Consider the following 41,466-nt stretch of genomic DNA (forward strand, 5'->3'; position numbering starts at 1 on the left):
TTGAGGCCTGGCTGGAGCGCTTCGGCCTAAAGGACCGCCTCCACGCCCCCCTCGCCTCCCTCTCCCGGGGCATGCAGCAGAAGGCGGCCTTGGCCTTGGCCCTCGCCCTCAAGCCCCGCTTCCTCCTCCTGGACGAGCCCACCCTGGGCCTGGACCCCGTGAGCCGGAGGGAGTTTGAGGGGATCCTCCTGGAGCTTAAGAAGGAGGGCTGGGGCATCCTCCTCACCTCCCACGACCTCGAGGTGGTGGAGCGGGTGAGCGACCGGGTGGCCTTCCTCCACCGGGGGGAGGTGCGGCGGCAGGGCCCCACCCGGGCCCTCCTCCGGGACTGGGCCGGGGAGGGGTACCGGGTGCGCCTCGCCGAGCCCAAGGCGGAGGCCCTCCTCAAGGCCCTGGGCCCCGGCTGGAGTGCGGAAGGCCCCGAGGTCCTCTTCTTCCTGGGGCCGTGGGAGGCGCTGCGGGAGGTCTTGGGAACCCTCCCCGTGGAAGTGTTGGAGGTCTCCCGGGGGACGCCGAGCCTCGAGGCCCTCTTCCTCCACCTCTTCGGGGAGGCCCGCCCTTCCCCTGGCGCACAACCTCGCACTGTCTAGCCGCACGGGGGATAGGGGGGTGTTGCCGGTCCTCGAGGGGGTCGGCGAGGGACCGCCCCCCACCCGGGTCGGCCCAGGGGATTGGCCCAAAAACGCGATGGCGGAAGGGCCTCTCGAGGCGCCCCCCTTCCCGTTGACCCCTTACCCAACCTGTGGTAGGGTCTTGGGCAGGACGCCCAAGACTTAGGGTGTCCTGGCCGCGATGCCAGGCCGACAGGCCTGGACGCCCAAAGGCGGTGGGGGAAGTCCGGTGAAAGTCCGGCGCTGTCCCGCAACGGTAACCGGCCCAAGCGTCGCGCCCTCCGCCCCGGCCGGAAGCCCGAGTACCCGCTTCGCGGCCCTGCCCCGTAGCCCTCGAGGCAAGGGTGAAGGTGGTGAGACCCGTGGGACCTTAGCCTAACCCCCAAAACCCGTCACGGGCCCAGCGCCCGAAAGAGGCCCTTCGGCTCTAGGAAGCTTTTCCCGCCCAAGGAGGCGCTATGCGGGAGACGCGGATGGTCTACCCCGTCTTCCCCGGGGAGACCAACCACTACGGAACCCTGTTTGGCGGAACGGTTCTGGCCTGGATGGACCAGGCGGCCTTTGTGGCCGCCACGCGCCACGCGCGCAAGAAGGTGGTAACGGTACACGCGGACGCGGTGGACTTCAAGCGCCCCGTCCCCCTGGGGGCCATCGTGGAGCTGGTGGCCCGGGTGCGGGAGGTGGGGCGCACCTCCATGCGGGTGGAGGTGGAGATGTGGGTGGAGCCGGTGAAGGAAGGCGAGGAGGCCTACCTGGCCGCCCGGGGCGGGTTTGTCCTGGTGGCGGTGGACGAAAGGGGGAGGCCAAGCCCGGTGCCTCCCCTGGAAGGAGGTGAGGCCCGTGCCCCTCACGGCGCCTAGGCTCGCCTACCGCCCCTACGAGTACCCCGAGCTCCTCCGCTTCCGGGACGCCATCCGGCACAGCTACTGGGTGCACACGGAGTTCAGCTTCCAGTCCGACCTTCAGGACCACGCCCTGGCCGACGAGAAGGAGCGCTCCCTGGTGGAGCGCGCCCTCCTCGCCATCGCTCAGGTGGAGCTCGCCGTCAAGCTCTTCTGGGCCCGGGTCTACGACCGCTTTCCCAAGCCCGAGATCGCCGAGGTGGGCCTCACCTTCGCCGAGAGCGAGGTACGGCACGCCAACGCTTACGCCCACCTCCTGGAGCTTTTGGGCCTGGAGGAGGCCTTTGGACAGGCCCTGGAGGGGGCGAGCGCCCTCCGGGATCGGGCCCAAGCCCTGGGAGAGGCCCTTCGGCGCGCCCAGGGGAAGGACCTGCGGGAATACGCCCTCGCCCTCTTCCTCTTCTCCGCCTTCACGGAACACGTCTCCCTCTTCTCCCAGTTCTACGTCCTCATGGCCCTAAACCGCCGCGGCAACCGCTACAAAGGGATCTCCAACGCCATTGAGGCCACCAGCAAGGAGGAGAACGTCCACGGCCTCTTTGGGGTGGAGCTCCTCCGTCTCCTCAGGACGGAGCACCCCGAGGCCCTGGGGGAGGAATTTCAGGAAGAGTCTCTACGCCTCGCCCAGAAGCTCTTCCGGGCCGAGGAAAACCTCCTGGACTGGCTCTTCGCCATGGGGGAACCCTCTTTGGTGGGGCACGGAGAAACCCTGGAGTTCCTCAAGGGACGCTTCAACGAAGTCCTCGCCCTCCATGGACTCCCCGAAGCCTTCCCTGTGGACCGGGCAAGGCTTCGGGACACGGAGTGGTTCACCCTGGAGCTCCTCGCCGACAAGGAGGTGGACTTCTTCAACAAGCGGAGCGTGGCCTACGCGCGCAGGGTACAAAGCTTTGATCCGGAGGAGCTTTTCTGAAGGAGGAGGCATGACCAAGACCAAGCGGACCTACGAGCCCTGGTACTGGGCCAACGAGCACACCCGCCTCTACATGCGCCGGGGCTACCTGCTGCCCGGGGTGAGCGTGGAGGAGCGGGTGAGGGAGATCGCCCAGCGGGCCGAGGCCCTCACCAAGGTGGAGGGGTTTGGCCGCAAGTTCCAGGAGTACGTGGCCCGGGGCTGGTACTCCCTCGCCACCCCCATCTGGGCCAACTACGGCCTCAGGCGGGGCCTTCCCATCTCCTGCTACGGCACCTACGTGGAGGACGACACCGCTTCCATCCTGAGGGCGGTGGCTGAGGTGGGGATGATGAGCAAGCAGGGGGGAGGGACCTCCCTCTACCTGGGAAGGCTCCGCCCACGGGGGGCCCCCATCCGGGACAACGGGGAGAGCAACGGCTCGTTTGCCTTCGCCTCCCTCTTTGACCGGGTGATCGAGGTCTTCAACCAGGGCTCCACCCGCAGGGGCCAGTGCGCCGCCTACCTGGACGTGGAGCACCCCGACCTCGAGGAGTGGCTTTCCATCCAGCGGGAGCACTCCCCGGTTCAGTCCCTCTTCTGGGGGGTGAGCGTGGGGGACCGCTGGCTTGAGGAGATGATCGCCGGGGACGGGGAGAAGCGGGCCCGCTGGGCCAAGGTCCTGAAGAGCCGGGCCGAGGTGGGCATCCCCTACCTCTTCTTCCGGGACAACGCCAACCAAAAGGCCCCCGAGGTCTTCAAAACCCTCGGCAAGACCATCTGGGCCAGCAACCTCTGCACGGAGATCATGCTCCCCTCCTCGGAGGAAGAGAGCTTCGTCTGTTGCCTCTCCTCCCTGAACCTCCTCCACTACGAGGAGTGGAAGGACACGGACGCGGTGGAGACCCTGGTCATTTTCCTGGACTCCGTGCTGGACGACTTCATTGAGAAGGCGGAGGGCATCCCCTACATGGAGCGGGCGGTGCGCTTCGCCAAGCGCTACCGGGCCATCGGCCTCGGGGTCCTGGGCTGGCACAGCTACCTCCAGTCCCAAAGAATCCCCCTGGAAAGCCCCGAGGCCTTCCGTAGGAACGCCGAGATCTTCAAGACCATACGGGAGCGGGCCGAGGAGGCCTCGAGGTGGCTGAGGAAGCGGCACCCCGAGGACGAGCTCGCCGGGGTGGGGGAGCTTAAGGAAAGGCGCAACGCCACCCTCCTCGCCATCGCTCCCACCAAGTCCAGCGCCTTCATCCTGGGCCAGGTCTCTCCCTCCATAGAGCCCTACACCAGCAACTACTACCTGAAGGACCTACAGAAAGCTCGCGTCCCCTTCAAGAACCCCTTCCTGGAGGAGGTGCTGAGGGAAAAGGGCAAGGACGAGGAAAAAGTCTGGCGGAGCATCCTGGAGCACAACGGTTCCGTGCAGCACCTGGACTTCCTCACCGATGAGGAAAAGGCGGTGTTCAAGACCTTCGCCGAAGTCTCGCAGATGACCCTGGTGAACCTGGCGGCCTCGAGGCAGAAGCACATTGACCAGGGGCAGTCCCTGAACCTTGTGATCCACCCGGAGGCCCCGCCCAAGGACGTGAACGCCCTGGTCCTCCACGCTTGGCGCTCGGGCCTCAAGGCCCTCTATTACCAGTTCAGCCAGAGCGTGGCCCAGGCCTACAGCCGGGACCTCCTCCTCTCCTGCCAAGCCTGCGAGAGCTGAGGGCAGGCTACCCCAAGCAAGGCCCGGGGGGAGGGAACCCGCCCCCGGGCCTTAAAAGGACTTCAGAAGGGAAGCTCCTCAAACCCCCACACCTCGTCTTCCGCCGCTCGCCGGGCCTTTTCAGGGGAGAGGCCTCGCCGCCTCGCCTCCCGGTAGGCCCGCACCCACTCCGCCAAAAGCGCCGTCCCGTACTCGCTCCGGGAGGCGGGCTCGGGGCCGGAAAGCTCCTCCAACACCTCCGGCACCCGGCCAATCCCCTCGCACTCGGGGCACTCCGTCTCGCTCCCTGGCACGGGCTGGCCAGCGAACCACTCGGTGTAGACGAAGCCCTCTCCCCCGCACAGGGGGCACGCCACCGTGCGTACGCTCTTCACCCTCACCATCTCGCCAAAAGCCCGAGGGGGCGGCCTCCCGCCCCCCCTGCCCTAGGCCGCCTTCTCCTTCGCCTCCCTCAGAAGGACCAGGAAAGCTTCCAGGTCCTCCTCCCCCACGGGCTCGTTCTCCCGCCGCCAGGCCTCGTACATGCGGGCGAGAAGGGGGAGGTTCTGGGGAAGGAGCTCCACGCTCCCCTCCTTCGTCCCCGCCCACCCTGGGCCCCCGGAGTCCGGCCCCGCCTCCAGGACGAAGGCCTCGAGGATGGCCGCCAGAGCCCACACCTCCTCCTCCCGGGGCTCGGCGAGCTCCAGGAAGAGGTGGCCGTCCGCCAGGTAGACCTCGGCCCGCTCCGGGAGGTCGGGGACCTCCTCCAGAAGCTCCAGGACCCGCTCCCGCTCCAGGGCCTTCTTGCCCAGAAGAGCGCACGCGTAGGCCGAATAGTTCATCTCACCACCTCCACGGGGCTTTAGGGGGGGCCAAAGCCCCCCCTGCCCTCTAAAACGGCTCCTCGCTCTGCGCCTCTTCCGCCCCTTCCGCCTTCTCCTCCGCCTTCTTGGGCCGCACCAGGAGGGCGAAGTCGTCCAGGACCAGGGTGAGCCGGGTCTTCTTCCCGTCCTTTCCCTCGTAGGTCTCCGTTTGGAGCCTGCCCTCCAGGTGGGCGTAAGTCCCCTTGGGCGGGTCCATCTCCGCCAGGGCCTCGGCGAGGCCGCCCAAGGCCAGGACCTCGAGGAAGACCGCCTCGTCCTCCTTCCGCCGCCCCCGCACCGCCACGGAGGTCTTCCAAATCGCCGTCCCTTGGTTGGTGTAGACCAGCTCGGGCTTCCTCGCCAGGTACGCCTTCAGAATCGCCTTCATCCTTCCTCCTTTCGCCGGGCCTACGGGGGGGGCTTTAGCCCCCCCTGCCCTTTAGCGCCTGACCAGGTAGTAGCTCCCCGCGGGGCTCTTCCTAAGCCCCTCTTCCTTGAGCCACGCCTTCAGGGCCTCCTTCACCTCCCGGAGGGCCTTCGGGAGGTCCCCCTCCCAGTCCTCCTCCGCCTGGAGGAGGTTGAGGAGGGCCACCGCCTGCTCGGGGGTGAGCTTGAGGTCGTTCATCTCTTCACCTCCCGCCTCCTCCCGTGGGGCCCTTGGGCCCCCTAGCTCTCCTCTTCCGACTCCGGGGGGAAGTTGTTCTCCCGGGCGGCCTGGAAGATGGCCTCGAGGGCCTCCCGGTCGGTGAGGAGCCCCCTGAGCCAGTCCTCAAGGATCCCCTTGGCCTGGTCAAGCAGAGCGCACATTAGCGCACTCCGGCCCTCCACCAGGAGGAGGACCTAAGCCTCCCTTCCACCCCTCCCACGCTCCCCGGTGAAGGATGACCTTCAGCGGGGAGAGGTCGCGGGGCACCTCGCGCCCGAGGAGGGGAAGGAAGAGGCCTACCCTCAGGACCCTCCAGGGATTGCCGCCAAGAAGGTTCCTTCCCTCGGTGGACCCCTCTTGGCTCCCCGGTGAACCCTGAAGGCTTGAAAGCAAGGAGAGGTGGCGCTTCGCCTCCCCGATCTCCCGGGAAAGCCTGCGCCTGAGGTAGGGGTTGGGCTCCGCGCTTCTCTTCGCGCGGAGTTCCTGCACCCTGGAGGCGTAGAAGCCCTGGACGTGGTCCCTGAAGCGTTCGTCCCGGAGAAGCTTCCCGTAGCCTTTGGGAAGCTTCTCCTTGAACCCCAAGGCTCTCCTTCCGATCACGTACGCGGCGGCCACGTCCTTGGACAGGGAAAGCTGGGGAGCGTACTTGAGCATCCCGATGGCGGAGGTGTCCTGGGGGTTCACCTCCACGACTTGGACACCTTTCTTCCTCGCCAACGAATGGACCTTCCGGAGGAGGGAGGCGTAGGCGAAGCGGTGTTGCTTCCTGCGGAAAGCTCTTCCAGAGCCGTCCCCTCTCCTTCCCTTGGGGAGGTGCTTCAGGCGCTCCGTGGCGACGGCTACGCCGTGCTCCTCCGCTAGGGAGACCACCTGGTGGGCGATCTTCCACAGGAGAAGCTCCTTCGTCCCCCTGTTCGGAGCGCGGTCCACCTCCTCCAGGGAGAGGGTGAGGTGGCGCTTCAGGTTCCCGTCAGGGGAAACGAGGGCTAAGGCGAGGTGGTAGGGGTCCGAGTTCACGTCCAGGGCAAGGACGCCGTTCTCCTTCGTGGCCACGAGGGGCGCGGGCTCCTCCTCCCAGGTGAAGGTGGCGTAGACCTTGCCGTCCTTAAGGGAGAGCTCCACGTTGTAGGGAAGGGAAGCGTATACCCTCTGGAAGAGGGTGCTCAGGTTGGGGTGCTTCGTTTGGATCAGGGCGTGGGCGTAGCCTCCGTCTCCGAGGTTGATCCGGAGCCACAGGGCTCCGTCCTTGACGAGGAGCCTCAGGTTGAGGTTGCCCCCCTTGGTCTTGTCTCCCCGGGAGTAGAGGAGGCCCTGGCGCTTCTCCTTCCACTCCCGCTTGAGCTCCTTCAGGGGCTTACCCGAGAGGTGCCTGCGCCTCAGGGTCTCAAAGAGCTTCCTTCCCCCGAAGACGACCTTCCTAGGGTCTTCTCCTCTCTCCCGGGCGGAGTCCAGGAGGGCCTGGGCCTTCATCACCGCGTCGTCGGCGTAGCGGGTGTTGAGGCCGAAGAAGATGCGGAGGGGGCCATTTTCCCGCTTGAGGGCTTCCCTGGTCTGACCCTCAAGCAAGCGGTTGTAGGCGTAGCGCACCCCAGCGGAGAAGCGGCGCATGAGGTCCAGGGTGGCCTTGTGGTCTTCTCCGGAAGGGAAGAGGAGGAGGGCGTGGACTCCGGTGAAGGCTTTCGCCCTCTTCTGCGAGGTACGCTTGCGCGTGGCCTTAGGCTTGGCCTTCACCTGGGGCCTCCTGTGGGGGAGTATAGCGCTTCGGGGCTTTTCGTATGTCGCGGGGGCTCGCTGGGGTGAGGTGGCGGGAAGCGGGGGCGTACGAGCGTTGGGGTGAAGTAATATGCGCTATTTCCCAACTGTTTGCACCTCCTTTCCGTCCTCTCCCGTGGGGCCGTTGTCAGCGAAGCTACCTTGCGGCCCCCGGGCTCCCGGTCTTAGCTACACGAAGGGGAAAGGGGAGGGAGCGTGTAGCTAAGACAACCCCCTCCCCTCCTCCAGGCCCCCTACTCCAGGAAGTCCTCCAGGGAAACCCTCTCCTTGCGGAGGACCTCGTAGCCGTAGTCCTGCTCTTCCAAGACCTCCACCACTACCCGGCCTGCCTCCAGGTCCAAGGTGAAGGCCCCTGGCCCGTCCGCCCACCGCGCGGTGGCCTCGAGGAGGAGGGCCGCCACCTCCTCCTCGTAGAAGTCCTGGAGGGGCCTTCCTTGGCTTCCGAAGAACCAGACCGCTTCATGGCCCCACTCGGGCTCCACCACGCCTTCCACCCGGGCCACGCCGTCCGCCCTAAGCCTCTGGACCACCTCTTTAGCTTTCATCGCGCCTCCTTCGGTCCCCCCCGAGGGGCCGGAAGGCCCCCCTGCCCTGGGGGGCCCTCCCCTTCACCCTCGCCTGTAGAACCCCTCCCTGGCCCAGCGCCGGGGAAGCTCCTCCTGGGGGAGGTGCACCTCCCCGAGGACCCGGTACGGCCCCCGGAAGGGCCAGGGAAAGAGGCCCTCTCGGTCCAGGCGCTCCCGGGCTTGGAGCCAGTCGTCTAGCTCCCTGTCGTCCTCTTTCCACCGCTCCAGGAGGAAGCGGCGGCCTCGGGCGTCCTCCACCTCCAGGAGCCGCGCCCCAAGGAGCCCGTAGAGGTCTACGGGGAGGGCTAGGACCCCCTCCACCAGGAGGGCGGCCTCCGCCCAGTCGGCGAGGGGCGCGTCCGAGGCCACCTGAACGAGGTCCCCCAGGTGGAGCTTGGCGAGGAGGAGGAAGACTCGGACGGCGAGGTCGTAGGGGCGCTTGTTCTCCCAGGCAAACCCCGTCTTGCAGAACCCGAAGGACCACTCCTTCTTCTCCTCCCACCAGGGGAAGACGAAGGACTCGTAGTCCTCCGGGGCGGGGCCGTTGAAGGCCACCTCGGGAGGGTAGAGGACTGGCCCCCCCGTCCCGTCCGGCCCCGCTAGGGGAGGAAGGTGGGGAAAGAGCCGGGCGAAGTCCTCGAGGACGGCCCCAAGCCTCTTCTCCACCGCTTCCTTCGCCTCCGTCCTGATCCGCCAGTAGTGCGTGTGGCCCATGTCAGACCTCCCCGAAAAGCTCCCGCCTGAGCGCCACCGCCGAGTTGTCCTCGTAGGGGGCCTTGAGCCTGGCCTCGAGGGCGTAGAGCCGGGAGGCCAGCCCTCTGAGCCCTTCCACCGCCTCCTTCACCTCCCGGGCCACCCGCTCCGCCTCCAGGGGGTGCTCGGAGAAGAAGGCGTGGAGGTCTTCGGCGTAGGTCAGCGAAGCTATCTTGCGGGCGAGGGCCCGGGCCGCCTGGGCCATCTCCTCTAGGTGCTTTCTGACTCGGATTCGCCGCATCTCCCACCTCCACCCGGGTGCGAAGGGGGGCCACCCGGCCCCCCCTGGCCCTAAGCCACCTCCAGGACCACCCACCCGGCCCGGCTCGGCACGAAGACCTTCTCCCCCGGAAGGGGCTGGACCTCCAGGACCTCCACGTGGCCCAGGGCCTCGAGGTCCTCCAGGTCCACCCACCCCTCCTCCACCAGCCGGGGGTGGACGTAGGCCCCGTGCCGCCGGATGAGGCCCTCCAGGGCTCGGTCCGAGAGCCTGGTCTTGGGAACGCCGTCCGTGTTGGGCAGGAGCGCGATCATCTTGCACCTCCTGCCCTTGGCCGTGGGGCCGTCAGGCCCCCAGGCCCTCTTCCCTATACGCCACCCGCACCCGCTCCGGGCTCACCAGGACGAGGCCGCTCTTCCCCGGAGCGAAGGCCCGCACCACCTCTTCCGCGAGCTCCATAAGGAAGGCGTGGTCCTGGGGCCGGGGCCTTCCAGCCACCTTCACGGGCTTCCCCTCCTCAAAGACCACGGCGAAGCTCCCGCTCACCCGGGCGAACCGCTTTAGCGCTTCCATAGCGGCCTTCCCCGAGGGGCCGGAAGGCCCCCCCGCTCACAGGCGGTAGAGGACCACCCGGTTCCCCACCCCTGCCAGGGCCTCCTCCAGGGCCTCGAGGACCTCCCTGGGGTCCAGCCCCCCCAGGCCGATGCCCGGGAAGGCCATATGGACCTCGAGGCCAGGCCTGGCCTCCAGGAACCGCCGGAGCCTCGAGGCCCCCAGGCGGACGAGGCCGAGGTCCGCTCGGTCCCGGAAGTGGCCTTTGGTCTGGAAGGCCCCGTAGGACCTCCCTCCCGCCTCCACGGCCACGAAGCCGTAGAGGTAGACCCCGTTCCGAAGGATCCCCTCTCGCTGGACGGCCTCGGCGAAAAGGTGGGGGAGACGGGGCTCGGCCTCCGCCAGGGCCTTGGCCGCCCCGGCCCCCATGACCAGGCCCCGGGAGGTGAGGACCCCGTTCGTGGGGGCGGCCACCAGGGTCCCGGGAGCCTGAAGACCTGCCAGGAAGTTCCCGCGCTTGACGATCATGCTTATCTCCTTGGGGCCGCCAGGCCCCCCCGCTCATCTGGGCCGTTCCACCCCGGGCGCTCCGTCGGTCTAGGTGCTCCACCTGACCTCGAGGCCGCCCAAGGTGTTCCAGGGGTGTTCCGGCGAGCCGTTCCGGTGTTCTGTGGGGTGTCCCGGGCCCGTACCGCCCTGGCACAACCGGTGGCACAACTGGTGGCACAGGTGTGTCAAAGCCTCTCCAGGAGCCGCTTTAGCCCCCCGAGGAGGGCGAGGTGGCTGGGTAGAAGGCGCAGGCCGCCCACCAGGGGAGCCGCCTGCCGGGGGGGGAGCCTCGAGGCTGTGTCCTTTCCGGGGGGACGGTGGTGTCCCCGTCTTACCCAGGAGGACACCGGGGAGGGGCGCGGGAAAGGTGGGCGTCTGAGAAGGTGCCCGGTAGACACTATGTTGCGTCTGAGCATCTGCTCGGTAGACACTATGTTGCGTCTGAGCAAATGCTCGGTAGAAACCATGTTGCGGGTGAGCAAAATGCTCAGTAAACACAATGTCGTGCCTGAGCAAATGCTCGGTCGCAACAAGCGGGAGGGAAAATCGGGGAAGGAGGGGGGGTCGGGCAACCTGCGTTGCCAAAAGAGGATGTCCGCCAAACAGAAAACCCCGGAAGGATAAGGTGGTCCTTCCAGGGCAAAGAAGGGTGTCTACCCGATGACCGGGGTCCGGTAGACGGGCTCCCCGGTGGCAGGGTCGCGGTAGACGGCGATCGCCCTGCCCCGCCCCAGTTCGTCCAGGTGGTACTTGGCCTTGCGGAGGGTGCCGATGGCCTCAAGCTCCGCCAAGAGCCCCTTCAGGTGGGTGTCCACCTCGGCCACCGCTTCCAAGTGGCGGCGCACCTCGGGGACCTTCCAGGAGGGGTTCTTCACGAGCTCCTGCAGGAGGCCGACGGCCATAACGGCCTTCATCGCCTCCCTGGAGATGCCCTGCCGCACCTCCCACCCGATAGGGATCTTCAGGGCCACCACCTGGCCCTTCTCGCGGTCCACCAGGGCGGAGATGGACCGCACCGCCTCTACGAAAGCCTTCTCCCTGGCGGTGAGGCTCGCCACCAGGGCCTGGAGGGTCCTCAAGGAGCCGTCCCAGCCCAGGAGCCTGAGCCGGGCCTCCAGGTCCTCGGGGATGAGGTCCTCGCGGCGGAAGTGGGGGTTGTCCTCGTGCTCCAGGGCCTCCTCGAGGGGGCTCCTGCCCTCCTCGTACTCCACCCCGGAGAGGAACCGCTCCAACCACTTGGCCGCGTCCTCCACCCGCTTGTCCCGAAGGCCCCAATGCTTCTCCTCCCTCGGGGTAAGGTCGTACACCTCCACGGCGTACCTCACTCCCTCGGGGGACTCCCAGACCATGGGCTTGCGCTCCTCCTTGGCCTTGCCCGTGCCCTTCACGAGCAAGGTGGAGGGCGTCTCCTCCTTCAGGCGCTCCCGGAGGCGGGCCAGGCCCACCCTGACCGCGGCCACGAAGGGGGCAGGCACGTCCCGGGTGTCCACCAGGACGTAGCCCTCCTTCGCCGCCTTGGTCATCAGGTCCCTCACGCTCCCGTCCTCCTTCCAGAGCCGCCGAAGGGCCTCGAGGGCCTCCTCCACCGAAGCCGCCTTGCCGCTCGCCCAGAAGAGGCTACGAACGCTGACCTTGGTCATCTTTTACCTCCAACCTCATGCTACCTGTTTTCGCCTCTTCTGGCAATAACGAAACCTTGGAGGGATAAGGGGGTCCCTCCAAGGCGAGGTGCAAGGTGCCGAAACCGCCTAGACTGCTTGGGTCCTCGTCATGGCCTCCTTCAGGGCCGCTTCAAGCTCCTCAAGCTCCTCTTCCTCCAAGCCGCCCTCTAGGAAGCGCTCCAAGAGCTCCGCCTCCTTCTCGCCCAGCTTCCGCCGGAGGCCATAGCGCTCGATGGCCTCTTCCAGGGCTTCGAAGGCGAGGTCCCTCTCCTCCTCGCGCTCCCAGGGGTCGTGGCCCACGAACTCCTCCAGCCGGGTGCCCTCTTCGGTGGTGTCGTCCAGGCTGAGGATGGCCTCCGCCTCCGCTACGGCCAAGGCCTCCTCCACCACCTCCAAGGGGATCCCGAGCCTCTCGGCGACTTCCTCCGGCGTGGGTTCACGCCCGAGCTCCGCCTGAAGCCCTTCCGTGGCCCGCTTGACCTTGGCCACGAGCCGGGAGTTCGTGTACCCCACCCCCCGGTTCCGGTAGAACCACTCCCGCACAGCGCGGTCGGCTTCCACCATCACCCAGAAGGTGAGGTTCTTGGAGGGAGAGGGGAGCTTGCGCTCGCCCGTCCGCCAGGCCTTGAGGGAGCTGTGAACCTTGAGGGCCACCTCCTGGGCGAGGTCCAACGCCTCGTCCCCGAGGAGGTGGAACCGGGAGAAGCCCTCCTTGAGGGCCAGGGCGTAGTAGTGCCGCCCCAGCGCCTCGTAGTCCTCCCCCGCGAACGCCCTCATGACCTGCTCCCTCGTCAAAAGCCGAACGCCTTCCGCCATGAGCCGGACGCTGTCGGTGCGCATTTTTTACCTCCGCCCTCATGGTACCTCTTAAGGCGGAGGAAAGCAAGCTTGTGTGGCTACCTCTTGCGCTGAAGGGCCCTCCTCGGCTAAACTGAAAGGGCCGAAGCCGCTTGCTGGCTGTCGGTCGTTTTTTACCTCCACCGAGTAGGCCCCTGGCCCTCCGCCGGGGGCCGAAAGGTTTTACCTTCCCCGCCTCAAGCGGCGCACCTCCCGCCTGAGCCCTCGGGCCTCCTCCTCGAGGGACCAGAACGGGTCGAAGGGGTTGGAGAAGAGGGAGGGCCTGGAGAAGAGGAACCCGAGCACCATGAGGAAGAGGAAGACCCCCGCCGCCAGGTACAGGAGCCAGGTCCCCTCCCGGGCCAGGTCCAGGACCACCCCTCCGGCCACCATGAGCCAGAAGAGGCGGCTACGGAAGACTTCCCTCACCGCTTGCTTCGCCAGTCGCTTGTTTTGTTCCCGAAGCATCGCTACCCCCAGAGGCTCCTGGACCTAGCGTAGCGCCTCAGGCGCTCGTCCTTGGTCACCAGCACCGCCCCGAGCTTCAGGGTCGTGGCCAGGATGAACCGGTCCGCCGGATCCGGGTGGGGCAGGTCCAGGTAGGCCGCCTCCAGGGCGACCCCCGCGTCCAGGGGAACCACCCCGATCCCCCGCACCCGCAAGGCCTCCTCCAGCCAACGCCGGGGCTCTAGGGAAAAGGCGATCCGCCCCTTTTGGGCGAGGACCGCCACCTCCCAGGGGGTGATGGCCGAGATGTGGAGGGCTTCCCTCGCCCGGGCCTCGTCCAGGGTCCGCACCAGCCCCTTGGGGAGGACTTCCGGGCTCGCCAGGTACCAGACCCAGGCGTGGGTGTCCAGGACCAGGGGCCCCCTCACGCCAGGACCTCCCAGGCCTCTCCGGTGGGCTCCGTGGGGTCCTCGTAGCGGAGGAGGGTGCCCAAAAGTTTCTCCCTGGGGTCCTCCTCCCGGTAGGGGCGCACCTCCAGGACGGGACGGCCCCGGTGGGTGAGGAGGAGGGGCTCCCCGGTGGCTTCCACCCGGCGGAGGAGTTCCAGGGCGTGGGCCTTGAAGTAGGACTTGGAGACCTTCATGACCATAGACATTGTACCTGGTCATAACGCGCCACGACAAGAAACCCCGGAAGGATAAGGGCGTCCTTCCAGGGCAAAGAAGGGCGGAAGGCCTACTCCAGCACCACCTCGGGCTCGAAGCCCGCCCAGATGGCCGCGGCCAGGACGTGCGAGAGGTTCACCCCCCGCACCCTGAGGGCCGGCTTGGGCCACCCGTGGTCGGGGCGGATCACCGCCCGGCCCAGGCTCGCCCGCTCCAGCGCCTTACGGAAAGCCTCCTGGTGCCGCGTGTCCTTGAAGATCAACACCTTCTCTTCCATGGCAATTTAATGCTACCACTAAGACCGCTTTCAGACAATAAGGTACTTTGTGCTATACTTGGGCCATGCTCGCCGAAGCCTTCCGCGAGTACGCGAGGCCCAAGGGACAGGGCCGGGCCTACCTGGAGAACCTGGCGGGCTTCTTCCTGGCGGTGGCCCGGGACCAGGGGGAGGAGGAGCAGGTCCGCATGGTCATCGGCGAGGATCCCGTCCTCGGCCCCTACCTGGACGTGGACCTCCGGGAGGCCCCCAGGACCCACGCCTGGCTCTCCGCCTTCCGGGAAGCGGCCAAGGAAGGCGCCGCCCTAGCCCTTCAGGAGAACGAGGACGGCACCGTGGACGCCACCGTCCTCCCGCCGAGGAAGGCCGAGGCGTGATATACTGACCTTGGAAGGCCGAAGCCTTCTTTTCCGTGGCACCCCGGGGCGCTGAGCTCCGGGGTTTGGATTTTGGTGGCGCGTCTTAGCTACACGGGGAAGGGAGAGGGGAACGGCGTGTAGCTAAGACCACCCCACGAGGAACCCCACGGCCACCAGGAGCCCGCCCAAGGGCACCGCCACGTAGGAGCCCGTGAGGGCGGCCATCACCCGCCTCGCCTCCTCCCTCCACTCCGGGGGCAGGACCTCGAGGCCCCGCCGGTTGGCGTCCACCTCTAGGGGAAGGCTCGCGAGGAAGAGGCCATACCCCCCGGTGAGGAAGGCCGCCCCGAGGGGGCTCGGGCCCACCAGGAACCCGAGGACGAGAAGCCCCAGGGCCAGGGTCAGGGCCCCCTGCGCGGCTCGCACCATCTCGGGGCGTTCACGCCATTGCAGGGCGTGCCCCACCTCGTGAACGGCCACGGCCAGGTGGTATAGGCTCTTCCCCTCGTACACGGCCCGGGTCAGGTAGACGCTCCGCTCCGGGTAGCGCACGCCGTTTCTCTGGCCCACCCGCACCCGGAAGCCCGTGAGGCCCTTCCGCAAAGCCTCCTCGGCGAAGGGGCCCGCCTCGAGGGGAACAGGGACACCCCGGTAGCGAAGGACGGTGAACGCCAGGTAGACGGCGTATCCCGCCACCAGGGCGAGTCCGGTGAGGGCGAGGAGCACGCCGTTCACCCGTTCACCACCTCCAGGAGCATGTTCCGGAGGAGGAGGACCCCCCCGTACACCAGGGCGGGCACGTCCATGCCCCGGAACCGCTCACCCCTCTCCAGACCCACCGTTTCCGCCGCCCAGGCTCCCAAGGAGAGGAGAAGTCCCGTCCACCCGTACACGCCCACCCCGGCCAGGGCCAGGGCGGCGTACCGCCACCTTCCGGGGAGGACCCCGGCCAGGACCACCCCTAGGGGGGCGAGCCACAGGCCCCGGAAGAGGAGGCCCCCGAAGAGGAAGGCGAGGAGGGCCGCGAAGCGCCACCCCCCGCCCCGGGCCCACAGGGCGAGGACCCCCTGCCCCACCCAGAGGGCGAGGAGGGGCGAGGCCCCCTTCATCCCCGCCGTGAGCCACCCGAGGCCGGAGAAGAAGGCCTCCCTCCACCCCACCCGCCTGGCGAATAGGGCCCCGGTGAAGGGAGCCCCCCAGGGGCCATCCAGTAGCCCCGCCAGGGCCCCCAAAAGCTCAGACCGAAGCCCTCTCCGTCCTGCGGTAGACGCCATCCCTCGCTTCTACCAGGCCCCGGCTCACCAGGCGCTGGAGCCTCTTGGCCACCGTGGACTTGGGCCACCCGAGCTCCCGGGCCAGGGCGCTCGGCCCCTTGGGGACCTCGAGGGCCCCCAGCAGGGAAAGCTCTTCTTTCTCCAGAGGAACGGGAAGGGCTTCCTCCCTCTCCTCCCTCCGGGGCTCCACGGCGTTCACGGCCCCGTTCACCTCCTGGGGCTCCCCCACCGGGAAAGCGGCGGGCGCCCGGGCGTCCACGCTCCGCTTCCGCTCCGCCAAGCCCAGGCTCATGGAGGTCAGGTTCCCCCAGAACACCACCCCGGCCCCGATGAGGCTCCCCCAGAGGGCCCAGGCGCTCCCCAGGACCACGGAGGCGAAGGAGAGGTAGAAGGTGGCCACCTCCACGGCGAAGGCGATGAAGGGGGAGGCCCGCACCCCCTCGCCGTCAAAGCGGGCGTAGTAGTGCCGGAGGTGGGCGTAGCTCGCGGCCAGGGCCACGGCGTAGACCACCACGCCCACCACCGCCAGGAGCGGGAACTTCGCCATAGCCTCCCCCACCACTTTTCCCGTGATGAAGCCCACCACGGGCATCGCGGCGGCGGCGATGGCGGCCTGGGCGTAGACCCTGAGCACGGCTCACCTCAGGACCCGGTCCAGGGGCGTCCACCGCCTGCGTTCCCGCCAGGCGTTCACCGCCCGGAAGAGGAGCAGGGCCAAGAGGACCAGGGCCAGGCTCAAGCCCGCCCCCAGGACCACCCCCGCCTTCACCCCTTCGTCCACGCCCACGGCCCAGGCGGCGTAGATCACCTTGGCGGGCACCTGGTGTTCCCCCACCTGGACCACGCCGTTCACGTCCGCACGGAACATGCTCCGGGGAACGGTGAACACCACGTCCCCCGCCTTGAACGCCACGTCTCCCCCGTTCACCGATCACCTCCGAAGAGCCCGAAGAGGCCCCTCCGCCGCTCCTTAGCCTCGAGGGTGCGGCGGAAGGCCTCGGTGATGCGCTTGGCCCACTCCTCCAGGGCCTTGAGCCTCGGCTCCACCTCGCCCCGCCACAGGGCCGTGGCCCCCTGGATCCGCTCCTCCGCCTCCCTCAGGGCCTCGGCCTTGGCGGTCCTCACCGCCGCCTCCACCCGCTTCCAGTCCACGCCGTCCCCCGTTCTTAGGCCCTCCACCAGGGCCTTCAGGGCCCGGATCTCCTGGTGGTGGAGCCGAAGAGCGGCGTTCACCCCACCGAACCGGGAGGCCTCCTTCTGCACCGCCTCCTCCAGGCGCTCCACCCGCCTCGCCAGGTCCTCCAGCTGGGCGGAGAGCTTCCCCAGCTGGATGTAGGCCGCCCCCACGTCCACCTGCGGCTCCGAGCCCAGAAGCTCCCGGGCCCGGCCCCGGGACTCCTGGAGCCGCCGCTCCACCTCCCGAACCTCCTCGAAGGCCCGGCGCCGCCCCTGCTCCGGTCGGTAGAAGAGCAGGGCATGGGCCAGGCGCTCCCGGTAGAGGAGGGGGTCCTCCGAGGGGTCCTGGCCGAAGACCTCCTGGTAGGCCCGCCGCCACCTCGAGTCCCGCGCCGCCTCGTTTTGGTCCTGGGACCGGGAGGTCTTCTCCGCCCGGCTGGGAGGGGGAGGCGCCCCCGCTGGTTGCTTCCCCGTCAGGGGAACGCCTTGTGGAGAAGCTTGCCTCGGAGAAGGAGCTTCCACCGGAGGAGAAGGCGCCGGGGGAGAAGCCTCTACCGGAGGAGAAGCCTCCACCGGGGAAGGGGCCTGCGCCGCCTCTGCCGGAGGAGGAGCCTGCGAAGGAGCGGGGTCTTTCTGGGTCGGCTCCGCCTCCACCCCGAGGACGCCAAAGGCCTCCTCGTAGCTCCCCGCCAGCCCCTCCTCCACGAGGGCGGTAGCCACCCGAAGGAGGGGCTCCTCCAGGGGGGTGGCAGACCTCCCCGCGAGGGCCCGGAAGGCCTCCTTCGCCCTCCGGGTGGGGAAGACCCCCTTCGCCTTCTCCAAGACCTCCTTCGCCACCTCCTCCTCGAAGGAGGAAAGCTTGTCCGCGATTTCCTTCCAGAGCGCTTCCATCTACACCCCCAGAAGCAGGTAGAAGCCCAAGAGGGCCGGGAAGAAGGCCACCAGGAAGCCATAGCCTTCCTCCTCCCCTCGGAGGAAGCCGTCCGCCGCCAGCGCCAGGGCCAGGTAGGCCATAGCGGCGTAGGAGCCGCCCAGCCTCCACGCCATGGCCCCGGCCAGGCCCAAGACCGCCCCCCCGTAGTAGACCCCCACCCTTCCCCGGAAGAGGGCCCGGAGGAGGGGGGAGAGGGCGAGGAGGAAGGGCAGGACCCCCTGGCCCACCAAGGCTTGGAGGAACCAGGCCCCGAGGAGGGCGAGGGCCGCCATCCCGAGGAGGGAGACCCACTCCCTCACGGCAGGACCACCCTCCGGTCGCCGTCCAGGAGGTCCACCACCCCCGCCGTGGTGCGGTTCCCCACCAGCCGGAAGAGGACCATCCGCCCCGTGGGGGCGGAAAGCTCCGCCACCCCGTTCACCACCACGGCCCGGTCGGCCAGGCGGTAGCCCTCGTACCCGGGAGGCGGGGGGTCGCCGTAGAGGGCCACCCCCTCCTGGTCCTCCCCCCGGAGCCAGACCTCGCCCACCGCCTGCACGTCCGCCGTGAACCCGGGGGCGGTGAGCTCCACCCGCACCCGCTTCCGGGCCAGGGGCACGGTCCGGCTCTCCCCGGAGCGGGCCACCACCCGCCCCTCCTGGAAGGGGAGGCCGTCCGCGTAGGCCACGAGGAGGACCTCCCGGTACTCCCCGTCCGGGGGGCTCACGGCCAGGGCGAAGGGCGGGGTGCAGGACCGGGCCCGCTCCACGTCCCCGAGGAAGGCCGCCACGCACCCCACCCTCGAGGCCACCTCCTCCGGGGTCAGGTGGATGGGGGCGTACCGGGGCTCGGGCACCCGCACCACCCCGCCGTCCTGGGGCGAGGCCACCTCCACCCGGGCCTCCCCCGCCCCGTCCCGCACCCGGATCACCGCCCTGGGGGCCGTGGGCACCTGGAAGGAGGCCCCGCCCCGGTGGACCAGGACCATGCCCTCGAGGCCCGAGGGGGCCGGGTCGGGGTAGGCCGCCACCCCGAAGGCCCACTCCCCGTCCACCCAGGCCTCGTAGGTGGCGGCGCCGCTCGCCCAGGGGGCCTCCGCCCGCAAGGCGAGGGTCCTCCGGGCCACCTCCACCCGGGCCATGCCCCCGGGCCTGAGCTCCACCTCCCCTTGGTAGCCCTGGACCTCCACCCCCTGCCACTCCACCCGCACCTCCACGGGGACCTTCCCGAACACCCCCGTGAAGCGGAAGGTGTAGTCCTCGCACCGGGTGGCGCTCTGGCCCCCCACCTTCACCGTGGCGCACGCCCCCTCCTTGACCCCCGCCACCTCGAGGCGGGCCGGGCCCTGGAACTCCCGCTGGAGCTCCGTGCAGGAGGAAAGGAGGAGGGCAAGGGCCAGGAAAGCGCTAGAAGCGAACCTCATAGCTCAACCGCACGCCCCCGTAGAAGCCCGTGGCCGTGGTGAAGCGGAAGCGGTCCACGTGGGAGGCCACGCCCCTCCCCCAAAGCCCGTCCCGGTACCCCGCCTGGAGGCTCACCCGGAAGGGCGCGAGGGGGAAGCCCACCTCTCCCTCCACCAGAAGGCCCCGGTCCCGCCCGATGTCCTCCTGGGGCACGGCGTAGGCCAGGCGCGCCTTCCCAAAGAAGCCCTCCCCGGGGTAGACCAGGGTGGCGAAGAGGGCGGAGAAGGGGGTGTCCCCGCTCCCGAGGCCAAAGTAGCGTCCGTAGCCCAGGGTCAGGTCCACGGGGCCCAGGAAGGCGCCTCCTTGCGCCTCCACGAAGTACCGCCCGGGCTCGCCCCCCACGAGGCCCGCGCCGAGGCCGATGCGGGCGTGCACCCCGGGGAGGAGGCCGCCTTCGGGCTCGTGCTCCACGTAGCCCGCCCCGAAGTAGTAGCCGCCGTCCCCCGCCCCGAGCTCCCCCACCAGGCGGATGCCCTGGAAGAGCCCGGCCTGGGCGGTGGCCTCGCTCCGGCCCTCCAGGCTCCGGTAGCTCACCCGCACGCTTCCCGCCTGGAAGGAGGCCTCCACCCGGTCGGTGCCCAGGTGCACCTGGGCCTCCTCCCACCCCAGGGCGAGGCCCCCGAAGGGACCCCTCTCCCCCACTCCGGCGTAGACCTGGGCCCTCGCCCGGGAGTCCACCCGCTCCTCCAAGGCCTTGGTCCTCTCCTCCAGGGCGTAGACCCGCTTGCCCGTGGCCTGGGCGTCCTTCACCCGGGCCGCCTCGTTCTCCTGGACCTTTTGGGTGAGCTCGGCGAGGGCGGCCTCGAGGGCCTTCACCCGGGCCTCCATCTGGGCGAGGGCCGCCTTCTGCGCCCCAAGCTCCTTCTCCAGGCGGCTCACCGCCCCCTCCAGGGCCTCCAGGTCCTTGAGGGCGGCCTGGGCCTCCAGGGCGGTGAGGAGGGCCTGGCGCACCTCCTCCAGGTCCTTCTCCATGGCCTCCAGGCGCACCCCCTGGTCCTCCAGGGCCCGCCTCACCTCCGGCACCACCTCCAGGAGGTCGGCCACCTGCCCGTAGAGCTCGGCGATCCGCTCCGGGGCCGCCCCCGCCTCCTCCAGGGCCTTCCGCACCCGGGCCAGGACCTCCTCCGTCCAGGTGAGGTAGGCCCGGTAGAGCAGGACCGCCGCCTGGTAGCGGTTCACCGCCTGGTTCCCCCGGAAGGTGCCGTCCGGGAAGCCCGTGAGGACGCCCTTCTCCAGGAGGGCCCGCACCGCCCCCTCGGCCCAATGCCCTGGGGGCACGTCCGCCATCTGGGCTTTCACCGAACCCGCCAACAAAAGGGTGGCTAGGGCGACTCGCCGCATAGCCACATGCTACCACTCTCTAACTTTTATGGCAACACATTACACGCTAAGCTCCACCCCCTCCGGCTCCCTCCCCTGGAGGAGGTCGTCCAGAGCCTGGGCCAGGTCGGGATAGACGAGGTAGCGCCCCTTCGCCACCACCTGGAGGGCGGTGCCGAAGGAGGGCCGGGTCCTCCGCCTCCCCTCCTTCAGGTCCGGCTCCCCGAGAACGGGGTGCAGGGCGGGGTTTTCCAGCACGTCCAGAAGCCTCTCCCCGTGGGCCGTGGCCACCACCCGCACCCCCCTCCGGGAGGCGGTGAGGCACTCCTGCACGTCCTCGTTGTAGCCGATCTCGTCCACCACCACTACCTCCGGGGAGTGGTTGGCGATGGCCTGGTAGATGATCCGCCCCTGGTTCCTGGAGGGAGGGTCCGGCACCTGCATCCTCCGGGCGGGCCGGATCCCCGGGTGGGCGGTGAGCCCGTCCCCCCCGATCTCGTTGGAGGTGTCCACCACCACCACACGGGGCCCCCACCGCTCCGCCAGGATGCGCACGATGTCCCTGAGGAGGGTGGTCTTCCCCGTGCGGGGCGGCCCCACCACGAGGAGGCTTCCCCCGCTTTCCAGGAGGTAGGGCCTGAGGGGCTCCGCCACCCCCTCCACGAACTTCCCCACCCGGATGGTGATCCCCGTCATCTCCCCCAGGGCCGACTGAATGCGGGAGACCCGGTGGAGGGTGCCCTCGATCCCGGCCCGGTTATTCTCCTTGAACCCCCCCACCCGGTGAAGGACGAAGCTCAGGTCCTCCTTGGTGATCTCCCGCTCCGAGAAGCGGGGGGCCCCGTCCACGGTGTAGGCCAGGGGGGCCCCGAGGTCCATGGCGATCTCCTCCAGCCTCGCCCCGTGGGGCTCCACCTCCTTGCGTACCCAGGGGGGAAGCTTCTCCATGAGCGCCGCGAACTCCCTGTCAAACCCCTCGCGAAGCCGCACCATGCGTTATTCCCAACGGTCCGAAAGCCCGGACAAAAAGCCCACCACCGCCCCCAGGGAGAGGCCCGTGGGGAGGCCGGAGAGGAAGGCCCACACCTCCTTGGAGGCCGCCCCAAGGTGGTGGGCGAGCCTCTCCAGGTCCGCCCGCCCGAGGAGGGCCGCCCCCAGGTAGAGGAGGGCCGTCCAAGGGAGGAGGACCCGGGCCACCCGGCCCAGGGCGTACCCCGAGAGGGCCCCCACCCCGAGCAAGACCCAGGCCTCCTTCTGGGAGAAGGCCCGGCCCAGGGCCTCGAGGGCGTGGAAGGCAGGCAAGGCCTCCATCACCCCCTCCGCCAGGCCCGGTAGACCGAAAGCACCCGCTCCACGTACCTCTGGGTGGAGGCGGGAATGGCCCCTCTCCTCACCGCTCCGAGCCCGGCGTTGTAGGCGGCGAGGGCCAGCCGCCAGTCCCGGGTGGCCTCCCAGAGCTCCCGGAGGTGCTTCGCCGTGGCCCAGAGCGCCCAGTCGGGGTGGGCCCGCCACTCCACGGGAGCCCCCGTGGTGCGCGCCCAGGTGCCGGGCATGAACTGGCCCAGGCCCACTTCTCCGGCCCGCCCTACTGCTCCCGGGCAGTAGCCGCTTTCCACCCACACCACGGCGGCCACCAGGTAGGGGTCCACCCCCCAGGCCCGGGCGTACTTCCACGTCTTCGCCCAGAGGTCCTGGGGGACGTGGCCGCACGCGAAGGCCGCCCCCAGGAGGAGGACCAGGTAGGCCGCTCGCCTCACCCCTTCTCCACCTCCCTCTCCAGGAGGGCCCGCACCGCCTTGAGTTCCCCGTAGACCCCGGCGAGGAGGGCGAGGCCCACCCCGTAGAGGAGGACCACGAGCCCCGCCCCCACCCCGGCCCCGTCCAGCCGGAAGAGGCCGAGAAGGAAGAGCCCGGCCCCCAAGACGGCCACCGCCTTACCCAGAAGCTCCGCCCACTTCACCTTCCACCTCCTTTCACGTACTCCCGGATGTAGAGCCGGTGCACCCAGTCCTCCACCGCGAAGGGCACCCCCCGGAGGAAGGCGAAGTAGAAGCGCTCCACCAGGGGAGCGGGCTCCGCCCCCTCCAGGGAGAGGCCCACGTAGCCCCGAAGGAGGCGGATGGCCTCCTTCCGGTCCACCACCACGAACTCCCCGTCCACCCGGGGGGCGAAGCGCACCACGGCCCCCGCCAGGGCCAGGGAGGGCCCGTAGCTCTTCGGGTGGGTGAGGCCGCTATCCGTGGTGAGCAGGTACACCTTCACCCCTCCCTTCACCATGGCCTCCCTTAGGGCCTCCGTCAGGGGCTTCAGGTCCAGGACCGCCACCTGCACCAGGACCTCCCCCGTGGCCCGCCTCACCGCCTCCGCCGCCTCCTCCAGGGTGTAGCTCCTTCCCAGGGCAACGGAGGCCGCCAAGGCCAAGACTGGGACGAACCAGGACCTCATCCTCCTTCACCTCCACCGCTTCGCCGCAAAGCTTCCCCAAAAGCACCTGCTCCCCCTCCTCCCGGGGGAAGGCCAGGACCTCGGGCACGGGCGCCTCCCGGCGCTCCTTCTTCCACCGCTCCACCGCCCGGCACCACCGGAGGAGGGCCCGGTACCCCTCCCGGTCTGCCCCCTGGATGGCCTTGAGGCCCTTCTGGGTGATGGAGAGGCGCACGGGCTCCCCCTCCACCTCGCACCAGCCCAGCTTCACCCAGGCGGGCTCGGGGGTGGGGAAGCCTTCGGGGAGGCGGAGGTCCAGGCGAAGGGTCTCCGAGCCCCGGTAGTACCGCTTGAACTCGGGCACCCGCCGGGTGAGGGCTTCCAGGTAGAGGAGGAGGCTTTCGGGCCTCGAGGGGTCCCGGCTCCAGGGGGCGGCCTCCCCTTCGGGCGAAGCGGAGGCGGGGAGGGAGACGGGCCCCCGCGTCCGGGGAAGGGGGAAGCCCGCCTCCTCCACCCGCGCCTCCCGCGCCTTCTTCCAGAGGCGGTGCAGGAGGTGTTCCTTCCGCCACATGCCGAAGAGGTTCATGCGGGCCGGAGGAGCGCCCTCCAGCAGGACCACCGCCTCCCCCTTGGGGGCGGTGCGCATCTCCTCCGGGGAGAGGAGGGGCCGGGCCACCTCCCGCTCCCCCACGGTTCGGCTCGTGGGGATGGGGAGAAGGCCCCTCCGGCTCACCCCCCGCACCTCCTGCATCACCGAGGTCTCCCCCAGGACCTCCGAGAGGCGGGCGGCGTCGTTGTCGGAGAGGCCGGAGAGGAAGTAGACCCGCTGGGCGAAGGTGCCCTCTATGGCCTCCCACTCCTCCCCGTAGACGGCCCGCCCCTGGTCCGTGTTCTGCACGGCGATGTGGTAGGCCACCCTCCGGGAGCGCATGGTGCCCAGGTTCTCCTTGATCCCGGGGAGGAAGCCGAAGTTGGGGAACTCGTCCCAGTAGACGCTCACGGGCACCTTGAGCCTGCCCCCGTTCCGGTTAGCGTGCTGGAGGGTCTTCAGGTCCACGATGCGCTTCAGGAGCTTGAGGAGCACGTACCCCGAGGCGTTGTCCCCGATGAGCTCCTGGGGCACGCCGATGTAGACCAGGCTGGGCTCGGAGAAAACCTTCGCCCAGGGGACCTCCATGGGCCCGGGCTCCGTGGCGGCGGCGAGGCCCGGGTCCAGCCAGATGGAGAGGCGGTTCCGGGCCCCGTTCAGGATCCCCGCCAGCTGGTCCTGCCGCATCTCCAGGAGGGTCTTGAGTTCCACCTGCAGGTAGGGCCGCACCTCCACGTAGGCCTTGAGCCCGGCCACCCCGTCCCCCAGGACCCGGTAGACGTGGGCCAGGGAGTACCGCCCCTCCACCCCCTCGGCGTGGATCAGGGCCTGGAGCAGGGTCCGCTCGAGGCCCGGGTAGAACTCCTTGGAGTCCGGGACCTTAGGGTTCCGGGGCACGAAGATCTCGGCGATGAGCTTGGCCTGGGTGATGTCCTCGGCCCCCTCCAGGAAGTTGATGCGGTAGGACCTTTCCCCCCACGGGGTGAAGGGGTAGACGGCCCGCCCGTGGTGGGCGTAGTAGGCCATGGCCTCCATGAGGCCTTCCCGGTCCGGGTACTTCAGGTCGTAGACGATGGCCGTCCACCCGTCCTTGGCGTCCAGGAGGAGGTTGGGCAGGTAGTACCCCGAGGTCTTCCCGTGCCCCGGCTTCCCCACCACCAGGGTGTGGGCCACCCGCTGGCCCTCGGAGACCCGGAGGGGCCTCTTCCCGAGCTGGCCGTACCAGCCCACGCCCTTGGGGTTGAGGTAGGGCTCGAGGTCCCTCTCCGTGGCCCACCGCCCCTGCCCCGGGAGTTTCCTGGGCCTCGCGGGGCTGTAGACGAAGGGGGCGAGGCCCCCCACGAACCCCAGGACCAGGACGAGCCGGAGGAGGTCGTAGTTGAGCCGGGCCGCCCAGAGCCGATTGAACTCGCCTCCGCACGGGGTGGCCACGTTGAGCATGCAGGCGGTGGCGAACTCCAGGCCCCTCGCCCCGGGCCTGCCCACGGCCTGGTCCCAGCCCGCCTCGGCCAGGGCGTTCGCCGCCTCGAGGGCCCCCCGCGCCCCCAGGTAGAAGACGAGGCCCAGGGTGGCGAGGAAGAGGAGGAACCCCAAAGCCCGAAGGGCCTTGAGGGGGCGTGGGGTCTCGAAGAGGGAAGCGGCCTCCACCTACCTCCTCCCCCGCGCCCGGGCGATCCACCTTCCTGGGGCCTTAGGGGCCAGGGGCCGGGCGCGAAGCGCCGCCAAGGCCTCCTCGCTCAGGCGGAACTCCACCCTGGGCAAGGGGTCCCTTTTGACCCACTTCGGTCCACGGTCAATCCAGCGCTTCACTCCTCATCACCTCCCTTCCTGTAAGCGCTCCTGTCAATCCACCTGCCCGGAGGCGGCCCCCCTGCGGGAAGGGTGGTGCCCGAGGGGGTCTCCGGGGGCCGCACCTCCTTGGCCCGGTCGGTCCACCTTCCCGGGGCCTCAGGGGCTCTGTAGGAGGGGACCTCCCCGGGACCCGTGTAGCCCACGCTCTGCCCCACCCCGGGGGCGGGCCGCACCACGGCGGGCTCCACACCCTGACCGTACTCGGCCCGGTGCATGTACGGCACCCCCGTCCCGGGGGCCTGGACCTCCACCGTGCGCTGGTAGGCGGGAGGCACCTCCTGGCCCCCACCGCTTGCGGCTGAAGAGAAGCCTCCTCCGCCTGCGCCCGAGGGAAGGGCCCTCGAGGGCCCCCCAAGCCCCCGGCCCAGACTCCCCGCGGCCTGGCCCATCCCCTCCAGGGCGCTCGCGGCCCCGCCCATGGCCCTGCCCACGGCCTGGGTTGCCATCCCCGTGGCGTAGCTGACGGCCGCCGCCGTCACGGCCAGGGAAAGCCCACCGAAGAAGGTGGCCACCAGGCTGGAGAGATAGCCCGCGATGAGGAGGGCCGCCGCCATGCCTCCCACGGTCATCAGCAGGGTCTGGGCCCAGGCCTGGAACATGTCCACGAGCCCTTTGCCGATGCCCAGGACGAAGGTGCCCATCTGGCGCATTCCCTGGGCGATGGCCTCCTTGGTCATGGTTCCGCACGCCACGGGGGAGAGGAGGGCCTTGCCGTCCGGGGGGACGTTCCGGTAGTTGAGCTTCCCGTCCGTGTCCACGAAGACCTCAAAGCCGCACACCCGGGGGTCCCACCCGTTCTGGACGGCCAGGTCGTTCAGGGTCTCGGCGAAGATGCGGCGGTTCTCCCGGAACTGCCCGGTGAGCTGTTCCACGGTGGTGTCCACGATCTCCTTGGCCTGGGAGGCGATGTAGGCCGCCGGACGGGAGACCCCGAGCTCCATGCCCCCCCGCACCACGAAAGGCCCGACGGCCCCCATGATGAAGGCCCACACCACCACGGAAAGCCACCGCCCGAAAAGCTGGGGCCCGAGGCCGATGGGAAGGGCCAGGCTCCCCGCCACGATGGGCCAGAAGGCGGAGGCCAGCATGAACATGGTGCTGATGAGCACCGTGAGGACCATGGCGATGATGACGAAGGGAACGAGGAGGAGGGAGGCGGGGTTGAGAAGCTGGGCCGCCGCCCCGATGCCCGCGAGGATCTGCTGGGCCCAGTCGGGCATGTTCGTCCCGTCGTTCAGGCCCGTCCCCACGAGGTGGACGACGCCCGCCTCCACGATGGCCACGATGGTGAAGAGGGGGTTGATGACCGCCCCCAGGGCCTTGAGGTTGTTGGCGGCCTCCGTCATGGCGTCCGCGAGCTCCGTGCGGAAGGTGTTCGTGACGGCGTAGTACACGCCCTGCGTACCGCCGAAGCTCTCGTCCAGGACCTCCCCGAACCAGAGGAACCCCCCCGCCAGGACCACCCGGGCCATGGCCCCCAGGACCTCCTCCAGGCTCCCGTAGTAGACCGCCCGGATCAGGCTCCAGATGAGGCCCACCACGATGAGGCTCCGCCCGATGGTGTAGGCCCCCGCCTGGAAGTCCCGGAGGCTCGCCTTGAAGAGGGCGATCCAGTCGTTGAGGTTGAGCATGGCGTTGAGGATGCCCGTGAGGAAGTCCCGAACCCCCTGGTCGATCTGTCCCTGGGGCGGCGGGGGCGGGTCCGCCAGGGCCAGGAGGAAGAGGAAGGGGAGGAGGGCGAGAAGCCTCGCGCCCCACCCCTTGGGAAGAAGGGCCCGCCTCACGGGCTACCCCCCGAGGGCGGCGGGGTGCCGCTTTGCGCTCTCCATTGCCGCGCGAGGATCTCCAGGGCCTCCCCCGCCGCCACGTACTTGGCCGAGGTCTTCTCCGCCTGGGAGGCCACCTGGCCCATGAGGGCCCGTAGCTGGTCCTCGGCGCTACGCTCCTGCTTCCTGATGAGCTCCACCAAGTTCTGGTTCACCTGGACCAGTTGCTCCACGGTCATGGCCTGCTGGGCGGCGAGGTTCTTCATCTCCTGCACGGCCCGGAAAGAGTCCTGGGCCTGCAGGCGGATGAGCTCGGCGAAGCCCTTCACCACCACCTCCGTCACCTCCCGGGTGGAGGGGGCGGTCTGGGCCTCGGAGATGAGCTCCTCCGTGATGCCGGGGTCCATCACGCCCCCCGAGCCGGAGCCGCTGGTGCCGCCCGAGCCGGAGGTGCCCCCGGAGCCCCCCGGGGTGTTCTGGGCCCCAAGGGCGCCTCCCGGGGAAGCGCTTTGCGCCCCCACCACGCTCGCCCCGGAAAGCCCCCCGGTGAGGGAGGCCCACCCCTTGGACACGGCCTCGGCGATGAAGTTCCAGGCGGCCCCCAGGGTGTCCCAGAGGTCCTGGAGGGTGCTCTCCAGGCTCAGGTTCTCCTGCTGGTTCTTCACGTTCTGGGCCACCCGGGACTGGTTCTCCAGGAGCTGGGCCGTGCGCTGGAGGTCGGCGAGGCTCTGGGTCGTGGCCTGGAAGCCCAGCTGGGGCACCACCCCGGAGATGAGCCGGGTCCACCACTCCGGGCCCCAGTAGAGGGGGTCGTCCCCGGGCTTCCAGGCGTCCAGTTCCCGCAACTGCTCCGCCCGCGCCCGGGCCAGGGCGTTCAGGATGGCGTTCTTCTGGCGGCGGATGTCGCTCATGAGGTCCGTCAGGGCCTGGTCCACCTGGTCCACCAGGGGGTTGAGCTGGTGGAGGCCAAGCCCCTTGCCCAGCCAGTCCAGGGCCAGCCCGGTGCCGTAGTAGATGGCCTGGTTCTTGAAGTCCTCCCACATGTCCCCGAGCTGGTTCCAGTAGTTGATGGCCTTCTTCACGGTCCGGTGGGCGGTGCACAGCCACCGTACCGAGGAGAGCTCGTAGAAGCCGATGAAGCGGCAGGCCTGGGCGATGAAGCCGTCCAGGTCCTCCATGAGGCCCTGGGCCTGGAGGTTCTGGCCCGAAAGCCCCGTCCCCTGGACCTGGAGGGCGAGGAGGGCGTAGGCCGTGCCCGTCTTCTCCCCGGTGTAGTCCACCTCCAGGCGAAGCGCCGTGGTGCCGCCAAAGCCCCCGGTGTCCCAGTACCGCTTCACCTGGAGGGAGGTGGTGCGGAAGACCTCCCGCCCCGAAGGAAGGGCCACACCCCTCACCTCGAGGACCCTCTCCCCCGGCTCGGGCTCCACCCGGGCCTCCACCACCAGGACCCGCCCCTCCGGGTAGGTCCCGGGCCTCGGGGAAAGCCACGCCACCCTCACCGCGAGGGCGGGGAGGAGGGCGAAGGCGAAGGTCAGCGAAGCGATCTTGGGGATCCAAGCCCTCATGCCCGCCCCTCCGCGAGGTCCACCACCGCCTTGAGGACATCCCCCCCGTACCTCTCCACCAAGGCCTTCCTCCGGGCCGCTTCCTCCTGGGCGCTGGTGAAGAGCCAGTAGTCGTAGGGCGTGGGCCAGAGCTGAAGCACGTCCCCCTCCTTCCGGTCGTCCCGCACCGCCCACACCATCACCTCCCCGTAAAGCCCCTTGACGCCCCCCAAGGAATTCCACACGGCCATGGCCCGGTCGGAGAGGCCGAAGACTCTTCGCACGTGCTCCTCCTCCCCCTGCACCCGGAAGAGGAAGACCCAGGTGGTGTTCTGGAGAATCCTCCCCGCGCTCTCCCCGCTGTAGTCCTGGAGGCTTTGGGTGATGCTCCAAATCCCGCCACCCAGGTGCCGGAACCGGCGGTAGAGCTCCTCCACCAGGCTCGCGGCGTAGGGGTTCTTGAACACCTTCCAGGCCTCGTCCAGGACCACCAGGAGGTTCCGCTCCTCCCCCCGCTTCTTCCCCTCCTTCGCCCGCTTCCAGATGAGGTCGGCCATGAGCACCGTGCCCACCACGTCCAGGCCCTCGTAGGCGTCCAGGCCCTCGAGCTCGTAGCACACCACCCGGGCCGTGCTCACGGGGACGGAGGTGGGGCGGTCCGCGAAACTGCCCATGGGGGAGTCCCCGGTCCAGGACTGGAGCCGGAGGGCGAGGCTTCGGGCCACCTCCTTCTCCGAGGGGGACACCCCCCGCCCCCCGATCTCGTCCAGGGTGAGGAGGGTCTTCACCAGGTCGGAGAGCCTGGCCCCGAGGTAGCGCTTCTCCTCGGTGCCGTCCTCCCTCAGGTCCACGGTGGTGGCCCGCTTGTAGGTCTGGTCTATGGCCGCCTCCAGGATGGCGTTCTCCACCGCCTCCTGGGTGGGGTCGCCCCCGGGGGGGACCATGGCCCGGAGGAGCTTCAGGAGGTCCCCCTTCTTCTCCGGGGTGGGCTCCACCTCCCCCTCCTCGAGGTCAAAGGGGTTGATGCTGGTGCCCGCCCCGGGGCGGATCTCCACCATGGCCCCGCCGAAGGCCTCCACCAGGGCCTGGTAGTTCTTGCCCCGGTCCAGGATGACCACGCTCGCCTTCTCGTCCCGCAAGAGCTCCGAGAGGAGGTACTGCACCGCGAAGGTCTTCCCCGAGCCCGAGCCCCCCACCACGATGCCGTTGTAGTTCCGCATCCGCTTGTCGAAGGGGTCCACGGAGACCAGGGCCCCCTGGCGGGTCCGGAAGAGGGCCACGGGCCTCGGGCTTCCCGTCCAGGCCCCCGTGGTGGGGAAGAAGTGGGCGGCGTTGGTCTCCAGGAGGTAGACCTTCTCCTCCGCCACGCCCCCGGAAAAGGGGGCCTGGGCCAGCCACGGGGCGAGGAGGCCGTTCCTGAGGACCCGGAAGGGGTTCCCCGGAACCTGGCTCAGGGTGCTCACCGCCTGGCTCACCCGCTCCTCCAGGGTCTCCCGGTCCCGCTCCAGGAGGACCAGGCTCGCCCCCACCTGGAAGATGTGGTCCCCCGTCTGGGAGACGTGGGTGATGGCCCCCTCCGTCTCCACCTGCCCCACCTGCACGTTGGGGTCCACGTAGGTCCCCGACTGGGAGGCGGAGTAGTACCGCCTCGCCCGGGCCTTGAGGGCCCGGATGGCGAGCTCGAAGGGCTCGTGGAGGAAGTCCATGACCAGGTAGAAGCGGTCCCCCCCGGCCTGGGCCAGCACGTCCCCCATCTCCGCGTAGGTCTCGTCCGGCACCGTGTAGAGGGAGAGGACCCCCGCCCACATCCCCCCCACGTAGAGGGCGTCCCGGTAGGAGTTGTCCACCTCACTCCGGGCGATCTGGGCCCGGAGGGTGGGGGGCCTGAGAGAAGGGATGCGGCGGATGGCCTCCCGGGGGTAGCGTTGCCAGGTCTGTTGGTACTGGGGCACCTCCGCAAGGGCCAGGGCGGGGTTGAAGTAGCGGTAGAGGACGGCGAAGAGCTCCTGGTCGCCCATGGGGAAGGCGAGGACGCGGTAGGCGGAAGCCGCGCGGATGATCCGGGTCCGCACCCGCTCCGCCTCCGCCACCACCTCCTTCCACTCCTCCGGGGTGAAGGGCACCCGGCGCCGCTTGTGCCGGGGCCTGCCCAGGAGGACGCTGAGGTAGACCCGCTTCTCCAGGACCTGCCCCTTCTGCCACCGCTCCCGCCAGGCCTCGTAGCGCCTTTCCTGCAGGAAGCGGGCCGTGGGGTGGGAGGGCTCGAGGCTCCGGTACCGCTCCACCCGGGCGAAGGGGGCCGGGGAGACCTCCACCACGAGCCGGGCCCGGCTTCCCTCGGGCACGCCGCTCCGAAGGATGGTCTTGATGACCCCCACCAGGCCCTCCATGTAGGCGGTGCTGGCGAAGAGGGTGGGCTGGAGCTCGAGCCTGACCCCCACCTCCACCCGCCCGTCGTTCAGAACCACGAGGCCGTCCTGGATCTCCCAGTACGGCAAGAGCGCGGTGAGGGAGTCCTCCCGCGCCCGGGAGAAGAGGCTACCTCTGGAAGCGCTCGTCATAGATCAGGGGAGTCGTGTCCTCGTCCCGCTCGGGGCGGTAGCGCTCCTTCTGGGTGAGCCAGGCGATTTCCTGCCAGAGGCTCGCCCCGGGGAAGCGCATCCGCAAGCGGTCGGAAAACTTCACCGCCAGAAAGCCCGCCACGCCCGCCAGCACCAGGCCCAGGGCCGGGTGCGGCAGGCTCCCGCCCACCTGGAGCCCCAGGGTCATGGCCACGGCCCCGAGGAAGAGTTGCCAGAGCTCGAGGCCGAGGAGCGTCAGGGGCTGGTAGAGCCGCCACACCCGGAGCCTGAGCATGGTTCAGAAGAGGCTCGTGCAGGCCGGGGAGTTGGCCGAAGCGGTGGCGTTCCCGAAGAACATCTTGGCGAAGTAGGGTGCGGCGGCGATGATGATGCCCCCGATGCCCGCCCCGATCATGAGGGGCATGGCGTTGCGCCCACCGATGGCGAGGGATATGCCACCCACGGCGAACATGAGGATGATGATCCCCAGGCCGATGGGACCCTTCAGGTAGCTCACGATGGTGCAGATGGCGTTCGCCACGTTGCCGAAGGCCTGGTCCGCCGGGTTCGCCTGCGCCTCCGCCACCCCGAAGAGGGTGAGGCCCACCGCCAACGCCAAGGCGAAGAACCTGAAGTGCTCCGTCTTAAGACCCTTAGCTAACTTCTTCAGCACGCTTCACCTCCTAAGGAAGAACCACGAGCCTGAAGCCTGAAACCCGTCCGCCATGAACTCTTCCGCCCGCTCTCGCCCCCTTTCAACCTCATACGACTGCCATTATAGCAAAACCATGCCCTTTTGTGGCAACATGAGGGCGTGAGGCTGAACCCCGAGGTGCGCAAGGAAGCGGAGGAAAAGCTCGGCAAGAAGCTCCCCGGGCCAGACGAGCCCGGCTTCTACGCCCTACTGGAGGAGCTCAGGGAGAAGGACCCGGAGCTCGCCGCCCTCCTGGAGGAGGGGATCGAGTTCGAGCAGGTCAGGCCCCCGGAGGAGGAGGTCCGCCGGGAGGTGAAGAAGCGGGCCTTCCTCCGGGACCTCTACAACCGCCTCTTCAACCGGTATGACGAGCTTACCGGGGAGTGGGTGCCCTCCCGTCCCAAGCAGATCCTAATCGGGGTGGGGGGCCTGATGGGCCTCGTCGTCTTCATGTGGGCCCTGAACAACCTGGGAGGCCCCAAGCGCCCGGCCCAGGCTCACCCCTCCCCCCAGGTCCAGCAGGCGGCCACCGCTCCCCAGGCGGCCTCCGGAACGCCCCCTCAGGCCCAGGCCCAGGAGGCTCCCGCACCCCCGGCTGGCGCTTCCGGGGCCACGGGGGAGGCCGCGCCCCAGTCCCAGTCCACGGCCACCCCGGTCGCTTCTCCGTCAGGAGAACGCCTCGAGGCCGTCCCCCCTCCGCCCACGCCCTCGGCCACCGGGGAGGTGCCTCCCCCGCCCCAGACCCTGGGAGGCGCGGGAGCCTACTCCGCCCAGGCCGCGCCCATGCCCACGGAGGGGCCCTCCCTCACCCTCTACCTCCGTCCCACCGGGGAGGCCCAGGCCGCCTCGCCCTCCATGGCCCTCTACATGGGCCAGGCCCAGGAGGCCCCCGAAAAGCCCTCCCTCTCCGTGCCCCTGAAGGCCCAGGCCCAGGAGGCCCCCGCCGGTCCGGGCCTCGCCGTCTACCAGGGCCAGGCGGGTAGCGCCTCGGGCCAGGTGGCCCCCGTCTCCTCCTTCGTGGCCTACAGGAAGACCGAGGCGCCCCAGGCGGTCCCCTCCTCTCCCGCCCCGCCCCAGGCCCCCCAGGGGCCTGGCCTCTTCGAGGCCAACCTGCCCGAGGTCTTCGGGGGGAGGCAGGCCCCCTCCACGCCTCCTTCCACGGCCTCTTCCACGCCTCCCGCCACGGCCTCCTCCCCCTACCTCCCCGGGGCGCGCCTCGAGGGGAGGCTCGCGGTGAGGCTCGTGGTGCCCGAGGGGCAGGAGGTCCCCGTGGCCCTGGAGACGGAGGACGGGGCCACCTTCCTGGGCAAGGCCAAGCTCTCCCCCACCCGCCGGGTGGAGGTGAACCTGGACCAGGCGGTCCTGGCGGGGAAGGTCTTCCCCGTGCGGGCCGTGGTCCTGGGTTCTGACCTCGCCCAGGGCCTCCCCGCCCAGGTCCGGGAGGAAGCCCCCTCCCTGGTGGCCGACCTGGTGCGGGGCTCCCTGCGGGGCCTCTCCGACTACGTGCGGGCCCGGAGCCAGCAGACCACCGTCACCACCACGCCCTCGGGCACGGTGATCCAGCAGGGGCAGACCCCGCCCCTGGAGCTCTTCTTGGGGGCGGCGGCGGCAGACCTTTTCTCCGTCCCGGAGGGCACGAGGGCCGTGGTCCGGGTGGCGGAGGTGGCTCAGGGGACGCCCCTCACGGTCCTGGTGCTGGGGGCCGGGCAATGAGCGTGAACCCCCTCGCCGTGGACCTCGCCTGGTCCGAGGGGCAGGTCCGGCGCTGGGGCCTCGTCCCCCCCGAAGAGGCGGTGCGGGTGGAGGGCTACCTGGGCCTCACCTACTACCGGAAGGAGGAGCCCGTGGCCTTCTGGGCCCACCCGAGCGTGGCCCGCTACCCCCTCACCGCCCTCCGCCACCTGGCGGGCCTGGCGGAGATGCGCCTCCTCCTCGAGGCGCCCCCTGATCCTCGGGTGTGGCGGGTGAGCCCCAGGCCCCGCCACCCCGTGGAGGAGCCCGATGGGGTCTGGCTCACCTCCGAAGGCCCCGTGGCCCTGGAGTACGACGCCGGGGCCTATGCCCGGGCCCGGGTCCGGGCCAAGGGGGAGGCCTTCGCCCTGAGGTTCGTGGGGCAGGTCTGGGGTGCCCCCGTCCCGGAGCGGGTGGCCTACCTGAGGCGGTTCCTCCCGGGGGCGAGGGTCCTCCTGGCCCCGTGGGCCTAGCGCACCACCGCCACCTCCCGCGCACCTTCCCAGCGGCCAGGCAGGCCCGGTCGCCCAGGGAAAGGCCCAGGGGCCGGGTCAGGGGGTCCAGGGCCCCCGCCTCCAGGGCCTCCTCCAGGGTGAAGGGCAGGACCTCGAGGCCCATGGCCACAAGCCGCCCCACCATTGCGCCCTTTTCTCATGAGCCCCCACACGAGAGGCCCTTCACGGGCTTCTCGTCGGGGGAAGGGGTGTACCGGGGAGGGGGGCCGATGAAGGTGCAGGCCCCGTACCCCCCGGTGAGCATGCGGATAAGAGGGTAGAAGGCCGCCGTCCTCCCGCCCTGCCCGTTCGGCACCGGAGCGAGGAGCCCGGCCAGCAGGAGGAGGGCCGCCAGGCTCCACTTGGCCCGCCGGAGGTCCCCCATCACCACTCGGTAGCCCAGGAAGATCACCGCCAAGAGGACGAGCGCCCCCACCAGGACCACAGGGGGGGTGAGGGCGCACACCAGTCGGCTCACGCCACAAAGGACCTCGTTCATACTCCAAACAGGCTCAGGAGGGCCCTGGCGTTCCAGGCGAGGATCCCCCCGAGGAGGGCGGCGATGAGGTAGCCTACCCCCCGGTCCCGCTCCCCGATGGCGATGAGGAGGCCGCCCAGGGCGAGGCCCAGGGTGGTGACGGCGAAGACCAGCGCCTTAGGGGGCTCCACGCTCAGCACCAGGCCGTTCATGGCGCTCACCACCTCAGACATACACCACCTCTGTGCCACCTCGCTTAGGCGCCTCGTGCGTCAGAACGATCACCCGCCCGGCGGAGGCCTCCAGCTCGTCCCTGGGAGCGGGCCTCTTGGTGGGGTCCCCCCTCTTCCCCACCAGGAGCACCCGCTCCCCCTCCCGCTCCAGGACGGCCCTGCTCCCCTCCCGCCTGAGCATGCGCCAGCCCTCCCTCTCCATGGCCTCCGCGTGCCGCCGCACCAGGAGGGCCATCTCCAGGGCCCCCGCCCTGGGGGTGTAGTACCGGGTGAGCCCGAGGCGCTTCCGGCCCTTGGCCGCCGGGACCAGGACGGGGCCGAGCCGGGTCATCACCGGCTTCAGCACCCGTTGCCTCAGGGCCTCCCCCACCAGGGCCTCCCCGTAGCGCTCCAGGGCCTCCTGTAGGGTGTAGGGGCCTTCCCGCCAAGGCGCGAGGAGGTCCATTCTACCTCCCTTCCGTCTGGACCTCGATGGTCTTGCCCAAAAGCCGCCTCTCCAGGAGGAAGCTCCTCCCGGGCCCGAGCTCCACCCCCCGCCACCTGAGGAGGAGTTCCCCGGGCCTCGCCCCGTGGACCACGATGACCCCGCTCTGCCCCTCTCCGGGGTTCAGGACCGCCTTTAGGGGGTCCCGGCGCACCTCAAACCGGAGGGGCTTCCCCTCCTGCAGGATCTGGAGATCGTTGAGGGCGAAGCTCACGGGGCGGCTTCCCCGGTTCTCCAGGGTGAAGAAGACGCTCACCCTCCCCTCCTCCCCGGAAGGGGCCTCCACGGTGGTGGTGAAGTGCACCGCCGGGGCCTGAACCTGAGGGCTGGGGGTGGGAGAAGGAGCGGGGGAGGAGCTTTGGGCAGGCCCCGCCGTGGGAGTGGAAGGAGTCTGGGAGAGAGGGGCGTAGGTCCCCCCCTGGGTCCGCTTGAGGAGCACCTGGTACCGCCTCGGGTACTCCCCCGGCCCGATGCGCACCGTGAAGAGGAGGGTCCTCCCCCCCACCTCCACCACCAGGTCGGTCATCCCGCTCTTCACGGGCACCGCCCCCGTCTGGGTGCCCATCATCCCCGTGGAGAGGAGGAGCCTGCTCCCGCCCCCCTCGAGGCGAAGGAGCTCCCGCTTGGCGGAGAAGGCGGCGTCCACCGTGTCCCAGAAGTCGATGACCGTGGTGAAGCCTGGGCTTACCTCCAGAAGCCCCGGGCTCTTCACCAGGTCCTCCGCGTAATAGGTCTTGAGCACCACCTGGGCCTGGGCCGGAAGGGCCATGGTTAGAGCCAGCAACACGGCACGCAACCGCATGCCCTCATGTTGCCATAGGTGTGGCAACTAAGCAAGCTTTTGTTGCTAGTCCTCCCCCAGGTATCCTCCTAGGAGGGCCAGGAGGCCCAAGGCGGCGAGGGCGAGCCCCAGGGGCACGGCGTAAAGGAAGGCCAGGGGGGTGAGGAGGGCGGCGGGCCCCAGGGCATCCCCCACGGCCTGGGCGTAGAGGCGGGCGGGACGGCCCAGGGGGAGGGACCAGAGGCTCGCCGCCACCCCGTAGAGGGCGGGGAGGAGGGCCCAGGCCAGGCCCCCCGCCAGGGAGAGGAGAACCCCGTGGACTGCTCCCCCCAGGAGGGCCACCAGGGCCAGGCCGAAGAGGAGCCCCTTGAAGGCGTCCACGTACTCCCGGGCAGTCCCCCCGCGCTTAAGCAGGCGGTCCTGCACCAGGAGGAGGTTCAGGGCGGGAAAGAGGGCCAGGGCTCCGGGGATGGCCCCCGCAAAGGCGGGGTAGAGGACGAGGGGAAGGGAAGCGGCGAGGAGGAGAAGGGGCACCAGGGGAGACCGCCTCTCCCTGGGGGAGGCGGGGAAGGCTTCCCGCTCCCGGGTGAGGACCCTCCCCCGGGGAGAAGCCTCCCCCGCCTTGGGAAACCCCTCGAGGCGTGCTTCCCGCCTCTCCCCTTCCCCGCCCTGGGGCGGCGGGGGCGGTCCGGTCCGGGCCTCCTCTACAGGGGCCGCCTCCTCAAGGTGTTCCCCTGGCGGGGAAGCAACTGGGGTTTCCGGGCGGCCCGGCTCGAGGAGGCGCACCTCCGGCCTCTCCCCTTCCCCCCGGAGGAAGGCGGCGATCCGGTCCACGTCCGCCGGGGAGAGGACCCGGGGAAGGGCCTGGAGGTGTTCCTCCAGGGAGGCCACGTGGAGGACCCCCTCGTGGTAGCCCCGCCGGTAGCTCCCCACCACCAGGGGCACCACGGGGAGGGCGAGGAGGGCGTAGGCCTCCCGGCCTAGGGCCTCGGCCTGGCGCGCCTCCTTCGCCAGGGCGAAGACCCCCGCCTCCGAGACCAGGAGGTGGCCCCCGCCGAAGGGGACCAGGTGGGCTTCCATAGACCGCATCTTACACACCTTCCCTTTCCAGGAAGGCCTCGGCCACCCGGGCGAGGACCTCCTTCCTGAGGGCTTCCCGGCCCAGGGCCTCGGCCACCTCGCACGCGTCGCCGTCCTCGAGGGGGGTGAGCAGGTAGCCCCCAAGCTCCGCCTGCCACCTCTCCGCCGCCTTCCTCCCCGCCTCGTCCCCGTCCAGGAGGAGGAAGGTGGGCCTGCCGTCCGGCTCGGGGAGGGTGCCGTTCACCCCGGCCACCCCCACCACGTCCAGGAGGTCCCCCACGGCGAGGTAGAGGGCCACGGCGTTGAGCTCCCCCTCCACCACCAGGACCCCCGCCCGCTTCCCGTAGCCCGGGCCGTACCAGGGCGGCGTGCCGCACCCCCGGGTGAGGTAGCGATAGCGCTGGCCGTCCCTGGGCCTCAGGTGGCGCACCTTCACCGCCACCAGCCTTCCCTCGGGGTCGTGGATGGGGAGGTAGAGGTCCCCCTCGGGGGAAAGCCCCATCCCGAGGAGGACCGCTTCCCTCAGGGTGAGCCCCCGCCCCTTCAGGACCTCGGGGAGCTCCCTGGCTTCCCTGAGGCGGGCCTGGGCCTCGGAAAGGGCGGCCCCCAGGTCCACCGGGGGCTTGGGCTTCTCCTTCCCGCGCCGGAGCCGCTTCGGGAGCTCAGGGAGGGGCCTTTCTCCGAGGAGGATCTCCACCGCCTCCGCCTTGGAGAAGCCCGCGGCGAGGAGCAGGTGGTAGGCGTTGCCGCTCTCCCCGGTGGCGTGGTCCCGGAAGAACCACACTCCCCCGGCCTTGAAGAGGGATAGGGAGGGCTTCTTGTCCCCCCGCCAGACCGCCCGGTAAAGCCCGGGCCTGCCGGGCCTGGCCCCGGACTCTGGGAAGAGCCGGGCCACGAGCTCCGGCAGGTCCACCGTGTCGATCGCCTGGGTGAGCGGGTCCACGCCCCTTCCCGTGGGGCCGCTAGGCCCCCGGGCCCTTAGAGCACCTCCTCGGGTTCCAAGAAGGCCTCCAGCACCACCCCCGCCCCGTCCAGGTCCAGTCTCGCCCAAACCAGGGGGATCTCCTCCTGGAGGAAGAAGACCTCCGCCGCCACCTCCCCCTTGGGCCGCCTGAAGGTCCGAGCATAGCCCAGGGTCTCCAGCTGCAGCCGCTCCTCGGGGAGCAGGCTGGCCATAGACACCACGCTGGCCTCGCCATGGGCCAGCCTGCGGAAGGAGCCCTCGGGAAGGCGCAAAAGCCCCTCGAGGGCGCTTTCGCGTAGAACCACCACCAACCGCTCCCGCGAGGGGAGCAACCGCAACAGCCGGAACCCTGACCTCCCTTCCTCTTCAACCCGAACGCGGAAAAGGGCTTCAGTGCTCATAGCTCCACCTCAAAAGAAGCCGCATCGCCTCGAGGGCCTCCCTTCCCCTCAGGAGGAAGCGAAACACTCCCTGGACCTCCACCTCCGAGGCGGGCAAGCGCAGGGTGGGATAGGCGGGGTTGTGGGGTTTGAGGACCACCATGTCCCCTTCGGGGTAGATGTACTTGAGCGTGGTCTTCCCCTCGTGAAGCACGGCGGCAATCTCCCCTCGCCTCGGCCTTACTCCCCGCTCCACCACCACCACGTCCCCATCCAGGAGGTACTCCGCCATGCTGTCCCCTTCCACCACAAGGGCGAAAAGGTTAGGGCGTGCGGGCAGGGGGATGAGGCCCTCCACCTCCTCCAGAGCCTCCTCCAGGGGCCCCGCAGGAACCCTTCCCACCACCGGAATGGCGAGGCCCGCAAGCAGCCTCCCCTCCGGCGTAAGCTCCACGTGGGTGGGGCGGCCGTGCCCTTGGGGATAGAGGACCACCAGGCCCTTCCGGGCCAGGGCCTCCAGGTGCTGGCGCACGGTCTGCGGCCGCAAGCCCAAGGCCCGGGTCAGGTCGTGGGCCGTGGGGGAAAGGCCCTGGCGCAGGAGCCGCGCCGCTTCTAAAAAGACCCGCTTTTGCCCTTCCGGCAAGGGGGGTGCCATAGCTCCTCCTCTACCTGTTTTATAACAGTACCCCCCTCAAGGTGCAAGCCCTCCACCCAAGGTTCTTCGGTCAGCGGGCAAAACGGCACGGGGCACTCCAATCTCCGCGAGGAGGAGCACACGAAGGCATGTGCTGACCGACTACAAAGCATAGGCGCGCGGGGCGGCTCCTGAGTATACTGAGGTGCGCATGGTCCTGACCGAGCGGATCCCCCTGGTGGCGGACGAGGCTGGAGGCCTCCGGGTAGAGGGCACCCGGGTCTACCTGGAAGACCTCCTGGACGCCTACGAGGGGGGGCTCTCCCCCGAGGAGATGGTCCTGGCCTACCCTAGCCTGAACCTTGCGGACGTGTACGTCGTCCTGGCCTGGGCTCTGCGCCACCCGGAGGAGGTAGCCGCCTACCGGGCGAGGGCGAAGAGGGTGGCTCAGGAAGCGGAGGAGCGGGTCCGGGTCCACTTCCCTAAGGCCCTTCTCGCCCGGCTGGGTAGGGCGTGAGGCTTCTTTTGGACGAGAACGTGGAAAAGGCCCTCTTCCTGGGCCTGAAGCGGCGCCATCCCGGGCTAGACGTGGTGCGGGTAGTGGACGTGGGCCTTGGGGGGAGATCAGACGCTGAGGTCCTGGAGTGGGCCGCCCGGGAAGGACGGGTGCTGGTGTCCAGGGACCACGCCACCCTGAGCGCCGAGGCCGCGCGGCGCATAGAGGAGGGCAGGCCCATGTCTGGGCTCATCCTCTTGCGCCGGGGGGTCGGCGTGGGCCGGATCTTGGAGGATCTGGAGCTCCTTCTGACTGCCGCGCGACCTGGGGAGCTGGAGAACGCCATCCTGTATCTGCCCTTCTAGAGTTGGCCTTCGCGTTTCCTTCAAGGAGGTCCACCAGCTCCTTTTGGGCCCCTCGGTCACAAGCCAGGAGCTTAAAGGTCTCCGGTTTCTGGTGGACCTCTACCTGCTGAGGCGCCTGCCTCCCCTTGAGGCCAACGTGGGGAAGCGCCTGGTGAAAAGCTCCAAGCTCTACCTGCGGGACAGCGGTCTGGTCCACGCCCTCCTGGGGCTCCGCACTTTGGAGGACCTCCTTGCCCACCCCGTGGTGGGGAGGAGCTATGAGGGCTTCGTGGTGGAGAACCTCCTCCAGGTGCTTCCCGAGGGGGGCGAGGCCTACTTCTACCGCACCCGGGCCGAGGCGGAGGTGGACCTGGTCCTCCTCCTGCCCGGGGGGAGGCTCTGGGCCGTGGAGGTCAAGCGGAGCCTTGATCCCCGGCCTTCCCGGGGGTTCCACGAGGCGCTGAAGGACCTCAAGCCCCAGGAGGCCTTCGTGATTTACCCGGGAGGGGAGACCTTCCCCGTTGGGGGAGGGAGTCTTCGCCGCTCCCCTTGGGGCGATGATGGAGCGGCTCTGGAGGAGGTAAGCGCCCGCCCTCGGGTTTCGCGGCCCGGGTCTATCCGGCCACACTGCCCTTGCTGGTGAGCGGTTGGCCAGGGCCGCGTGGCTCCCGGTGGGGGACCTTTACGACGGCCTTCAACCCACATTCCGCATCCCTCCTCCCCTGGCCTTAGGATTTTGGGATGGAAACCACACCCAACCTACAGGTGTACGACCTGGGCCACCTGGGCCTGGTGGCCAGCACCGTGGACCGTATCGGGCTGGTCCCCCTGGTGGACGAACGGGTGGGCCCCCGCCCGGGGGAAAAGGTGAGCGCGGGGGTGGCCCTGGTCAGCCCCGAAGGGGCTACCTTGTAAGCGGCCATTATGAACGCCCTAGGCTTTGTCTCTTCTCCCCTCTACCTCTTCGGCCACTACTGGGAGGGTAAGCCCACGGAGTGGCTTCTGGGAAAGGGCGTCACCCCAGGCCTCCTCAACGACGACCGCATGGGCCGCATGCTGGACACCCTCATTACCTGCTGGAGTAAAGGGGGTGCGGAATGTGGGGTGTACAAGGGGACGGGGGAAGTACGGCGCGCGGCGAGCTACGCCCTCCCCAGCCTGGGGACCGAGGAAGCAGACGCGAGGCGGCTTGGGGAGCTTCTCCTTTCCCGGTGGAAGATGGAGAACCGGTCCTTTTGGGTACGGGACGTCCTCCTCTATGAGGACGCCTGCCAGGTGCGGAACGTGGGGGCGCAGGTCTTGGCCGCCCTCCGGGCCTTTCTGGTGTCCCTGCTGCACCGCAGGGGGATGCGGGAGAAGATCACGCGCCAGCGTACCTTGAAAGCGGCCCTGGAGACCTTCTCCTTCCATCCCCTCTCCGCCCTCAGGTTCCTGGGGCTCTATGCGGCATAACGGTCAAGTCTGCCCGGGCTTGCCTGAACCCGGACAGACACATGTGAGACTGGACGAGTAAAAATGTGGGGACCACT

Annotated in this window: 55 protein-coding genes, 2 pseudogenes and 1 riboswitch; of the genes and pseudogenes, 11 read left to right on the top strand and 46 right to left on the bottom strand. The window is 69.6% G+C overall.

Features of this window, described 5'->3' with window-relative positions; all coding sequences use genetic code 11:
* The 4 genes from L0D17_RS08385 to L0D17_RS08400 all read left to right on the top strand — a co-directional run.
* The coding region (locus L0D17_RS08385; protein WP_243094779.1) for an AAA family ATPase at nt 1-590 on the top strand (590 nt) is incomplete at its 5' end.
* A gap of 177 nt (nt 591-767) precedes the next feature.
* Nucleotides 768-939: riboswitch (cobalamin riboswitch) on the top strand.
* Between the two features lie 130 nt (nt 940-1,069).
* A complete protein-coding gene (locus L0D17_RS08390; RefSeq protein ID WP_014511003.1) occupies nt 1,070-1,471 on the top strand; it encodes an acyl-CoA thioesterase in 402 nt (133 codons plus the stop codon).
* Nucleotides 1,452-2,426 (top strand): ribonucleotide-diphosphate reductase subunit beta, encoded by a 975-nt coding sequence (locus L0D17_RS08395; protein WP_038043754.1) that lies wholly within the window; start codon nt 1,452-1,454, stop codon nt 2,424-2,426. The genes L0D17_RS08390 and L0D17_RS08395 overlap by 20 nt, the downstream gene beginning before the upstream one ends.
* A gap of 10 nt (nt 2,427-2,436) precedes the next feature.
* Nucleotides 2,437-4,116 (top strand): ribonucleoside-diphosphate reductase subunit alpha, encoded by a 1,680-nt coding sequence (locus L0D17_RS08400; RefSeq protein WP_243094780.1) that lies wholly within the window; start codon nt 2,437-2,439, stop codon nt 4,114-4,116.
* Nucleotides 4,117-4,178: 62 nt separating this feature from the next.
* Here the strand turns inward: L0D17_RS08400 and L0D17_RS08405 are convergent, their stop codons facing one another.
* From L0D17_RS08405 to L0D17_RS08490, 18 genes are all read right to left on the bottom strand, one after another.
* Nucleotides 4,179-4,490 (bottom strand): hypothetical protein, encoded by a 312-nt coding sequence (locus L0D17_RS08405; protein WP_243094781.1) that lies wholly within the window; start codon nt 4,488-4,490, stop codon nt 4,179-4,181.
* Nucleotides 4,491-4,541: 51 nt separating this feature from the next.
* A complete protein-coding gene (locus L0D17_RS08410) occupies nt 4,542-4,937 on the bottom strand; it encodes a hypothetical protein (RefSeq protein WP_243094782.1) in 396 nt (131 codons plus the stop codon).
* 49 nt (nt 4,938-4,986) lie between these two features.
* On the bottom strand, nt 4,987-5,346 hold the full coding sequence (locus L0D17_RS08415; protein WP_126205306.1) for a single-stranded DNA-binding protein: 360 nt from the start codon (nt 5,344-5,346) through the stop codon (nt 4,987-4,989).
* Between the two features lie 51 nt (nt 5,347-5,397).
* The gene (locus L0D17_RS08420) at nt 5,398-5,583 is read right to left on the bottom strand and encodes a hypothetical protein (RefSeq protein ID WP_243094783.1); all 186 of its coding nucleotides are present in this window, start codon (nt 5,581-5,583) and stop codon (nt 5,398-5,400) included.
* Nucleotides 5,584-5,624: 41 nt separating this feature from the next.
* Nucleotides 5,625-5,765, bottom strand: a complete 141-nt coding sequence (locus L0D17_RS08425) for a hypothetical protein (protein WP_243094784.1) — start codon at nt 5,763-5,765, stop codon at nt 5,625-5,627.
* The gene (locus L0D17_RS08430; RefSeq protein WP_243094785.1) at nt 5,749-7,335 is read right to left on the bottom strand and encodes an IS200/IS605 family accessory protein TnpB-related protein; all 1,587 of its coding nucleotides are present in this window, start codon (nt 7,333-7,335) and stop codon (nt 5,749-5,751) included. Before L0D17_RS08430 ends, L0D17_RS08425 begins: the two co-directional genes overlap by 17 nt.
* A gap of 275 nt (nt 7,336-7,610) precedes the next feature.
* Nucleotides 7,611-7,922, bottom strand: a complete 312-nt coding sequence (locus L0D17_RS08435) for a hypothetical protein (protein WP_243094786.1) — start codon at nt 7,920-7,922, stop codon at nt 7,611-7,613.
* Between the two features lie 63 nt (nt 7,923-7,985).
* The gene (locus L0D17_RS08440; protein WP_243031520.1) at nt 7,986-8,657 is read right to left on the bottom strand and encodes a hypothetical protein; all 672 of its coding nucleotides are present in this window, start codon (nt 8,655-8,657) and stop codon (nt 7,986-7,988) included.
* A 1-nt stretch (nt 8,658) separates the two neighbouring features.
* Complete coding sequence (locus L0D17_RS08445) at nt 8,659-8,937, bottom strand: hypothetical protein (RefSeq protein ID WP_243094787.1); 279 nt, start codon at nt 8,935-8,937, stop codon at nt 8,659-8,661.
* Nucleotides 8,938-8,987: 50 nt separating this feature from the next.
* On the bottom strand, nt 8,988-9,230 hold the full coding sequence (locus tag L0D17_RS08450) for a hypothetical protein (protein ID WP_039457507.1): 243 nt from the start codon (nt 9,228-9,230) through the stop codon (nt 8,988-8,990).
* A 31-nt stretch (nt 9,231-9,261) separates the two neighbouring features.
* Complete coding sequence (locus L0D17_RS08455; RefSeq protein ID WP_093006980.1) at nt 9,262-9,489, bottom strand: hypothetical protein; 228 nt, start codon at nt 9,487-9,489, stop codon at nt 9,262-9,264.
* A 36-nt stretch (nt 9,490-9,525) separates the two neighbouring features.
* Nucleotides 9,526-9,996, bottom strand: a complete 471-nt coding sequence (locus L0D17_RS08460; RefSeq protein ID WP_015717489.1) for a macro domain-containing protein — start codon at nt 9,994-9,996, stop codon at nt 9,526-9,528.
* A 674-nt stretch (nt 9,997-10,670) separates the two neighbouring features.
* Nucleotides 10,671-11,657 (bottom strand): hypothetical protein, encoded by a 987-nt coding sequence (locus L0D17_RS08465; protein WP_243094788.1) that lies wholly within the window; start codon nt 11,655-11,657, stop codon nt 10,671-10,673.
* Between the two features lie 108 nt (nt 11,658-11,765).
* Nucleotides 11,766-12,518 (bottom strand): sigma-70 family RNA polymerase sigma factor, encoded by a 753-nt coding sequence (locus L0D17_RS08470; protein WP_243094789.1) that lies wholly within the window; start codon nt 12,516-12,518, stop codon nt 11,766-11,768.
* Nucleotides 12,519-12,698: 180 nt separating this feature from the next.
* The gene (locus tag L0D17_RS08475) at nt 12,699-12,983 is read right to left on the bottom strand and encodes a hypothetical protein (protein ID WP_124105520.1); all 285 of its coding nucleotides are present in this window, start codon (nt 12,981-12,983) and stop codon (nt 12,699-12,701) included.
* 2 nt (nt 12,984-12,985) lie between these two features.
* The gene (locus L0D17_RS08480; protein WP_241374203.1) at nt 12,986-13,390 is read right to left on the bottom strand and encodes a type II toxin-antitoxin system VapC family toxin; all 405 of its coding nucleotides are present in this window, start codon (nt 13,388-13,390) and stop codon (nt 12,986-12,988) included.
* Complete coding sequence (locus L0D17_RS08485; protein ID WP_093006990.1) at nt 13,387-13,617, bottom strand: type II toxin-antitoxin system Phd/YefM family antitoxin; 231 nt, start codon at nt 13,615-13,617, stop codon at nt 13,387-13,389. The genes L0D17_RS08480 and L0D17_RS08485 overlap by 4 nt, the downstream gene beginning before the upstream one ends.
* Before the next feature lie 80 nt (nt 13,618-13,697).
* Complete coding sequence (locus L0D17_RS08490; protein WP_093006992.1) at nt 13,698-13,904, bottom strand: hypothetical protein; 207 nt, start codon at nt 13,902-13,904, stop codon at nt 13,698-13,700.
* A gap of 65 nt (nt 13,905-13,969) precedes the next feature.
* On the opposite strand from L0D17_RS08490, the gene L0D17_RS08495 reads away from it, so the two are divergent.
* Nucleotides 13,970-14,281, top strand: coding sequence for a hypothetical protein (locus L0D17_RS08495; protein ID WP_093006994.1), 312 nt, complete (start codon nt 13,970-13,972; stop codon nt 14,279-14,281).
* Between the two features lie 123 nt (nt 14,282-14,404).
* Here L0D17_RS08495 and L0D17_RS13590 read toward each other — a convergent pair whose 3' ends face one another.
* From L0D17_RS13590 to L0D17_RS08595, 20 genes and pseudogenes are all read right to left on the bottom strand, one after another.
* Nucleotides 14,405-14,998 carry a zinc metallopeptidase gene (locus L0D17_RS13590; protein WP_341474685.1) on the bottom strand — a complete coding sequence of 198 codons (594 nt, stop codon included), beginning with the start codon at nt 14,996-14,998 and terminating at the stop codon, nt 14,405-14,407.
* The gene (locus L0D17_RS08505) at nt 14,995-15,537 is read right to left on the bottom strand and encodes a hypothetical protein (RefSeq protein WP_243094790.1); all 543 of its coding nucleotides are present in this window, start codon (nt 15,535-15,537) and stop codon (nt 14,995-14,997) included. The genes L0D17_RS13590 and L0D17_RS08505 overlap by 4 nt, the downstream gene beginning before the upstream one ends.
* The gene (locus L0D17_RS08510; RefSeq protein ID WP_243094791.1) at nt 15,500-16,171 is read right to left on the bottom strand and encodes a helix-turn-helix transcriptional regulator; all 672 of its coding nucleotides are present in this window, start codon (nt 16,169-16,171) and stop codon (nt 15,500-15,502) included. Before L0D17_RS08510 ends, L0D17_RS08505 begins: the two co-directional genes overlap by 38 nt.
* A 3-nt stretch (nt 16,172-16,174) precedes the next feature.
* Nucleotides 16,175-16,450, bottom strand: a complete 276-nt coding sequence (locus L0D17_RS08515) for a hypothetical protein (RefSeq protein ID WP_231293500.1) — start codon at nt 16,448-16,450, stop codon at nt 16,175-16,177.
* Nucleotides 16,451-16,461: 11 nt separating this feature from the next.
* Nucleotides 16,462-17,604, bottom strand: a complete 1,143-nt coding sequence (locus L0D17_RS08520) for a hypothetical protein (RefSeq protein ID WP_243094792.1) — start codon at nt 17,602-17,604, stop codon at nt 16,462-16,464.
* Complete coding sequence (locus L0D17_RS08525; protein ID WP_014511025.1) at nt 17,605-17,946, bottom strand: hypothetical protein; 342 nt, start codon at nt 17,944-17,946, stop codon at nt 17,605-17,607.
* A complete protein-coding gene (locus L0D17_RS08530) occupies nt 17,943-19,049 on the bottom strand; it encodes a hypothetical protein (protein ID WP_243094793.1) in 1,107 nt (368 codons plus the stop codon). Before L0D17_RS08530 ends, L0D17_RS08525 begins: the two co-directional genes overlap by 4 nt.
* Nucleotides 19,033-20,430: an S-layer homology domain-containing protein gene (locus tag L0D17_RS08535; RefSeq protein WP_243094794.1), complete on the bottom strand. Its 1,398-nt coding sequence runs from the start codon at nt 20,428-20,430 to the stop codon at nt 19,033-19,035. Before L0D17_RS08535 ends, L0D17_RS08530 begins: the two co-directional genes overlap by 17 nt.
* 39 nt (nt 20,431-20,469) lie before the next feature.
* On the bottom strand, nt 20,470-21,402 hold the full coding sequence (locus L0D17_RS08540) for an ATPase, T2SS/T4P/T4SS family (protein WP_243094795.1): 933 nt from the start codon (nt 21,400-21,402) through the stop codon (nt 20,470-20,472).
* 3 nt (nt 21,403-21,405) lie between these two features.
* The gene (locus tag L0D17_RS08545) at nt 21,406-21,720 is read right to left on the bottom strand and encodes a hypothetical protein (RefSeq protein ID WP_038043781.1); all 315 of its coding nucleotides are present in this window, start codon (nt 21,718-21,720) and stop codon (nt 21,406-21,408) included.
* Nucleotides 21,720-22,166: a lytic transglycosylase domain-containing protein gene (locus L0D17_RS08550; RefSeq protein WP_124105528.1), complete on the bottom strand. Its 447-nt coding sequence runs from the start codon at nt 22,164-22,166 to the stop codon at nt 21,720-21,722. The genes L0D17_RS08545 and L0D17_RS08550 overlap by 1 nt, the downstream gene beginning before the upstream one ends.
* Nucleotides 22,163-22,369 (bottom strand): hypothetical protein, encoded by a 207-nt coding sequence (locus L0D17_RS08555; RefSeq protein WP_039457191.1) that lies wholly within the window; start codon nt 22,367-22,369, stop codon nt 22,163-22,165. Before L0D17_RS08555 ends, L0D17_RS08550 begins: the two co-directional genes overlap by 4 nt.
* A pseudogene (locus L0D17_RS13595) lies at nt 22,366-22,755 on the bottom strand (hypothetical protein); the annotation flags it as partial. The gene L0D17_RS08555 and the pseudogene L0D17_RS13595, both read right to left, overlap by 4 nt.
* A complete protein-coding gene (locus L0D17_RS13600; protein ID WP_341474686.1) occupies nt 22,643-25,069 on the bottom strand; it encodes a type IV secretory system conjugative DNA transfer family protein in 2,427 nt (808 codons plus the stop codon). The pseudogene L0D17_RS13595 and the gene L0D17_RS13600, both read right to left, overlap by 113 nt.
* On the bottom strand, nt 25,070-25,231 hold the full coding sequence (locus L0D17_RS08570; RefSeq protein ID WP_167764531.1) for a hypothetical protein: 162 nt from the start codon (nt 25,229-25,231) through the stop codon (nt 25,070-25,072).
* Nucleotides 25,228-27,057, bottom strand: a complete 1,830-nt coding sequence (locus L0D17_RS08575; protein ID WP_243031516.1) for a hypothetical protein — start codon at nt 27,055-27,057, stop codon at nt 25,228-25,230. The genes L0D17_RS08570 and L0D17_RS08575 overlap by 4 nt, the downstream gene beginning before the upstream one ends.
* Nucleotides 27,054-28,604: a hypothetical protein gene (locus L0D17_RS08580; protein WP_093007020.1), complete on the bottom strand. Its 1,551-nt coding sequence runs from the start codon at nt 28,602-28,604 to the stop codon at nt 27,054-27,056. Before L0D17_RS08580 ends, L0D17_RS08575 begins: the two co-directional genes overlap by 4 nt.
* Nucleotides 28,601-31,144, bottom strand: coding sequence for a VirB4 family type IV secretion system protein (locus L0D17_RS08585; protein ID WP_243094796.1), 2,544 nt, complete (start codon nt 31,142-31,144; stop codon nt 28,601-28,603). Before L0D17_RS08585 ends, L0D17_RS08580 begins: the two co-directional genes overlap by 4 nt.
* Nucleotides 31,122-31,439 (bottom strand): hypothetical protein, encoded by a 318-nt coding sequence (locus L0D17_RS08590; RefSeq protein WP_014632329.1) that lies wholly within the window; start codon nt 31,437-31,439, stop codon nt 31,122-31,124. Before L0D17_RS08590 ends, L0D17_RS08585 begins: the two co-directional genes overlap by 23 nt.
* Nucleotides 31,440-31,442: 3 nt before the next feature.
* On the bottom strand, nt 31,443-31,817 hold the full coding sequence (locus L0D17_RS08595) for a TrbC/VirB2 family protein (RefSeq protein WP_243094797.1): 375 nt from the start codon (nt 31,815-31,817) through the stop codon (nt 31,443-31,445).
* Between the two features lie 141 nt (nt 31,818-31,958).
* Between L0D17_RS08595 and L0D17_RS13605 the strand changes: the two genes are divergently transcribed.
* Nucleotides 31,959-33,551: a hypothetical protein gene (locus L0D17_RS13605; RefSeq protein WP_039457236.1), complete on the top strand. Its 1,593-nt coding sequence runs from the start codon at nt 31,959-31,961 to the stop codon at nt 33,549-33,551.
* Complete coding sequence (locus L0D17_RS08605; protein ID WP_093007028.1) at nt 33,548-34,042, top strand: hypothetical protein; 495 nt, start codon at nt 33,548-33,550, stop codon at nt 34,040-34,042. The genes L0D17_RS13605 and L0D17_RS08605 overlap by 4 nt, the downstream gene beginning before the upstream one ends.
* A 178-nt stretch (nt 34,043-34,220) precedes the next feature.
* On the opposite strand, the gene L0D17_RS08610 is transcribed toward L0D17_RS08605, so the two are convergent.
* From L0D17_RS08610 to L0D17_RS08645, 8 genes are all read right to left on the bottom strand, one after another.
* On the bottom strand, nt 34,221-34,562 hold the full coding sequence (locus L0D17_RS08610; RefSeq protein ID WP_135260224.1) for a hypothetical protein: 342 nt from the start codon (nt 34,560-34,562) through the stop codon (nt 34,221-34,223).
* Nucleotides 34,559-34,774: a hypothetical protein gene (locus L0D17_RS08615; protein ID WP_243094798.1), complete on the bottom strand. Its 216-nt coding sequence runs from the start codon at nt 34,772-34,774 to the stop codon at nt 34,559-34,561. The genes L0D17_RS08610 and L0D17_RS08615 overlap by 4 nt, the downstream gene beginning before the upstream one ends.
* A complete protein-coding gene (locus L0D17_RS08620; protein WP_243094799.1) occupies nt 34,767-35,219 on the bottom strand; it encodes a hypothetical protein in 453 nt (150 codons plus the stop codon). Before L0D17_RS08620 ends, L0D17_RS08615 begins: the two co-directional genes overlap by 8 nt.
* A gap of 1 nt (nt 35,220) precedes the next feature.
* Nucleotides 35,221-36,060 (bottom strand): hypothetical protein, encoded by an 840-nt coding sequence (locus L0D17_RS08625; RefSeq protein ID WP_243094800.1) that lies wholly within the window; start codon nt 36,058-36,060, stop codon nt 35,221-35,223.
* Between the two features lie 45 nt (nt 36,061-36,105).
* Nucleotides 36,106-37,119, bottom strand: coding sequence for a hypothetical protein (locus tag L0D17_RS08630; protein WP_243094801.1), 1,014 nt, complete (start codon nt 37,117-37,119; stop codon nt 36,106-36,108).
* Between the two features lie 10 nt (nt 37,120-37,129).
* Nucleotides 37,130-38,062: a toprim domain-containing protein gene (locus L0D17_RS08635; RefSeq protein WP_243094802.1), complete on the bottom strand. Its 933-nt coding sequence runs from the start codon at nt 38,060-38,062 to the stop codon at nt 37,130-37,132.
* 35 nt (nt 38,063-38,097) lie between these two features.
* A complete protein-coding gene (locus L0D17_RS08640) occupies nt 38,098-38,391 on the bottom strand; it encodes a hypothetical protein (protein WP_172596982.1) in 294 nt (97 codons plus the stop codon).
* A gap of 82 nt (nt 38,392-38,473) precedes the next feature.
* The gene (locus L0D17_RS08645) at nt 38,474-39,118 is read right to left on the bottom strand and encodes a LexA family protein (RefSeq protein WP_014632320.1); all 645 of its coding nucleotides are present in this window, start codon (nt 39,116-39,118) and stop codon (nt 38,474-38,476) included.
* A gap of 190 nt (nt 39,119-39,308) precedes the next feature.
* Here L0D17_RS08645 and L0D17_RS08650 point away from each other — a divergent pair, with 190 nt between their 5' ends.
* The 4 genes and pseudogenes from L0D17_RS08650 to L0D17_RS08665 all read left to right on the top strand — a co-directional run.
* A complete protein-coding gene (locus tag L0D17_RS08650) occupies nt 39,309-39,614 on the top strand; it encodes a DUF433 domain-containing protein (RefSeq protein ID WP_243094803.1) in 306 nt (101 codons plus the stop codon).
* Nucleotides 39,611-39,958, top strand: coding sequence for a DUF5615 family PIN-like protein (locus L0D17_RS08655; RefSeq protein WP_126207015.1), 348 nt, complete (start codon nt 39,611-39,613; stop codon nt 39,956-39,958). The genes L0D17_RS08650 and L0D17_RS08655 overlap by 4 nt, the downstream gene beginning before the upstream one ends.
* A gap of 43 nt (nt 39,959-40,001) precedes the next feature.
* A complete protein-coding gene (locus tag L0D17_RS08660; protein WP_279231670.1) occupies nt 40,002-40,580 on the top strand; it encodes a DUF4143 domain-containing protein in 579 nt (192 codons plus the stop codon).
* A gap of 98 nt (nt 40,581-40,678) precedes the next feature.
* A pseudogene (locus L0D17_RS08665) lies at nt 40,679-41,092 on the top strand (DUF4277 domain-containing protein); the annotation flags it as partial.
* Between the last annotated feature and the right edge of the window lie 374 nt (nt 41,093-41,466).

Source organism: Thermus thalpophilus (assembly GCF_022760915.1).
Classification (GTDB): domain Bacteria; phylum Deinococcota; class Deinococci; order Deinococcales; family Thermaceae; genus Thermus; species Thermus thalpophilus.

What these genes read in the sequence shown, in the direction of transcription:
- L0D17_RS08520 (WP_243094792.1), bottom strand. Translation starts at nt 17,604, where the DNA reads ATGGAAGCGCTCTGGAAGGAAATCGCGGACAAGCTTTCCTCCTTCGAG.
- L0D17_RS08425 (WP_243094784.1), bottom strand. Translation starts at nt 5,765, where the DNA reads ATGTGCGCTCTGCTTGACCAGGCCAAGGGGATCCTTGAGGACTGGCTC.
- L0D17_RS08540 (WP_243094795.1), bottom strand. Translation starts at nt 21,402, where the DNA reads ATGGTGCGGCTTCGCGAGGGGTTTGACAGGGAGTTCGCGGCGCTCATG.
- L0D17_RS08455 (WP_093006980.1), bottom strand. Translation starts at nt 9,489, where the DNA reads ATGGAAGCGCTAAAGCGGTTCGCCCGGGTGAGCGGGAGCTTCGCCGTG.
- L0D17_RS08615 (WP_243094798.1), bottom strand. Translation starts at nt 34,774, where the DNA reads ATGTCTGAGGTGGTGAGCGCCATGAACGGCCTGGTGCTGAGCGTGGAG.
- L0D17_RS08460 (WP_015717489.1), bottom strand. Translation starts at nt 9,996, where the DNA reads ATGATCGTCAAGCGCGGGAACTTCCTGGCAGGTCTTCAGGCTCCCGGG.
- L0D17_RS08620 (WP_243094799.1), bottom strand. Translation starts at nt 35,219, where the DNA reads ATGGACCTCCTCGCGCCTTGGCGGGAAGGCCCCTACACCCTACAGGAG.
- L0D17_RS08505 (WP_243094790.1), bottom strand. Translation starts at nt 15,537, where the DNA reads ATGGCGTCTACCGCAGGACGGAGAGGGCTTCGGTCTGAGCTTTTGGGG.
- L0D17_RS08445 (WP_243094787.1), bottom strand. Translation starts at nt 8,937, where the DNA reads ATGCGGCGAATCCGAGTCAGAAAGCACCTAGAGGAGATGGCCCAGGCG.
- L0D17_RS08440 (WP_243031520.1), bottom strand. Translation starts at nt 8,657, where the DNA reads ATGGGCCACACGCACTACTGGCGGATCAGGACGGAGGCGAAGGAAGCG.
- L0D17_RS08585 (WP_243094796.1), bottom strand. Translation starts at nt 31,144, where the DNA reads ATGACGAGCGCTTCCAGAGGTAGCCTCTTCTCCCGGGCGCGGGAGGAC.
- L0D17_RS08535 (WP_243094794.1), bottom strand. Translation starts at nt 20,430, where the DNA reads ATGCGGCGAGTCGCCCTAGCCACCCTTTTGTTGGCGGGTTCGGTGAAA.
- L0D17_RS08625 (WP_243094800.1), bottom strand. Translation starts at nt 36,060, where the DNA reads ATGCGGTTGCGTGCCGTGTTGCTGGCTCTAACCATGGCCCTTCCGGCC.
- L0D17_RS08645 (WP_014632320.1), bottom strand. Translation starts at nt 39,118, where the DNA reads ATGGCACCCCCCTTGCCGGAAGGGCAAAAGCGGGTCTTTTTAGAAGCG.
- L0D17_RS08545 (WP_038043781.1), bottom strand. Translation starts at nt 21,720, where the DNA reads ATGGAGGCCTTGCCTGCCTTCCACGCCCTCGAGGCCCTGGGCCGGGCC.
- L0D17_RS08495 (WP_093006994.1), top strand. Translation starts at nt 13,970, where the DNA reads ATGCTCGCCGAAGCCTTCCGCGAGTACGCGAGGCCCAAGGGACAGGGC.
- L0D17_RS08415 (WP_126205306.1), bottom strand. Translation starts at nt 5,346, where the DNA reads ATGAAGGCGATTCTGAAGGCGTACCTGGCGAGGAAGCCCGAGCTGGTC.
- L0D17_RS08590 (WP_014632329.1), bottom strand. Translation starts at nt 31,439, where the DNA reads ATGCTCAGGCTCCGGGTGTGGCGGCTCTACCAGCCCCTGACGCTCCTC.
- L0D17_RS08470 (WP_243094789.1), bottom strand. Translation starts at nt 12,518, where the DNA reads ATGCGCACCGACAGCGTCCGGCTCATGGCGGAAGGCGTTCGGCTTTTG.
- L0D17_RS08580 (WP_093007020.1), bottom strand. Translation starts at nt 28,604, where the DNA reads ATGAGGGCTTGGATCCCCAAGATCGCTTCGCTGACCTTCGCCTTCGCC.
- L0D17_RS08475 (WP_124105520.1), bottom strand. Translation starts at nt 12,983, where the DNA reads ATGCTTCGGGAACAAAACAAGCGACTGGCGAAGCAAGCGGTGAGGGAA.
- L0D17_RS08605 (WP_093007028.1), top strand. Translation starts at nt 33,548, where the DNA reads ATGAGCGTGAACCCCCTCGCCGTGGACCTCGCCTGGTCCGAGGGGCAG.
- L0D17_RS08390 (WP_014511003.1), top strand. Translation starts at nt 1,070, where the DNA reads ATGCGGGAGACGCGGATGGTCTACCCCGTCTTCCCCGGGGAGACCAAC.
- L0D17_RS08610 (WP_135260224.1), bottom strand. Translation starts at nt 34,562, where the DNA reads ATGAACGAGGTCCTTTGTGGCGTGAGCCGACTGGTGTGCGCCCTCACC.
- L0D17_RS08435 (WP_243094786.1), bottom strand. Translation starts at nt 7,922, where the DNA reads ATGAAAGCTAAAGAGGTGGTCCAGAGGCTTAGGGCGGACGGCGTGGCC.
- L0D17_RS08465 (WP_243094788.1), bottom strand. Translation starts at nt 11,657, where the DNA reads ATGACCAAGGTCAGCGTTCGTAGCCTCTTCTGGGCGAGCGGCAAGGCG.
- L0D17_RS08630 (WP_243094801.1), bottom strand. Translation starts at nt 37,119, where the DNA reads ATGGAAGCCCACCTGGTCCCCTTCGGCGGGGGCCACCTCCTGGTCTCG.
- L0D17_RS08410 (WP_243094782.1), bottom strand. Translation starts at nt 4,937, where the DNA reads ATGAACTATTCGGCCTACGCGTGCGCTCTTCTGGGCAAGAAGGCCCTG.
- L0D17_RS08490 (WP_093006992.1), bottom strand. Translation starts at nt 13,904, where the DNA reads ATGGAAGAGAAGGTGTTGATCTTCAAGGACACGCGGCACCAGGAGGCT.
- L0D17_RS08530 (WP_243094793.1), bottom strand. Translation starts at nt 19,049, where the DNA reads ATGAGGTTCGCTTCTAGCGCTTTCCTGGCCCTTGCCCTCCTCCTTTCC.
- L0D17_RS08400 (WP_243094780.1), top strand. Translation starts at nt 2,437, where the DNA reads ATGACCAAGACCAAGCGGACCTACGAGCCCTGGTACTGGGCCAACGAG.
- L0D17_RS08420 (WP_243094783.1), bottom strand. Translation starts at nt 5,583, where the DNA reads ATGAACGACCTCAAGCTCACCCCCGAGCAGGCGGTGGCCCTCCTCAAC.
- L0D17_RS08650 (WP_243094803.1), top strand. Translation starts at nt 39,309, where the DNA reads ATGGTCCTGACCGAGCGGATCCCCCTGGTGGCGGACGAGGCTGGAGGC.
- L0D17_RS08485 (WP_093006990.1), bottom strand. Translation starts at nt 13,617, where the DNA reads ATGTCTATGGTCATGAAGGTCTCCAAGTCCTACTTCAAGGCCCACGCC.
- L0D17_RS08450 (WP_039457507.1), bottom strand. Translation starts at nt 9,230, where the DNA reads ATGATCGCGCTCCTGCCCAACACGGACGGCGTTCCCAAGACCAGGCTC.